General features: G+C 75.2%; 54 protein-coding genes and 1 pseudogene. 29 read left to right on the top strand and 26 right to left on the bottom strand.

The features are described 5' to 3' along the window. Positions 1-189: pseudogene (locus tag QSK52_RS36480) on the top strand (hypothetical protein); the annotation flags it as partial. A gap of 119 nt (positions 190-308) precedes the next feature. On the opposite strand, the gene QSK52_RS36485 reads toward QSK52_RS36480, so the two are convergent. The 5 genes from QSK52_RS36485 to QSK52_RS36505 form a co-directional block, all read right to left on the bottom strand. Beyond that, on the bottom strand, positions 309-545 hold the full coding sequence (locus tag QSK52_RS36485) for a ferredoxin (RefSeq protein WP_285740576.1): 237 nt from the start codon (positions 543-545) through the stop codon (positions 309-311). Further along, positions 542-1,798, bottom strand: a complete 1,257-nt coding sequence (locus tag QSK52_RS36490; RefSeq protein WP_285740577.1) for a cytochrome P450 — start codon at positions 1,796-1,798, stop codon at positions 542-544. Before QSK52_RS36490 ends, QSK52_RS36485 begins: the two co-directional genes overlap by 4 nt. A 132-nt stretch (positions 1,799-1,930) precedes the next feature. After that, a complete protein-coding gene (locus QSK52_RS36495; RefSeq protein ID WP_285740578.1) occupies positions 1,931-2,335 on the bottom strand; it encodes a RidA family protein in 405 nt (134 codons plus the stop codon). A gap of 93 nt (positions 2,336-2,428) precedes the next feature. Continuing rightward, positions 2,429-3,220, bottom strand: a complete 792-nt coding sequence (locus QSK52_RS36500) for an ATP-grasp domain-containing protein (RefSeq protein ID WP_435053461.1) — start codon at positions 3,218-3,220, stop codon at positions 2,429-2,431. Between the two features lie 195 nt (positions 3,221-3,415). Beyond that, complete coding sequence (locus QSK52_RS36505; protein WP_285740580.1) at positions 3,416-4,048, bottom strand: TetR/AcrR family transcriptional regulator; 633 nt, start codon at positions 4,046-4,048, stop codon at positions 3,416-3,418. A 214-nt stretch (positions 4,049-4,262) separates the two neighbouring features. Here QSK52_RS36505 and QSK52_RS36510 point away from each other — a divergent pair, with 214 nt between their 5' ends. Next, the gene (locus QSK52_RS36510) at positions 4,263-5,825 is read left to right on the top strand and encodes an alpha/beta hydrolase (RefSeq protein WP_285740581.1); all 1,563 of its coding nucleotides are present in this window, start codon (positions 4,263-4,265) and stop codon (positions 5,823-5,825) included. On the opposite strand, the gene QSK52_RS36515 is transcribed toward QSK52_RS36510, so the two are convergent. The 3 genes from QSK52_RS36515 to QSK52_RS36525 form a co-directional block, all read right to left on the bottom strand. Then, a complete protein-coding gene (locus tag QSK52_RS36515; protein ID WP_285740582.1) occupies positions 5,779-6,339 on the bottom strand; it encodes a GNAT family N-acetyltransferase in 561 nt (186 codons plus the stop codon). The two genes, QSK52_RS36510 and QSK52_RS36515, sit on opposite strands and share 47 nt — an antisense overlap. Before the next feature lie 54 nt (positions 6,340-6,393). Then, entirely contained in the window at positions 6,394-7,566 is a 1,173-nt protein-coding gene (locus tag QSK52_RS36520; protein ID WP_285740583.1) for a hypothetical protein, read from the bottom strand. 176 nt (positions 7,567-7,742) lie between these two features. Then, a complete protein-coding gene (locus tag QSK52_RS36525) occupies positions 7,743-9,218 on the bottom strand; it encodes a DUF2252 domain-containing protein (RefSeq protein WP_435053463.1) in 1,476 nt (491 codons plus the stop codon). A gap of 371 nt (positions 9,219-9,589) precedes the next feature. Between QSK52_RS36525 and QSK52_RS36530 the strand changes: the two genes are divergently transcribed. The 5 genes from QSK52_RS36530 to QSK52_RS36550 all read left to right on the top strand — a co-directional run bounded on the left by QSK52_RS36530 (position 9,590) and on the right by QSK52_RS36550 (position 14,977). Further along, entirely contained in the window at positions 9,590-10,933 is a 1,344-nt protein-coding gene (locus tag QSK52_RS36530) for a uracil-xanthine permease family protein (protein ID WP_285740584.1), read from the top strand. Continuing rightward, entirely contained in the window at positions 10,930-13,293 is a 2,364-nt protein-coding gene (locus tag QSK52_RS36535) for an amidohydrolase family protein (RefSeq protein ID WP_285740585.1), read from the top strand. Before QSK52_RS36530 ends, QSK52_RS36535 begins: the two co-directional genes overlap by 4 nt. 52 nt (positions 13,294-13,345) lie before the next feature. Continuing rightward, on the top strand, positions 13,346-13,747 hold the full coding sequence (locus QSK52_RS36540) for a pyridoxamine 5'-phosphate oxidase family protein (protein ID WP_285740586.1): 402 nt from the start codon (positions 13,346-13,348) through the stop codon (positions 13,745-13,747). A 124-nt stretch (positions 13,748-13,871) separates the two neighbouring features. Next, positions 13,872-14,612, top strand: a complete 741-nt coding sequence (locus QSK52_RS36545) for a hypothetical protein (protein WP_285740587.1) — start codon at positions 13,872-13,874, stop codon at positions 14,610-14,612. After that, a complete protein-coding gene (locus tag QSK52_RS36550) occupies positions 14,609-14,977 on the top strand; it encodes a winged helix-turn-helix domain-containing protein (protein ID WP_285740588.1) in 369 nt (122 codons plus the stop codon). Before QSK52_RS36545 ends, QSK52_RS36550 begins: the two co-directional genes overlap by 4 nt. A 97-nt stretch (positions 14,978-15,074) precedes the next feature. On the opposite strand, the gene QSK52_RS36555 is transcribed toward QSK52_RS36550, so the two are convergent. After that, positions 15,075-15,800: a MerR family transcriptional regulator gene (locus QSK52_RS36555; protein ID WP_285740589.1), complete on the bottom strand. Its 726-nt coding sequence runs from the start codon at positions 15,798-15,800 to the stop codon at positions 15,075-15,077. A gap of 62 nt (positions 15,801-15,862) precedes the next feature. On the opposite strand from QSK52_RS36555, the gene QSK52_RS36560 reads away from it, so the two are divergent. The 4 genes from QSK52_RS36560 to QSK52_RS36575 all read left to right on the top strand — a co-directional run bounded on the left by QSK52_RS36560 (position 15,863) and on the right by QSK52_RS36575 (position 18,303). After that, positions 15,863-16,315 (top strand): DUF6194 family protein, encoded by a 453-nt coding sequence (locus QSK52_RS36560; RefSeq protein ID WP_285740590.1) that lies wholly within the window; start codon positions 15,863-15,865, stop codon positions 16,313-16,315. Positions 16,316-16,367: 52 nt separating this feature from the next. Further along, positions 16,368-16,604 carry a hypothetical protein gene (locus QSK52_RS36565; protein WP_285740591.1) on the top strand — a complete coding sequence of 79 codons (237 nt, stop codon included), beginning with the start codon at positions 16,368-16,370 and terminating at the stop codon, positions 16,602-16,604. Continuing rightward, a complete protein-coding gene (locus tag QSK52_RS36570) occupies positions 16,601-17,092 on the top strand; it encodes a Clp protease N-terminal domain-containing protein (protein WP_285740592.1) in 492 nt (163 codons plus the stop codon). The genes QSK52_RS36565 and QSK52_RS36570 overlap by 4 nt, the downstream gene beginning before the upstream one ends. 77 nt (positions 17,093-17,169) lie before the next feature. Beyond that, the gene (locus tag QSK52_RS36575) at positions 17,170-18,303 is read left to right on the top strand and encodes a serine hydrolase domain-containing protein (RefSeq protein ID WP_285740593.1); all 1,134 of its coding nucleotides are present in this window, start codon (positions 17,170-17,172) and stop codon (positions 18,301-18,303) included. On the opposite strand, the gene QSK52_RS36580 is transcribed toward QSK52_RS36575, so the two are convergent. Both QSK52_RS36580 and QSK52_RS36585 read right to left on the bottom strand, forming a co-directional pair. Continuing rightward, complete coding sequence (locus QSK52_RS36580; protein ID WP_285740594.1) at positions 18,272-19,048, bottom strand: methyltransferase domain-containing protein; 777 nt, start codon at positions 19,046-19,048, stop codon at positions 18,272-18,274. The two genes, QSK52_RS36575 and QSK52_RS36580, sit on opposite strands and share 32 nt — an antisense overlap. Before the next feature lie 163 nt (positions 19,049-19,211). Beyond that, complete coding sequence (locus QSK52_RS36585; protein ID WP_285740595.1) at positions 19,212-20,825, bottom strand: ADP-ribosyltransferase domain-containing protein; 1,614 nt, start codon at positions 20,823-20,825, stop codon at positions 19,212-19,214. 159 nt (positions 20,826-20,984) lie between these two features. Between QSK52_RS36585 and QSK52_RS36590 the strand changes: the two genes are divergently transcribed. Together QSK52_RS36590 and QSK52_RS36595 are read left to right on the top strand one after the other, a co-directional pair. Then, positions 20,985-21,668 carry a macro domain-containing protein gene (locus QSK52_RS36590; protein ID WP_285740596.1) on the top strand — a complete coding sequence of 228 codons (684 nt, stop codon included), beginning with the start codon at positions 20,985-20,987 and terminating at the stop codon, positions 21,666-21,668. A gap of 252 nt (positions 21,669-21,920) precedes the next feature. Further along, positions 21,921-22,547: a hypothetical protein gene (locus tag QSK52_RS36595; protein ID WP_285740597.1), complete on the top strand. Its 627-nt coding sequence runs from the start codon at positions 21,921-21,923 to the stop codon at positions 22,545-22,547. Between the two features lie 89 nt (positions 22,548-22,636). Here QSK52_RS36595 and QSK52_RS36600 read toward each other — a convergent pair whose 3' ends face one another. Further along, positions 22,637-23,131: a hypothetical protein gene (locus tag QSK52_RS36600; protein WP_285740598.1), complete on the bottom strand. Its 495-nt coding sequence runs from the start codon at positions 23,129-23,131 to the stop codon at positions 22,637-22,639. A 326-nt stretch (positions 23,132-23,457) separates the two neighbouring features. Here QSK52_RS36600 and QSK52_RS36605 point away from each other — a divergent pair, with 326 nt between their 5' ends. Together QSK52_RS36605 and QSK52_RS36610 are read left to right on the top strand one after the other, a co-directional pair. Continuing rightward, a complete protein-coding gene (locus QSK52_RS36605) occupies positions 23,458-24,999 on the top strand; it encodes an alkaline phosphatase D family protein (protein ID WP_285740599.1) in 1,542 nt (513 codons plus the stop codon). After that, complete coding sequence (locus QSK52_RS36610) at positions 24,992-26,254, top strand: hypothetical protein (RefSeq protein ID WP_285740600.1); 1,263 nt, start codon at positions 24,992-24,994, stop codon at positions 26,252-26,254. Before QSK52_RS36605 ends, QSK52_RS36610 begins: the two co-directional genes overlap by 8 nt. A 48-nt stretch (positions 26,255-26,302) precedes the next feature. Here QSK52_RS36610 and QSK52_RS36615 read toward each other — a convergent pair whose 3' ends face one another. Further along, entirely contained in the window at positions 26,303-26,776 is a 474-nt protein-coding gene (locus QSK52_RS36615; protein WP_285740601.1) for a MarR family winged helix-turn-helix transcriptional regulator, read from the bottom strand. Positions 26,777-26,887: 111 nt separating this feature from the next. Between QSK52_RS36615 and QSK52_RS36620 the strand changes: the two genes are divergently transcribed. After that, on the top strand, positions 26,888-27,973 hold the full coding sequence (locus tag QSK52_RS36620; protein WP_285740602.1) for an epoxide hydrolase family protein: 1,086 nt from the start codon (positions 26,888-26,890) through the stop codon (positions 27,971-27,973). Between the two features lie 7 nt (positions 27,974-27,980). Here the strand turns inward: QSK52_RS36620 and QSK52_RS36625 are convergent, their stop codons facing one another. Then, positions 27,981-28,505, bottom strand: a complete 525-nt coding sequence (locus tag QSK52_RS36625) for a 2'-5' RNA ligase family protein (protein ID WP_285740603.1) — start codon at positions 28,503-28,505, stop codon at positions 27,981-27,983. An 84-nt stretch (positions 28,506-28,589) separates the two neighbouring features. Between QSK52_RS36625 and QSK52_RS36630 the strand changes: the two genes are divergently transcribed. Both QSK52_RS36630 and QSK52_RS36635 read left to right on the top strand, forming a co-directional pair. Next, the gene (locus QSK52_RS36630; protein ID WP_285740604.1) at positions 28,590-29,099 is read left to right on the top strand and encodes a DUF2809 domain-containing protein; all 510 of its coding nucleotides are present in this window, start codon (positions 28,590-28,592) and stop codon (positions 29,097-29,099) included. Between the two features lie 83 nt (positions 29,100-29,182). Then, complete coding sequence (locus QSK52_RS36635; protein ID WP_285740605.1) at positions 29,183-30,280, top strand: chemotaxis protein; 1,098 nt, start codon at positions 29,183-29,185, stop codon at positions 30,278-30,280. Between the two features lie 68 nt (positions 30,281-30,348). On the opposite strand, the gene QSK52_RS36640 is transcribed toward QSK52_RS36635, so the two are convergent. Beyond that, positions 30,349-31,095: a VIT1/CCC1 transporter family protein gene (locus QSK52_RS36640; RefSeq protein ID WP_285740606.1), complete on the bottom strand. Its 747-nt coding sequence runs from the start codon at positions 31,093-31,095 to the stop codon at positions 30,349-30,351. Positions 31,096-31,196: 101 nt separating this feature from the next. Between QSK52_RS36640 and QSK52_RS36645 the strand changes: the two genes are divergently transcribed. After that, positions 31,197-31,592 carry a hypothetical protein gene (locus QSK52_RS36645; RefSeq protein WP_352230353.1) on the top strand — a complete coding sequence of 132 codons (396 nt, stop codon included), beginning with the start codon at positions 31,197-31,199 and terminating at the stop codon, positions 31,590-31,592. Here the strand turns inward: QSK52_RS36645 and QSK52_RS36650 are convergent. From QSK52_RS36650 to QSK52_RS36660, 3 genes are all read right to left on the bottom strand, one after another. After that, complete coding sequence (locus QSK52_RS36650; RefSeq protein WP_285740608.1) at positions 31,573-31,998, bottom strand: Clp protease N-terminal domain-containing protein; 426 nt, start codon at positions 31,996-31,998, stop codon at positions 31,573-31,575. The two genes, QSK52_RS36645 and QSK52_RS36650, sit on opposite strands and share 20 nt — an antisense overlap. A 77-nt stretch (positions 31,999-32,075) precedes the next feature. Continuing rightward, entirely contained in the window at positions 32,076-32,654 is a 579-nt protein-coding gene (locus tag QSK52_RS36655; RefSeq protein WP_285740609.1) for an EF-hand domain-containing protein, read from the bottom strand. An 84-nt stretch (positions 32,655-32,738) separates the two neighbouring features. After that, complete coding sequence (locus tag QSK52_RS36660) at positions 32,739-33,407, bottom strand: transglycosylase SLT domain-containing protein (protein WP_285740610.1); 669 nt, start codon at positions 33,405-33,407, stop codon at positions 32,739-32,741. Between the two features lie 270 nt (positions 33,408-33,677). Here QSK52_RS36660 and QSK52_RS36665 point away from each other — a divergent pair, with 270 nt between their 5' ends. Then, entirely contained in the window at positions 33,678-34,322 is a 645-nt protein-coding gene (locus QSK52_RS36665; RefSeq protein WP_285740611.1) for a DUF6542 domain-containing protein, read from the top strand. A gap of 76 nt (positions 34,323-34,398) precedes the next feature. Here QSK52_RS36665 and QSK52_RS36670 read toward each other — a convergent pair whose 3' ends face one another. Further along, the gene (locus QSK52_RS36670; protein WP_285740612.1) at positions 34,399-35,016 is read right to left on the bottom strand and encodes a TetR/AcrR family transcriptional regulator; all 618 of its coding nucleotides are present in this window, start codon (positions 35,014-35,016) and stop codon (positions 34,399-34,401) included. 73 nt (positions 35,017-35,089) lie between these two features. Continuing rightward, a complete protein-coding gene (locus tag QSK52_RS36675) occupies positions 35,090-35,857 on the bottom strand; it encodes an SDR family NAD(P)-dependent oxidoreductase (protein WP_285740613.1) in 768 nt (255 codons plus the stop codon). A gap of 148 nt (positions 35,858-36,005) precedes the next feature. Here QSK52_RS36675 and QSK52_RS36680 point away from each other — a divergent pair, with 148 nt between their 5' ends. The 3 genes from QSK52_RS36680 (at position 36,006) to QSK52_RS36690 (ending at position 38,211) form a co-directional block, all read left to right on the top strand. After that, positions 36,006-36,641 (top strand): NAD(P)-dependent oxidoreductase, encoded by a 636-nt coding sequence (locus QSK52_RS36680; RefSeq protein ID WP_285740614.1) that lies wholly within the window; start codon positions 36,006-36,008, stop codon positions 36,639-36,641. A gap of 125 nt (positions 36,642-36,766) precedes the next feature. After that, positions 36,767-37,366 (top strand): TetR/AcrR family transcriptional regulator, encoded by a 600-nt coding sequence (locus tag QSK52_RS36685; RefSeq protein ID WP_285740615.1) that lies wholly within the window; start codon positions 36,767-36,769, stop codon positions 37,364-37,366. Next, positions 37,363-38,211: an SDR family NAD(P)-dependent oxidoreductase gene (locus QSK52_RS36690; protein ID WP_285740616.1), complete on the top strand. Its 849-nt coding sequence runs from the start codon at positions 37,363-37,365 to the stop codon at positions 38,209-38,211. The genes QSK52_RS36685 and QSK52_RS36690 overlap by 4 nt, the downstream gene beginning before the upstream one ends. A gap of 183 nt (positions 38,212-38,394) precedes the next feature. Here QSK52_RS36690 and QSK52_RS36695 read toward each other — a convergent pair whose 3' ends face one another. Together QSK52_RS36695 and QSK52_RS36700 are read right to left on the bottom strand one after the other, a co-directional pair. Next, a complete protein-coding gene (locus QSK52_RS36695; protein ID WP_285740617.1) occupies positions 38,395-39,342 on the bottom strand; it encodes a M56 family metallopeptidase in 948 nt (315 codons plus the stop codon). A 3-nt stretch (positions 39,343-39,345) separates the two neighbouring features. Next, complete coding sequence (locus QSK52_RS36700; protein ID WP_285740618.1) at positions 39,346-39,780, bottom strand: BlaI/MecI/CopY family transcriptional regulator; 435 nt, start codon at positions 39,778-39,780, stop codon at positions 39,346-39,348. A 149-nt stretch (positions 39,781-39,929) separates the two neighbouring features. Between QSK52_RS36700 and QSK52_RS39595 the strand changes: the two genes are divergently transcribed. The 4 genes from QSK52_RS39595 (at position 39,930) to QSK52_RS36720 (ending at position 43,678) form a co-directional block, all read left to right on the top strand. Next, entirely contained in the window at positions 39,930-41,039 is a 1,110-nt protein-coding gene (locus QSK52_RS39595) for a glycoside hydrolase domain-containing protein (protein ID WP_352230354.1), read from the top strand. A 156-nt stretch (positions 41,040-41,195) separates the two neighbouring features. Continuing rightward, complete coding sequence (locus QSK52_RS36710) at positions 41,196-42,548, top strand: histidine-type phosphatase (RefSeq protein WP_285740619.1); 1,353 nt, start codon at positions 41,196-41,198, stop codon at positions 42,546-42,548. 136 nt (positions 42,549-42,684) lie between these two features. Then, entirely contained in the window at positions 42,685-42,972 is a 288-nt protein-coding gene (locus tag QSK52_RS36715; RefSeq protein WP_285740620.1) for a hypothetical protein, read from the top strand. Between the two features lie 181 nt (positions 42,973-43,153). Beyond that, positions 43,154-43,678 carry an SsgA family sporulation/cell division regulator gene (locus QSK52_RS36720; RefSeq protein WP_285740621.1) on the top strand — a complete coding sequence of 175 codons (525 nt, stop codon included), beginning with the start codon at positions 43,154-43,156 and terminating at the stop codon, positions 43,676-43,678. Between the two features lie 33 nt (positions 43,679-43,711). Here QSK52_RS36720 and QSK52_RS36725 read toward each other — a convergent pair whose 3' ends face one another. The 3 genes from QSK52_RS36725 to QSK52_RS39600 form a co-directional block, all read right to left on the bottom strand. Further along, entirely contained in the window at positions 43,712-44,524 is an 813-nt protein-coding gene (locus QSK52_RS36725) for a hypothetical protein (protein ID WP_285740622.1), read from the bottom strand. A 249-nt stretch (positions 44,525-44,773) separates the two neighbouring features. Next, positions 44,774-46,234, bottom strand: coding sequence for a transposase (locus QSK52_RS36730; protein ID WP_285740623.1), 1,461 nt, complete (start codon positions 46,232-46,234; stop codon positions 44,774-44,776). Further along, entirely contained in the window at positions 46,215-46,634 is a 420-nt protein-coding gene (locus tag QSK52_RS39600) for a transposase (RefSeq protein WP_352230355.1), read from the bottom strand. Before QSK52_RS39600 ends, QSK52_RS36730 begins: the two co-directional genes overlap by 20 nt. A gap of 359 nt (positions 46,635-46,993) precedes the next feature. On the opposite strand from QSK52_RS39600, the gene QSK52_RS36735 reads away from it, so the two are divergent. Continuing rightward, complete coding sequence (locus QSK52_RS36735; RefSeq protein ID WP_285740624.1) at positions 46,994-47,689, top strand: transposase; 696 nt, start codon at positions 46,994-46,996, stop codon at positions 47,687-47,689. A gap of 201 nt (positions 47,690-47,890) precedes the next feature. Next, positions 47,891-48,187 carry a hypothetical protein gene (locus QSK52_RS36740; RefSeq protein ID WP_285740625.1) on the top strand — a complete coding sequence of 99 codons (297 nt, stop codon included), beginning with the start codon at positions 47,891-47,893 and terminating at the stop codon, positions 48,185-48,187. Positions 48,188-48,211: 24 nt separating this feature from the next. Here the strand turns inward: QSK52_RS36740 and QSK52_RS36745 are convergent. Next, on the bottom strand, positions 48,212-48,658 hold a 447-nt coding region (locus tag QSK52_RS36745), incomplete at its 5' end, for a transposase (RefSeq protein ID WP_285740626.1).

Consider the following 48,658-nt stretch of genomic DNA (forward strand, 5'->3'; position numbering starts at 1 on the left):
GCCTGGCTGGGACGGTGCAGACGGTTGGCGAGGGACTACGAGCGCAAGACCGCGCACGCCGAAGCGATGATCAAGGTCGCCATGATCCGCCTCATGGCCGCCCGCCTCGCCGGCGAGGAGATCGAACTACGCGGCCCCATCGAGACCGAAGCAGCCCGCCGCCTCGCCGACGACCTCAACGATCAGTAGCTAGCCAATTACCCCACACTTTCTGAGCGGAGCGCCGTGCGCGGCCGGGGCCCGGCAGCGGGCCCCGACCGTCGGCGGTGGGTGCGGTCGGGCAGCGGGCCCCGGCCGTCGGCGGTGGGTCACCAGACGGGGGCGACCAGTTCGCCGGTGGCGGCGTCGCGGACGGTGATGGCCTCGACGGGGCACATCTCCGCGGCCTCGGTCAGTTCGGCGGAGCCCTCGGTGGTCGGGCGGGCGGGGGTCGCGCGGCCGTCGGGGGCGAGGGAGAGGTCGGCGGGGGCGGTGCGGGCGCACAGGCCGCTGCCGATGCAGCGGGCCCGGTCGACCGTCACGACCAGGGGCGGGGCGTCGCTCACCAGGACACCTCCAGGCGGAGCGGGCTGCGGGTGACCAGGCCGGTGCGCCACTCGATGCGGTCGACGGGGGTGGCCAGGCGCAGGTCGGGCAGGGCGCGGGCGAGGTGGTGCAGGCCGAGTTCGAGCTCCATCCGGGCCAGCCAGGCGCCCAGGCAGTGGTGCGGTCCGGCGCCGAAGGTCAGCGACGGGGTGCCGAGCGGGGCGAACAGGTCGAGCGGGCCGGGCGGGTAGACCTCCGGGTCGGCGTTGGCGGCCACCGCGTCGGCGGCCACGACCGCGCCCGCCGGGATGGTCACGCCGCCGATCTCCACGTCGGCGGTGGCCCGGCGCAGCGAGCCCGGGGCGGTGGTGCGGTCGCCGAGCGGCACGGTGCGCAGGAGCTGCTCGGTCGCCGCGGCGGCCGCAGCCGGGTCCGCGCCGATCCGCCGCCAGGCCACAGCGCGGTCCGGGTGCTCGGCCTGCCCCGGGCGGTCGGTGCGGTCCGGGTCGAGCAGGTAGACCAGGGCGTTGCCGAAACTGGTCATGGTGGTCTCGTGCCCGGCGATCACCAGTCCGATGGTGAGCGAGGTGATCTGGGCCTCCGTCATGCCGCCGGTCTGGTCGGCGGCCTGCACCAGCGAGCTCACCAGGTCCTCGCCCGGGTTCTTCCGCCGCTCCTGCACCAGCTGGTGCCCGAACGCGCCGAACTCCCGGATCGCCGCCCCGATCTCCTCGGCGCTGTACGCCGTGGTCGACAGCGCGTGGTCGCTCCAGCGGCCGAGCCGCTCGGTGTCCAGGCCCTCCAGCTCCATCAGCCGGCTGATCACCCGCACCGGCAGCGGCTTGGTGAGCGCCTCCACCACCTCGACCGGCGACCCCGAGGCGACCAGGTCGCCCACCAGCTCCCGCACCACCCCGTCCACCCAGGGCCGCCAGCGCTCGATCGCCCGTGGCGTGAAAGCGCGTTGGACGGTGCGGCGGATCGCCTGGTGCTCCGGTCCGTCGCTGTTCAGGATCGAGGACGGGTCGTCCAGGATGTTCGGCGTCAGCGTGATCGGCGGGGCGTCCGGCGCGTACAGCGGGGCCCGGCCGAGGTCCGGGTGGGCGAGCGCCTGCCGGACGTCCGCGTGCCGGGTCAGCACCCACACCGGCGTCCCGGTCGGCAGCGCGGCCAGCCGGGGCGGACCGGCCTCGGCCCGCAGCAGGCAGTGCAGCGGCACCAGCGGCTGCGCGCCGGGGGCACCGGGGGCGGGGGTGGTGGCGTCGGTGGTCATCCGTCCTCCTGACAAGGCACCTGCAGGACGGGGCCGCCGCCGGGCAGCCCCCACCACCGACCGTAAGCGGCCGACCCCGCCCGCGAGTAGAACGCAAACCAGCCACCCGCGGGCCGGGCGGGCGGGGCGTCGTCAGTCGGCGACGACGGCCAGCGCCTCGACCTCGATCAGGACCTCCGGCCGGAACAGCGCCGCGACCTGGACGGCCGAGCTCGCGGGCGGCCGCTCGGTGTCCACGTGCTCGTCGCGGGCCTTGCGGACGGCCGGCAGGTACGCGACGTCGGTGACGAAGACGGTGAACTTCACGACGTCCGAGAACCCGGCCCCGGCCGCCGCCAGGCAGCGCCGCAGGTTCTCGAACACCTGCCGGGCCTGGGCCTCCGGATCGCCCGCGCCGACCAGTTCGCCCCGCTCGTCGAACGCGACCTGCCCGGAGACCTGGACCAGCCGCCCCGTCCCGGTGACGACCTGCGTGTAGCCCGTGCCCGGCGCGACGCCCGGCGGCTCGGTGATGTGGGTGAGGTGAGAAGAGCTCATGGCGGCCATCCTCACCCACGCCGGGCGCCGGACGCACGGGACTTTCGGCGGGGGAGCACGCGGAGGCCGCTCGCGGTCGGCGGACGACCTCGGTCAGCGGACGACCTCGGTCAGCGGTCGGAGGAACGGGCGGTCGGCGGACGGGAGTTCGGCGAGCGGACCGGCCGCGCGCAGCACCACGTCCAGCACGGCGTCCGAGTCGCACGCGTAACCGCCGCTGGCCCAGGCCGCGTTGGCCTCGACCACCGCCCAGCCGCGCCCGGTGCGGCCGAGGTCGACCACGGCGGCACTCGGCAGCCGGGCCGGGCCGGACGCCGCGGCCAGCACCTCCGCGGCGAACGCCAGCAACTCCGGTCCGTCCGGCCCCGGTTCGGCGACCGCGAGCTCACCGTCCAGGGCGTAGCGGGACGCGGCGCGCACCGCGCCGTCCAGGACGAACAGGCGGAACTCGGCCTCGAACCGGACCACCTCGCTGACCAGCACCGGCGTGTCACCGTCCAGCAGCTCCGGACCGGGCAGGGCGGCGCCCTCCGGGTACACCCGGGCGGCGAAGTGCTTGTCGGCCGGGGCCTTGACGAAAGCCGGGCCGGACAGCCGACGCGCCGCGGCGAGCGTCGTCAACTCCACCCGGCGGCCGGTCACCTCGCGCGGCAGCGCGGCCAGCCAGCCGTCCGACGGCTCCACCGGCGCCAGCCCCAGCTCCCGCCCCACCGCGTCGGCGAACAGCGGCCCGCCGTACAGGTGGACCGGCGCCCCCGCCAGCTCCCGCGGGGCGCGCCAGGACGCCGCCGTGAACGCCCGCAGCCCGCGCCGCCCGGCGGCGGTGCGCAGTTGCAGGCCGGTCTCGTTGATCCGGGGGGCGAGGAGCAGGGTGGCGGTGGACACGCCCGCGATCATGCCGCGCCGCGCACCGCGCCGGCCAGCGGTTTTCCGTCCCCGACGGCGCCGTGCGCGCTGCCCGCGGCCGGGTCGGCCGGGTGGTAGGGGGTTGGACGGTCCGGGCTGCGGCGGCCTGCTGCTTATCGTCGGCGGGCCGGGGCGGGACCGGGTCGTGTGACGGGGGACGGGGAGGGGGAGGGGTCAGGAGGTGGCGGCCGGGAAGAGGCGCTGGACGGCCCGGACGACGGCGGCCCGGCGGTCGGCCAGGAAGGCGGCGCGCTGCTCCTCGTCGGCGGGCAGGAACTCGGACTGGCCGGCCCAGGCGGTGGCGAGCTGGTTGAGCAGCACCAGGACGTCCAGCGGGTCCCAGGACGGGTCGAGGTGGCCCGCCTGCTGGGCCAGGCGCAGCTGCTCGGTCTTGTGCCGCACGGTGGCCCGCACCGGGTCGTCCGCCGAGTCCGCCGCGTTCGCCGAGCCCGTCGTGCCCGTCGCGTCCGGGGCCGGGTCCGGGGAGAGCTCCAGGCGGCCCCAGGACATCAGGCGCAGCCGGTCCGGGTGCGCGGAGAAGTAGTCGTGGAGGCGGCCCGCGTACGCCGGGAGGTCGGTCGGGTCGAGCCGGGTCGCCTCGGCGACGGCCGTCAACTCCGCGGCGGCGACGGTCGCGTACAGCTCCTCCTTGCCGCGGAAGTACGCGTACAGGCGCTCCTTGCTGGTGCGGGCGGCCTTGGCGATGCGCTCGATCCGGGCCCCGGCGATCCCGTGCCGGGCGAACTCGGCGGTGGCCGCGGCGACGATGCGGTCGCGGGTCGAGTCGGCTCCGGGCGGGGGTGTCATGCCCCCACCGTACCGGACCGAACCGGACGGTTCGGTCCGGCGCCGCCGCGGCGGCGCCCGTCCGCCGCACCGAGGTCCGGGGCGCCGGAGATCAGGTGAGCTGACGTCAGGTCATTTCCACTGGAGGGAAAGGGGGTTGGTCGACATGTCGACCACCTCTCCCACCCCTGCGGGGGTATGGCGCCGAGCGGCCCGGCTCCCTATGGTCTAGTCCATGTGGACGAGATCGCGTGCGGGCGGCCGCCTGGGAGCCGTCGGGTTCGTGCTGGCCCTGGCCCTGGCCGGGACGACGGCAGGAGCGGAGGCGGCCGCGGCCGCGCCCGCCGAGCGGCCCCCGCGACCGGTGTGGACGGACTGCCCGGCCGACCCCTCGGGCGCGCCGGTGGACCCGGCACTGCGGTGCACCACGGTGCGGGTGCCCCTGGACCACCGGGCGCCGCACGGGCGGACGATCGAGATCGCCGTGTCCCGGCTGGCGACGGCGAAGCCGGGCCTGCGGCGCGGCATCCTGGTGCACAACGGCGGCGGCCCCGGCGTCGCCAGCCTGCACCTGCCGAGCGCACTGGCCGCCGGGTACCCGCGCGAGGTGCTGGACCGCTACGACCTGGTCGGCTTCGACCCGCGCGGCGTCGGCCACAGCACCCCCGTGACCTGCGGACGGACCCCCGCCGACGTGCCCTGGCAGCAGGTCTTCCCGTTCCCCGCCCCGGACGGCTCGATCGCCCCGAACGTGCGCTTCGCCCGCGACCTCGCCCGGGACTGCCTCGCCGCGGGCGGCGACCTCGTCCGGCACCTGACCACCGCCGACACCGCGCGCGACCTCGACCGCATCCGGGCCGCCCTCGGCGAACCGCGGATCTCCTACCGGGCCGCCTCCTACGGCACCTACCTGGGCGCGGTGTACGCCCAGCTCTTCCCCGGCCGCACCGACCGCTTCGTCCTCGACGGCAACGTCGACCCCAACGCCACCTGGCAGGAACGGCTCGCCTCCTGGGACGGCGGCGCCGAACTGCGCTTCGCGGACTTCGCCGACTGGGCCGCCGCCCGCGACGCCGACCTGCACTTCGGTGCGACGCCCGCCGCCGTCCGCGCCCACTACCTCGCACTGGCCGCGAAACTCGACCGCACCCCGGTCGACCACCCGGTGGCCGGGCCGGTCGACGGCAACCTGTGGCGCACCCTGTACCGCCTCGACTCGTACCACACCGCGCTGTTCCCGGAGATCGCCGACTGGTGGAGCTTCCTGGCCGCCGACGGCGCGGGCCCCGTCCCCTACTGGTGGCTCGCCAAGGGCGACACCCCCGGCGTCCCCGCCGACAACGACGTGGCGGCCCTCGTCGCCGTCCTGTGCAACGACACCCCCGCCGACCGCGACCCCGCCCGCTACCAGCGGGCCGTCACCGAGAGCCGGGCGCGCAACCCGCTGCTCGCGGGCATGGGCGCCAACATCTGGCCCTGCGCGTTCTGGCCCGCCCCCGCCGAACCCGCCGTCCGGGTCACCGACCGGGGGGCCGGACGGGGCGCCGCCGACATCCTGCTGCTGCAGACCACCCGCGACCCCGCCACCCCCTACCAAGGGGCCCTCGGCATGCGCTCCGCGCTCGGCCGACGGGCCGTGATGGTCACCGTCGAGGGCGGCAACCACGGCGCCTACGACCCGGCCACGCCGTCCTGCGCGGTCACCGCCGCCGACCGCTTCCTCGCCACCGGCGTCCTCCCCGCCCACGACCTCAGCTGCCGTCCCGACCCCGCTCCGGACGCGGCGCCGTCCTCCTGACGGCCGCTCGGAGGGGGCGGCGCATCACCAGGCGCGGCCAGCGGTCCAGGCCGTGCGCCGCCTCCCGGGCCCGGACCGCGCGCAGGCCGGGCCCCAGGGCGTCCTCCGGCACGGGACGGAAACCGCAGCGGGCGTAGTACGGGGCGTTCCACGGGACGTCGGCGAAGGTGGTGAGGGTCAGTGCGGGCACGCCCTCGGCCGCGGCCCGCGCGGCCAGGTGCTCCAGCAGGCCGCGGCCGACGCCCCGGCGGGCGTGCGAGGGGTGCACCGAGACCTGCTCGACGTGCAGCGCGTCGTCGACCCGCTCCGCGACCAGGTAGGCGACCGGGCGGTCGGCGCCGTCCACCGCGACCCAGGCCAGGCCCGCGTCCAGGAACGCCGTCAACTCCGGGACGGAGAACGGCTCGTCGTCCGCGATCGCGTCCATCCCGACCTCGCGGAAGCAGCCTCCGGCCGCCCGCTCGATCTCCTGGAGCAGCGGCAGTTCCTCGACCCGGACCTCACGTGTGCGCATCACCCCATTGTGCGCGACCGCGCTCCGGGCGCGGAGCGGTGCTCCTCCGGGGCGTCAGTGCTCGCTGCCGCGGTGGATGCGCTCCAGGACCTTGGGCGGGAGGTTCTCGTCGACGCCCGTGCCGATGACGACGATCAGGTGGTCGCTGTCGGACCAGACGCAGGTGATCTCCTTGCGGGCCCGGGTCCGCGCGCTGTCGTCCGGGTCGTACGAGTCGCAGTACATCGTGCCGTCCAGGCTCGACTCGACGACGTGCGGGGCGTCGCTCTCGTCGGCGGACGAGGCCATCTGGGCGACCCACTGCTGGAACCCGGGGCCGGGCTTGCCGATCACCACGTTCCAGCGCGCCTCGCGGTCGCTGCCCCCGAACGGGCTGTCGGCCTCGGCCTCCGGCACCTCGCCGTACACCGCCCCCTGGATGTCCTGCACGCCCAGCTTGGTCATGCTCGCATTCATGTCGTTCCAGTCCGGGTAGTCGCCCTTCGCCGAACTGGCCCGCAGCTTCTCGCCCTCCACCGAACCGGGCAGGTGCGGGGCGCCTCCGCCGCCGAACACGGTGCTGCCCAGCAGGATCAGGCCGCCCACCACGACCACCGCGCCGACGCCCAGCGCGATCCGCTTGCGCTTGGCCAGCACCGCCGGGTCGACCGGGGCGCCGGTGGGCAGCGCCGGGTAGACGGGCGCGGCGGGGGCGCCGGGCGGCGCCGCGGGCGGGGCGGGCGGCAGCCCCGGCGCGGCGGGGGCCGCGAACGGGGCGGCGGACGGTGGTGCGGAGGGGGCCGCGGACGGCGGGGCGAACGGGGCCGCGGACGGCGGGGCCGGGGGAGCGGGCGGGGCGGCGGGGGCAGCAGGCACGGCGGGGGTGGCGATCAGGGTCGGCGGGGGAGCCTTCTCGAACGAGGGCGCACCCCCGCCCGGCACGGCGGCAGCGGACGGGGCCGCGGGCGCGGCGGCGGCAGCGGCGTCCGTCAGGCGGAGCGACTGCGCCAGCGCCGAGTTGAAGCCGAGCACCTCGTCGACGGCCCCGGTGAGCGCGGCGCGGGCCGCCGCGTCCCGCGGTGCGGCCGTCGCGGCCGCCAGCGCCTGCTGCCAGCGCGGCAGGCGCTGCAGTTCGTGGCGCACCCGGGCCACCGACTCCGCCTCCAGGGCCGCCGAGGCAGCCCCGTCCGGCTGCAGCAGCGCGTCGACCACGACCTCGGCCGACACGGCCCCGTCCCCCGAAACCATCGTCAATCTCCTGTCCGAGCGGTTGAGTTCAGTCACCAATGTGGCAGCACGCGGTCACGATCCGCACCGGTGCGCGGGAATGGAGACGGAACCGCAACCCGGACGGTTGCACCACAACCCGGACGGTTGCACCGCAACCGGGCCCGGGCGCCCCGGTCGAGGCGCCCGGGCCCGGTTCAGGCGCCCGGCGCGGGCTCCGCGGCGAGACGGCCGGTGCGGATCGCGGCCAGCAGCGCCGCGTGGTCGGCCTCGGACCGGTCGGCGTAGGCGACCGCGAACCGGGCCACCGCGTCGTCCAGGCGGTCGTCCTTGCCGCAGTACCCGGCGATCAGCGCGGCGTCCGCGGTGTGGGCGTGGGCGCGGGCCAGCAGCGCGCCGGTGAGGCGGCCGTAGTCGTCGAGCTGGGAGGCGGTCAGCGCGGCCGGGTCGACGCTGCCCTTGCGGTTGCGGAACTGCCGTACCTGGTAGGGGAGTCCGGCGACGCTGGTCCAGCCCATCAGCGGGTCGGACACCACCTGCATGCGCTTCTGCCCGAGCACCACCCGGCGCCCCTCGTGCCCGCCCCCGTCCGGCACCGGGAACCCGGCCCGCACCAGGTGCGGCAGCAGCACCGAGGCCCGGGCCTCCTTCACCTGCAGCACCAGCGGCCCGCCCCTGCGGTCGGTCAGCAGCACCACGTACGAGCGGGTGCCGACGCTGCCGGTGCCCACCACCCGGAACGCCACGTCCTGCACCCGGAACCGGGCCAGCAGCGGGTGCAGCTCCGCCGGGACGGTGTGCCGGTAGGACGCCAACGAGCCTGCCACCAGCTCGGCCTCACGGTCCGTCACCTCGCTGAGGATCGGCGGCGCCGCGGCGAACCGCCAACCCCCGTCCTCGGTGCGGACGGTGGAGCGCGCCGCGAACTTCGCCCCGGTGTTGCGCAGCGCCTTCGCCGACACCGCCGCCAGCAGTCCGCTCAGCTCGTGCGCGCCCGCGAACTCCACCAACTGGTGCTCCGCGATGGCGTCCCAGGCGTTCCAGGCGTCCAGCGCCGGGAGCTTCGCCAGCTGCCGCACCGTCCGCCGGTACGTCGCCGCCGCGTCGAACGCCGCCCGGCGGCAGGCGACCTCGTCCGCCCCGGCCTGCCGCCCCGCCAGCACCAGGCTGGCCGCCAGCCGCTTCAGGTCCCACTCCCACGGGCCCGAGACCGTCTCGTCGAAGTCGTTCAGGTCCAGCGCCAACCGGCCCCGGGCGTCCCCGTACAGGCCGAAGTTGGCGGCGTGCGCGTCCCCGCACAGCTGCGCCGCGATGCCGCTGACCGGCGTGGTCGCCAGGTCGTGCGCCATCAGCCCCGCCGAACCGCGCAGGAACGCGAACGGCGAGGCCGCCATCCGCCCGACCCGCAGCGGCACCAGGTGCGGCAGCCGGCCCGCGTTCGCCGACTCCACCGCCGCGACCACCTCCGGGCGCGAGGCCGAGAGCACCAGCTGCGCGTGCGACTCCAACGGCACCCGCTCGCGCAGCAGCTTGCCGCGCCGCTTCGGGCCGTCCGCGAGCGCGAAACCCTCCGCCGCCAGCAGCGCCGCCGACGGGCGGGCCGGCACCGCGGAGGCGTCCCCCGCGAACCCCTCGACCGCGAACTCCCTGGACCGGGGCAGCAGTTCCGCCACCCCGGAAGCCTCCGGACCCTCCGCCCGGACCTCCACCGCCGACACCCGCACTCCCCTCCGACCGCGGCGGGGGCCGCCCCCACCAGCGGTGACGCTACCCGGCCGGACGGACGACGACGCGCCCGGGTCCGGCCACCGGACCGCGCCGCCGCCGTCCGGCCACCCGACCGCGCCGCCGCCGTCCGGCCGTCGGGCCGCGCCGCCCCGCGCGGTCGGGTACGCCGCGGTTTCCGGAGCGCAACGCCGCCGAAACACCGCCTGCCTACCGTCACCTCCACACCGGTCATGGCTGCAACGGCCGGTGCGCGTCCGGGCGCTGGGCTCGTCCGGGCGCTAACCAGCCGTCTTCCGCCGAGCTGTGAGGAGGAACGATGGCTGTCGTCGAGCACGCCGTCGCACCCGCACCCCGAGGACCCCACCCCGTCGACGTACGACCGCCGTGGCGGCGGCTGGTACCGCTGAGCCTGCAGCACCTGCTCGTCGCCTACGCGGGCATGGCCACGATGCCGCTGCTCGTGGGAACCGCGCTGCACCTGCCCGAGGACCGGATCCGGCTGCTCATCAGCGCCAACCTGCTGGTCAGCGGGATCGCCACCGTGCTGCAGTCGCTGGGCCTGAAGTGGTTCGGGGCGCGGCTGCCGATCGTGATGGGCTCCACGTTCACCGCGATCACCCCCGCCGTCCTCATCGGGCAGCAGCACGGGCTCGCCGCCGTCTTCGGGGCGACCGTCGTCTCCGGCCTGGTGACACTGGCCGTCGCGCCCTGGTTCGGGCGCTGCCTGCACCTGTTCCCGCCGCTGGTCACCGGGACGGTCATCGCCGTCATCGGGTTCTCGCTGGTGCCCTCGGCGGCCCGTCTCGTCGCCGGGCAGGGGACCGGCGGCAGCGGCGGCCGCGGGCTCGCGCTCGCCGCCGGGACGGTGCTGCTCGCGGTCGTCGTGGAACGCGCCGCACCGCCCGCGCTCGCCCGCTTCTCGGTGCTCCTCGCCATGGCCGCGGGCACCGCGGCCGCGGTGCCGCTGGGACTGTTCGACGGGTCGGGGGTCGCGGACGCGCGCGTCGTCACGGTGCCCGATCCGGCCGCCTTCGGGGTGCCCGCCCTCGTGCTGCCCGCCGTCGCGGCGATGCTCGTCGTGCAGCTCGTGAACATGGTGGAGTCCGTCGGCGACACCCTCGCGGTCGGCCAGATCGTCGGCCGCGGCGACGACGCGCCCACCGTCGTGCGGGCGCTGCGCGCCGACGGGGCCGCCACCGCGCTGTCGGGGGCGCTCGCCTCCTTCCCCGTCGTGACGTTCGGGCAGTCGGTGGGCCTGGTGAGCGTGACCCGCGTCAAGAGCCGCCACGTGGTGGCGCTGTCCGGAGCGCTGATGGTGCTGCTGGCGTTCGTGCCCGTCCTCGGGGCCGCCGTCGCCGCCGTGCCGGGGCCGGTCCTCGGCGGGGTCTCGCTCGTGATGTTCGGGACGGTGGGCGCCGTCGGGCTGCGCATCCTCGCCCGCGCCGACCTGTCCGAGCCGCGGAACCTGCTGACCGTCGCCCTCGCCTTCGCGCTCGGCCTGCTCCCCCTCGGCGCACCGGACTTCTACGCGCCGCTCCCCCCGTCCCTGCGCACCGTCCTGGACAGCGGCATCGCCGTCACCGGGATCGCCGCGTTCCTGCTCAACCTGCTGTTCCACCACACGGGCGCGGCCCGGCGCCGGAAGGAGACCACCCGATGACGCTCGCGACGATCACGGACGTGACCGTACTCAGCGGGGGCCGCTGGCTGCCCGGGACGGACGTGCACCTCGCCGACGGACGGGTCGCGGCGCTCTCGGCGCACGGCGAACTCCCGTGCCGGGGCGAGGTCCTGGACGGGCACGGCGGACACCTGACGCCCGGCCTGGTCAACACCCACACCCACCTCTTCCAGGCCGGGCTGCGCGGCACCGGCGAAGGGCTCGGACTGCTCGCCTGGCTGCGGGCGGTCGGCGAGGAGGCGGCGCAGCTCACGCCCGAACGGGCCTACGCGGCCGCCGCCGCGGCCGCGGCCGAAGCCCTGCGCAGCGGCACCACCACGCTCGTCGAGCACATGTGGCCGCACCCCTCGCCCGAGGTGCACGACGCGGTCCTGCGGGCCCTCCGGGACAGCGGCGTACGGGCCGTGCTGTGCCGGGGCGTCGCCGACCGGGCCGACCCGAGCCGCCGGTGGGGCTTCGACCCGCGGCTGATGCAGCCGTTGCCGGAGGCCCTCGCGCACACCGACGAGCTGATCGCGCAGGCGCGCGGCAGCCGGGTGGACATCGGCCTGGCCGTGCCCAACGTGCGGTGCCTGACCCCGGAGGGCATGGGCGCCGTGCGCGCGTACGCCGAGGAGCGCGGCCTGCCCGTCTCGCTGCACCTGCTGGAGACCACCACGGACGACACGACGTGCCGCGACCACGCCGGGGTCGGCGCCGTCGCCTACCTGGAGCGGGCCGGGTTCCTGTGGGAGCGGCTGCTCGCCGTGCACTGCGTGGAGCTCGACGCCGAGGGGCGGGCCACCCTCGCCCGGCACGGCGTCGGCGTCTCGTACAACCCGCTGAGCAACATGCGGCTCGGCAGCGGGATCGCACCGGTGCCCGAGATGCTGGCGGCCGGACTGAGCGTCGGCCTCGGGGTCGACGGGGCCGCCAGCAACGACACCCAGGACATCCTGGAGGCGCTGCGCATCGGCGCCTACCTGCAGCGGGCCGCGCACCGCCGGGCGGACCTGCTCGGGTTCCCCGAGATGTTCGCGATGGCGGCGGGCGGCGCGAACCGGGTGCTCGGGATCGAGGAGAACCCGGACGGCGGGGTGCGGGCGGGGATGCGGGCGGACCTCGTCCTGCACCGCTTCGACCGCGACTACGCCTGCCTCCCGGTCCGCGACCCGGGGGCGACGCTGCTGACCTGCGCGGGCAGCAGGACGGTGGCGGCCGTGCTGGTCGGGGGCGAGGTGCTGGTGCGCGACGGGGAGCACGTCCGGCTCCCCGCGGACCGGTTGGCGGCCGGCCTGGCCCGCTGGGCCCCCGCGGTCACCGCACCCCGTACCCCACTTCCTGCCGGAGGAGCGACAGCCACGACGACGAGCAGCACCAGCACCGCGTACGCGCTCGACGAGTTGGCCAGGGAGTCCCGGATGGGCGGGGCCGGGACGGAGACGTCCGCCCGGGAGATCCGCCGCATCGACCTCACCGACTTCGAGCACCGCAAGGCCGAGATCACCGAGGAGCTGTGGGCCGCCGCCACCGACATCGGCTTCTTCCAACTGGTCAACCACGGCATCGAACCCGCCACCGTGGACCGCGCGTTCGCCGACGCCGCGGCCTTCTTCGCCCTGCCGGAGGAGACCAAGGCGCGGCACGCCCTGAAGAAGGGGCTCAACTCCGGCTGGGAGTCGATGTCCCAGGTGCGCCCCTCGGTCGGGACGCCCGACCGGAAGGAGTCGTACCAGGTGACCCGCCCGCACATGGCGGGCCTGTGGCCGGACGACGCACTGCCCGGGTTCCGGGAACGCGTGCTGGCGTTCGAGGCGAGCTGCCGGGAGCTGGCGATGCGGGTGCTGTCCTGCTTCGCCGACCGGCTGGGGCTGCCCGAGGGGTTCTTCGCGCACGCCCACGACCCGGCGAGCCCGCAGTACCAGTCGACCCTGCGGATGCTGCACTACTTCGCCGTGCCCGAGGACGCCGTGGTCCCCGCGAACGTGTGGCGGGCCGGGGCGCACACCGACTTCGACTGCCTGACGCTGCTGTTCCAGCGGGACGGGCAGGGCGGCCTGCAGGTGTGCCCGGGCAAGGAGGCCGAGGCGCAGGAGTGGACGCCGGTCGAACCGGCGGACTCCGTGATCACCTGCAACATCGGGGACATGCTGATGCGGTGGAGCGACGACCGGCTCCCGTCGAACTTCCACCGGGTCAGGTCGCCGGGGCCCGACGAGGACCGGTCGGCCCGCCACAGCATCGCGTTCTTCGCGCAGGCCGACCGCGACGTAGTGATCGAGGGCCCGGAGGGCCGCTACCCGCCGATCACCGCGGCCGACTACCTCCAGCAGCGGATCGCCGCGAACTTCGCCCGCTAGCGGCGGTGCCGTGTCGGGCGGAGGCCGCCCGACACGGCACTAGCATGCCGACATGGCACACGACCTCCACGACCTCGACCCGGCCTACCTCGCCTTCTGGCGCGAGTACCAGCTGTGCACCCTCACCACGCTGCGCCCCGACGGCACCCCGCACGTCGTCCCGGTCGGCGCGACCTTCGACCCGGCCACCCGCACCGCCCGGGTGATCAGCAGCCGGGAGAGCCGCAAGGTCCGCAACGTGCTGGCCGCGGGCGAGGCCGGGCTGCGGGTCGCCCTCTGCCAGGTCGACCGGGCCCGCTGGGCCACCCTGGAGGGCCGGGCCGTGGTCCGCCAGGACGCCGCCTCCGTCGCCGACGCCGTGCGCCGCTACGCCGAGCGCTACCGCCAGCCCCGGGAGAACCCCGAGCGGGTGGTGATCGAGATCGCCGTGGACCGGGCCCTCGGCCGGGCCTGAGGAACCGTCGGCACGGTCCGGCACGGCCTCCAGGGGCGGGCACCCACCGGGTGCCCGCCCCTTCCGCGCGCCCGCCCGCGCCAGCTCTCTTGCGGCAACAGGTCTGTGATGCAAAGCTGACTGCATGACAGACGCCTCGGTGCCGCTGCCCGGCACCCCCCGTGAAGTCCTGTCCGGTCTCGGCGAGTTGACCCGACGGGTGCGAGCGGTCCAGCGCGACGCCTGGATCCCGCTGCTGCTGTTCGGCCTGGTCACCCTGGGCGGCGTCCTGGTCGGCCGCCTCACCTTCCAGCAGACGGTCGTCCCCTGCCCCGGCGGCCCGGCCGCCCCCGGTGACACCTGCACCGTGATGCGGCAGGGCTCCTCCGTCTACTGGACGACCGCCACGCTCGCCGCGTACGCCGCCACCGCCTGGTGGTACCTGCACCGCGCCCGCCGCCGCGGCGTCGGCACCCCCGTCCGCCCGTACGTCCTCGCCGGGGCCGCCGCCGTCGCCGCCCTCGCCGTCACCACCTGGTGGGGCGCCTCCCAGCCCGCACCCGGCGCCGACCTCGACCTCTGGGGCCTGCACCTGGCCGCCGACACCCGCGGCACCCGGCTGGTCCAGCAGTTCCTCGGCGGGGCCGCCGCGGTCGGCGTTCCCCTGCTGGTGCTCGCCCGGATCGACCGCAGCCGCGCGCTGGCCCTGTTCGCCCTCGGCTACCTGCTGATCGAACTGACCCCCGTCACCTTCGGCTGGTGGGGCGCGGCCGCGGGCCCCTGGTCCGCCCTGAGCCGCCACGGCGTCCCCGCCCTGTACCTGCTCACCGGAGCCCTCCTCTTCGCCCTCGCCAACCGCCGCGCCCGCCCGCAGGCCGCCGCATGAGCCCGGCCGGAACCGCCGGGAACGCCGGGAACGCCGTGGACGACGCCGCCGGGCAGCACCCGGCCAAGGCCCTCGACGACACCGTCCACCAGCGCATCCGCCTCGGCATCCTCGCCGTCGCCCACCAGGCCCGGCGCGCCGAGTTCGGCTTCCTGCGCACCACCCTCGACCTGACCGCCGGGAACCTCGGCCAGCACCTCACCGTCCTGGAGAAGGCCGCCCTGATCGCCGTCGAGAAGGGCTACGAGGGCCGCCGCCCCCGCACCTGGATCACCCTCACCCCCGCCGGTGAACGCGCCCTGCGCGACGAGGTCGCCCAACTCAAGCGCCTGATCCACCAGATCGAGACCGCCGACGCCACCTGACGCCCGCCCCGCGCTGCCACCGCTGACCGCCCTGCCACCGCTGACCGCCCGGCCCGGCCCCAGCTCGACCCCGGCCCCAGCTCGACCCCGGCCCGGTTCAGCCCTCGGCCCGGGCGCAGGCCAGCAGCGCGCCGAGCGCGGCGGCCCCCTCCAGCAGGGCCAGCGAACGGGCGGTCAGCCCTGCGTCCCGGGCGGCCAGTGCCGCCGTGACCTCCGCCGGGCCGCGGGCGCCGCGCAGTTCGGGCAGCAGGGTGCGCAGCGGCCCGATCCGGTGCCCGGCCAGGCGCAGCTGGTGGACGATCCGGGCGTCGCGGACCTGGGCCGGGGTGTACCGCCGGGTGCCCCGGACCGGATCGCGGTCGGGGACGACCAGCCCCTCCGCGTCCCAGTGCCGCAGCGCGGAGGGGCGCACGCCCAGGGCGGCGGCGAGCTCCGAGACGCCCATCGCGTCCGAGGCGCGCACCTCGCCGATCGGCTCCGCGGCGATCGCCCCGGCCGCCTCCCGGGCCAGCCGCAGCCTGGCCCGCTCCGCGTCCAGCCGGGCGTGCGCCGCGTCGAGCAGCGCCAGCGCCTCCGCCCGGGGCGGCCGGTGGAAGGCCCGGACGATCCGCTTGGCCTCGGCCGGTCCTGCACCCGCCGCCAGCGCCCGGTAGGCCAGCGCGGAGTGCAGGTGCACCTCCGTGTGGACCCGGTACCCGGCCGGGGTGCGGTCGGCGGGCGGCAGCACCCCGTCCCGCTCCAGGTTGCGGACCTGCTGCACCGAGCACCCGGCGCGCCGCGCCACGTCCACCGTCCGCAGCACCCCGGAGTTGAGACTCTGCACCCGGATCCCCGCCTTTCGACCGCCGAAGTCTCCACAAGCACGTGAATGCCACGCTAGAGCACATGACCATGGACGAGACCATCGACTTCATCGCCGCCCTCGACGGCGTCCTGACCCTGCGCCCCGGCCCCGGCGACGGCACCCCGGAGGCCGGCTGGGGCGACGCGTTCTTCTACTACGCGCCCGACGGCACCCTCCCGGCCACGGCCCAGCCGTTCGCGACGGTCGTCACCAAGGACCACCCCGACGACACGGCCTCCCGCCTGGACCGCCCGGGCGCCTTCCGGGTCAACATCGCCGCGGGAAAGGCCGAACTCGCCCGCTGCGCCCCGGACACCGACCCGTCGTCCCCCGCCGACGACACCCTGATCGCGCACCCCGTCTACGGCGCCGCCGGCTGGCTCGCCGTGACCAACCCCGCCGAGCGCACCGCCGCGGCCACCCGCGAACTGCTCAGCACCGCCCACCGGCTGGCCCGCACCCGCCACGAACGGCGGGAAGCCGCCCGGCGGTGAGAGGAAGCAACCAGGGTTGACAGCGGCGAGTTAGTCAACCTAAGTTGCTCGCATGCCGCTGGACGACACCCCCCTCCCCGCCGACCCGGCCGACGCCCTGGCTGCCGTCGCCGCCCTGCGACGGCTCGCCGACCGGCTGGAGGACGCCGCCGTCGAACAGGCCATGCGGGCGGGCTGGAGCTGGCCGCAGGTCTCCGAGGCGCTCGGCGTCACCCGGCAGGCCGTCCACAAGAAGCACGCCAAGCGGCTGATCGCCGGTGGCGTCACGCTGAGGAGGCGCGGCGAATGAGCGCGTTCGACCACTACCTGCACGATGTGCTGCTCCGGGCCGCCGACGAGGCCCGGCGGGACGGGTCGGCCACCACCGACGCGCACCACCTGCTGCTCGCCCTCGCCGCTGACCCCGCCCGGCAGCCCGACGTCGCCGCCCGGCTGCTGGCCGCCGCCGGACTCGACCGGGACGCCGTGCGGGCCGCGCTGGACCGGGAGTTCGAGCACAGCCTGCGGGCGGTCGGCGTCAGTCCGGGCGCCCACGGCCTGTCCGCACCCACCCCGAGCGGCGAGCGGCCCCGGTTGGGCGCCTCCAGCAAGCTCGCCATGGAACGCGGCTTCACGGCCGTCCGCAAGAAGGACCTGACCTCCGCCCACCTGCTGCTCGGCGTCCTGTCCGCCGAGTTGGGCACGGTGCCCAGGGCGCTCGCCCTGGCTGGCGTCGACCGCGCCGGGCTCGCCCACCGGGCCCGGGCGGCGGCCGGGCAGCAGGCCGCCGACGACTGAACCGCCCGACGGCTGAACCGCCCGACGGCTGAACCGCCCGACCGCTGAACCGCCCGGGGCCAGGGGGACCCGCCGCCGTGCAACGACACGACACCGAGAGCGCCACCGCCGACACCGCCGCCGACCAGCCGGAGATCAGGCGGCTGCTCGAACGGGCCGTCACCGAGGGCGCGATCCCCGGCATCCTGGTCGAACTCCACGACGGCCCCCACCGCTGGCGCGCCACCGCGGGCACCGCCGACACCGCGACCGGGCGGGAGCGCACCCCGCAGGACAGGTTCCGGGTCGGCAGCATCACCAAGACCTTCACCGCCACCGTGGTCCTCCAGCTCGCCGCCGAGGGGCGGATCGGACTGGACGACCAGGTGACCGACCAACTGTCCGGCCCCGGAACCGAACTGGCCGCCGGTGCGACCGTACGGATGCTGCTCGACCACACCAGCGGCATCCCCAGCCACACCGACGACCCGGCCGCGCTGAACGCCCACCCCACCCACCCGCCGCAGACGCTGCTGCAGGTGGCCGCGGCCCGTCCGCCCGCGTTCGCCCCGGGCACCGGCTGGGCGTACTCCAACACCAACTACGTCCTGGCCGGGCTGCTGGTCGAACGGGTCACCGGCCGCCCCCTGGCCGCCGAGATCGACCGGCGGATCAGCCGCCCGCTCGGCCTGACCGGCACCCACCTGCCCGCCGCCGACGACCACGGCCTGCCCGTCCCGCACGCCCGCCACTACACCAGGCTCTTCCGCACCGACCCCGGCGCGCCCGTGTTGGACGCCACCGCACTCGATCCCGCCCCGTTCTGGGCCTCGGGCGACCTGGTCTCCACCGTCGCCGACCTGAACCGCTTCCTGGCGGCCCTGCTCTCCGGCCGCCTGCTGCCGCCCGCGTGGCAACGGGAGTTGCTCACCACTGTCCCCACCCGCGACTGGCTCCCCGGCGCCGCCTACGGCCTCGGCATCTGCGCCCTCACGCCGCCCGGTGGCACCGAGACCCTCTGGGGCATGGGCGGCGCGACCTTCGGCTCCTGGACGTACGCCTTCGCCACCGCCGACGGCACCCGTCGGCTCGCCGTCAACACCAACGGCGACTGGACCGATCCCGCGAGCGGCTGGGACGACCCGATCGGCGTGTTCACCGACCTGCTCGCCCTCGCCCTCCTCCCCGGGCGGCCGACCGTCAGGCGCGGGCCGTCACCACGTGGAAGGTGACGGTGGCCAGGAAGGTCCCGGTGGCCAGGTGGGTCAGCCAGCGGTCGGCGTCGGCGGCGGAGAAGTAGCCGGCCGCCACCGCGCGGTGGGTGACCCGCTGCAGGCCCAGCACCCGGTCGGCGGCGGAGACCTCGCGGAAGACCGGGGTCAGCGGCCGCACGTCCAGCACCTCCAGCCCGGCCCCGGCGGCCAGCCGCGGCAGCTGGCTGCCGATCCGGGCGTTGCGCACCGCCTGGTCGGTGACGTACCGGGTGTACGCGGCGGTCAGCGCCGCGTCCGGGTGGTCGACGGTCAGGGTGCCCCAGTCCGGTTCGCCCAGCACCAGCAGCCCGCCCGGCCGCAGCACCCGGCGGGCCTCGCGCAGCGCCAGCGCCGGGTCGGCCACGTGCTGCAGCACCCGGTCGGTGCGGGCCCGGTCACAGCTCCCGTCCGGCAGCGGCAGTTCGTGCAGATCGCCCAGCCGGACGTCGACCTGCAGCAGGTGGGCCGTCCGCTCGGCGGCGGTGTCCACCGCCTCCCGGTCGTGGTCCACCCCCAGCACGGTGCCCTCCGGCCCGGCCGCCTCGGCCAGCGCGGACAGGTCGGTGCCGGGCCCGCAGCCCAGGTCGACCACCGTCTGCCCGCGTTCGACCGCCAGCGCCGCCAGCATCGCCGCCTTGTACTCCCGACCCAGTTCGGAGACGGCCAGCCGGTCCAGGTAGGCGATCGGATCGGGCGGCACGGATTCGAACACACGGGAGGTCATGACGGGCAGTCAATCAAACCAGCCCCCAACAGGGAAGATCCCGGCGCCTGCCGGGGGCCGCGACAAGGGGCGTACGCCGTCCCGGACGGCGCACCCGCCGCCCGGGACGGAGACCCGGGTGCGACGGCGCACCCCGTCCGTCCGCACGAGCACCGTGCGCCGCTCAGGACACCAGCGGCCCGTCCGCCGACTCGGTCAGCGTCACCGTGCACAGGCCGCCGCGCTCGGCGACCACGTCCGTCACCGTCAACTGGGTGCCCGGCAGCAGGATGTACTCCTCCTCCTCGGTGAACGCCGAGAACTCCCGGATCCCCACCGCCCGGGCCGGGCGCACCTCGAACAGCGTCCGCCTGCCCCGGCTGCCGAGGAAGGAGCGGGCCACCGCCGGGCGCGAGGTGCAGGAGGAGACGCCCCACCAGGTCACCGTCCGCCCCAGCGGGTACTGCGCCCGCAGGTCCAGCGCCACGCCCCGCCACAGCGGCTCCGGGCGGACCGGCAGGCGGCCCACCGCGTCGAACAGCAGCCGCAGGTACGGCAGGTACGGGGCCAGCCGGGCCCGGTCCGGGTGGCGCAGGGCCGCGTTCAGCTCGCGGTAGAACGCCGACTCGCAGGTGTACAGGTGCAGCGCCGCGACCGCCTCCGCGTCCAGCGCCCCCGCCGAGGCGTCCGCGTGCCGCTTGCCGAACTCGTGGGCCGAGCCGACGTGCCGCTCCAGCCCGCGCAGCAGCGTCGCGACCGGCTCCACCGCCTCCCGGAAGCCCAGCCGCTCCAGGTCGAACACACCGGTGACGGGCGGCAGTTCGAGGCCCTCGTCCTTCACCGAGGCCAGCCGCTCCAGGTACAGCTGGTGCAGCTCCATGGTGGAGGCGATGAACGCCCCCATCCGGGAGGCCGTCCCCTCGTCGGTGCGACCCTCGGCGGCCGCCGCGGCCTGCCAGCCCGCGCTGGGCAGCCAGTCCACCGGATCCGCGCCCAGGCCCTCCAGCGCCGCGTTGACCTGCGCGAAGTGCTCCCCGTCGCAGAACACGTCGCCCTGCGCCGCCGGATTGGGGTGGTCGATGTGCCGCACCTGCACGTCCGGGTAGCGCCGGGCGATCCGCTCCACCGACTGCTTCAGCGCCCGCGCGTGCGTCCCCCACCAGGCGAACACCACGCCGCGGTCCTCCTCGGGGCCCTCCTGCTTGGCCCGCAGGATCTCCTCCACGATCCTCTCCGCGACCGGCTTCCAGAACTTGGTGTGCACCGCGGGGGAGGTCGACCCGTCACTGCTCGCCGTCAGCGCCGCGTTCAGCAGCAGCACGCCCTGGGTCAGCATCGCCTGGAACCACTCCGGCGGCTGCACGGTGCCGTGCTGCGCCAGCAGCGCCCGCAGGTCGGCGATCGGCGTCTTCTTCGGGATGCCGTACTTCCACATCGCCGCCGCCTTGACGATGCAGCGGATGCTCACCACCCGGCCGAACTGGCTGTCCTTCCAGTCCTGGAAGGTGTTGTCGAACATCGCGATGCCGGTCGCGCTCTCCGGCCGCGGGTACGGGTTCTGCCCGAACACCACGACCTTCCACTTGCCCGGCGGATTCGGCTTCAACGCCTGGAACGTCAACTCCCGCACCGGCACCACGTCCTGAGGACGGTCCGGCCCGACGAACGCCGCCGCGTCCGGGTGCAGCTCGATCGTGCGCCTGAGCACCGGGAGCCAGTCCTCGCCGCCGCCCTTGAACAGCTCGGCGAGCGCCAGCGGGTCGTTCGGCTCGGCGGCGGACGGGGTGGGTTCGGTCATGGCGGACTCCAACCGGGAAGGGGTGCGAGGGGTACGAGGGGTGCGATCCGAAGATCACGCTAGGCCACGCCGCCGACAGGCCGCCGACCCGGCGCTGTCGGTGCGCACCGATAGCGTCGGAACCGACAACGAGCCCCCGGCCGAACGGAGTTCGCCCGCATGACCGTCAAGCACGCCCCCCAGCCGCTGCGCGTGGTCCTGACCGACCTCAACACCGAGGTGGTCGCCGCCTGGCGCGCCGCGTTCGCCGGCACCCCGGGCGTGGAGATCCGCACCGGCTCGATCCTGGACGTCGACGCCGACGCCTGGGTCACGCCCACCAACTCCCGCGGACGGATGGACGGCGGCCTCGACGCCGTGATCAAGCGGCACCTCGGCGCGGGCATCCAACTGCGCGTCCAGCGCGCCATCCGCGACGGCCACGGCGGCGACCTCAAGGTCGGCAGCGCCGTGTGCGTGCCCTCCGGCGCGGCCGTGCCCCGCTTCCTGATCTCCACCCCCACCATGCGCACCTCCACCCAGGACGTCAGCCAGACGCTGAACGTCGCCCTCGCCTGCGCCGCCGCCTTCCAGGCCGTCCACCGGCAGAACGCCGCCACCCCCGGCAGCATCGCCTCCGTCGCCCTGGTCGGCCTCGGCGCCCGGACCGGCCAGGTCCCGCCCCGGGTCTGCGCCAACCTGATGTGGACCGGCCACTCCCTCTTCGAGGACCACGAGTTCACCGACGCGGACGACCTGCGCGCCACCGTCACCAGCCAGCTCGACGACCTCCTCGCCGCCCCCGTCGACCGCCCCCACCGCCTCACCGTCCCCACCACCGCCCGAGGCACCCGCCGCCGCTGACCCCTCCCGGGGGGCACCCCTGCCCCCCACGAGCAGGCCGGAGGGCCCGCTGCGCGGACATCCCCGCTCCTCCGGCACCCCGCCCGGCTGCGCGCAGCGCCCGCTCCGCGGGGAGGCCGGTGGCCCGCGCCGGGCGGACGTCCCCGGTCCTTCCGTTCCGCCCCGTCCCGCGCCCCCGTCCGCCCCGCGGCGCGGAGGTTGGCGGCCCCGCCGGGCGGACATCCTCAGCTGTGGGGGAGTCAGGGGGCAGGCATGAGCGTGTGGCAGACCGCCGGGCTGGTGGTCATCCCGGTGCTGGCCGGCTGGTCCGCGCTGCGGATCTTCGCGTGGCAGGGCGCCCGTGCGCGGGACTACCTCTCCGCGCTGTTCTGGTCGGGCGTCGCCGTCGGCCTGGGTCTCGGCGACGGCCCAGGCTGGCTGCTGGCCGCGGGCTGCGTGACCGCCGTCGCCACGGTGCTTGCGCACCTGCTGGTGGTGGCCGCCCGCCGGATGACCCAGCCGCTGGTCACCGTCGACCCGGAGGCGTTCCGGGCCCGCCTGCTGGCGGTCTGCACCGCGGACGGCTCCCCGGAGGCCCTGCTGACCGGTGTCGGCCCCGACGGCACCGTCACCGTCTGGGGCCTGGAGGCGGCCGGGATCGCCCGCGACCGCCACCACCTCGGCGGGGCGTGCGGCAGCTGCCTGCTGGAGGAGTTCGTCACCGAGCTCGCCGTCAACGGCGAGGAGACCGTCGAGCGCTACCGCGCCCAGCTGCGCCGCCGCGCCAACCAGCTCTTCCTGCTGCGCCGCGGCGTCATCTCCGGCGAGTGGACGGCCGAACTGCGCCCCGTCCAGGGCTTCAGGGCCCCGTACGAGTACGCCCCCTGCCGGGTGCACTGAGAAGGCGCCCCGCGGGGCTCGCAGGCTGTTCGCGCGGTGGCGCCGGCGGTGACGAGGACGACCCGTCTCGCTGCCGACCGCCCGAGGGCTCACCCGGCGCGTGTCGGCAGGCCTCCTCGGGCTCGCCAGTGGTCCGCGTCGCGCGGATCGGCCAGCCACCTCCCTGTGCGCTCGGCACACGCTTCGAAGGCACGCGGCAAGGAGACCTCGTCACCGACGACGAACCTGAGGACGTCGACATCGTGGGTGCCGTGGTCGGTTTCGCAGCAGCAGCCCACGTTGACCGATGCGCTCACCTCGTGCCGACCCTGCTCGGCCCAGCCCACCTGCAGTTGGAACTCCCACCAGTCGCCCACCCCGGACGGCTGAACGACGCACAGGAGGAGGATCACCGACGTCCGGGACCGCGGACCCGTGACGACCGCGTGCTCCGGGAACCAGTCCCACCCCCCGGCGACCAGCACGGGCTGAGCCGCGCCGACACGCTGGACCGCCCGCCGGAGCGATCCGACGTCAGCGGCCGACAGCTGCGGGAACAGCGCGCTCAGGGGGACGTCGTCGAAGGAGCCTCGTCCTGTGTGCACGAGCTGATCATCCGCTCTCTCCGGCGCGGACGACAAGGGCTCCCCATCCCGCCGTCCGGCAGAGGCGTGCCTCCGGACGCCCGTGGCCCGACTGCCGCCCTGCTCCGGGCCGTCCGGGCCGTCCGGGCAGCGCGGTTCCGCGGAGCGGACCGCGGACCGCGGCCCGGGGCCGGGCGAGGACCGGTGAACGCCCCCACCGATGACGACGAGGTGTCCTCCCGCCCCGGAGCACCGCCCGTGCATGTCAACTCGCGCCGCCACCACGTCACTCGGCGGCCTCCGCGGAAGGGCCGGGAGTTCACCCGGGACCGCCAGCATGGGCGGCCATGAGCAACCTCAGTCGCCGCATCTTCCTGCTCGGCGGGCTCACCACCGCGGGCGCCGCCGCGCTCCAACTCGGGGCGTCGGCCCAGCCGTCGGCCGCCGCCACCACCCCCTACCCCTTCACGCTCGGCGTCGCCTCCGGTGAGCCGGACGACACCAGCGTGGTGCTCTGGACGCGCCTGGCCCCGGCCCCGACCAACGCGGACGGCCAGGGCGGCATGCCCGACGCCGACGTCGCGGTCGACTGGCAGGTGTCGGCCGACGAGAGCTTCGCGGCCCCGGTCGCCTCCGGCACGTTCACCGCCCGCTACGCCCAGGCCCACGCGGTGCACGTGCTGGCGGGCGGTCTCGCCCCGGACGCGGAGTACTACTACCGGTTCCGGGCCCAGGGGTTCGTCTCCCCGGTGGGCCGCACCCGCACCGCACCGTCGCCGACCACCGTCGGGCGCGACTTCACGATGGCCTTCGCCTCGTGCGCCCACTACGAGAGCGGCTACTACACCGCCTACCGCCGGATGGCCGACGACCGCCCCGACCTGATCCTGCACCTGGGCGACTACATCTACGAGGGCGGCGCCACCACCAACGGCGTGCGCCAGCACCTGGGCGGCGAGATCGTCTCGCTGGCCGACTACCGCCGCCGCTACGCGCTCTACCGCACCGACCCGGACCTGCAGGCCGCGCACGCGATCGCGCCGTGGCTGGTCGTCCCGGACGACCACGAGGTGGAGAACAACTACGCGAACATGGTCCGCGCCGACAGCAGCCCCGTGCTGACGGCCGCCCAGTGGACGGCCCGCCGCACCGCCGCGTACCAGGCGTACTTCGAGAACATGCCGCTGCGCGCCGCCGCCACCCCCATCGGCAACAGCATCCCGCTCTACCGCCGGGTCCGCTGGGGCACCCTGGCCACCTTCCACATGCTCGACACCCGCCAGTTCCGCGACGACCAGGCGTGCGGCGACGGGACGAAGGTCTGCGCCGACGCCGACCTGGCGTCCCGCTCGATCACCGGCGCGGCCCAGGAGGCCTGGCTGCTCGACGGGCTCGGCCGGCGCCTGGGCACCTGGGACCTGATCGGCCAGCAGGTCTTCTTCGCCCGCAACGTGAACTCGGCGGGCGCGATGAACATGGACGCCTGGGACGGCTACCGGGCCAGCCGGGCGCGGATCCAGCAGGGCATCGTCGACCGGGCGGTGCGCAACCCGGTCGTCCTCACCGGCGACGTGCACGCCTCCTGGGGCAACGACCTCAAGGCCGACTACGCGGACCCCGCCTCGGCGACGATCGGCACCGAGCTGGTCTGCACCTCGATCACCAGCGGCGGCAACGGCAGCGCCACCACGGCGGTGCCCAACGGGTCGCTCAACCCGCACCTGCGCTTCTACTCCGACCGGCGCGGCTACGTCCGCACCCGGATCACGCCCGCGCAGATCACCGCCGACTTCCGGTCGGTGGCCACGGTGACCGAGCACGGGGCCGCGGCGACCACCGCCCGGACCTTCGTCATCCACGACGGGAAGCCGGGGTTGGCCGATGCGTAGGCTCCCGCTGCTCGGCGCGCTCGCCGCCGCCCTCGCCGCGCTCCTCGCCCTGACCGGCCCGGCCGCCGCGGCGGGCCCCACCAGCTGGACGGCCGCGAACAGCGACGCCACCGGCGACCAGGACACCTCCGCGGTCGCGGCCAACCGCCGCGGCGACACCGCGGTGGTCTGGGAGGACGACCGCGACACCACCGACCCGGCCGACGACGCGCACAGCGACGTGTGGGTGCGGGTGTTCCACGACGGCACGCCGGTCTACGAGCAGAAGCTCTCGGCGGGCGGCACGGCGGGCACCGCCTGGCGCCACCTGCAGCCCGACGTCGGGCTGGACGACCGGGGCAACGCCGTCGTGGTCTGGGCCGAGGACCCGGACGGCAACGGCTACTACAACGTGGTCTACCGGGTGCTCTCCCCGACCGGCGCGCTCCTCGGCTCCGGCCGGGCCAACGCGAACGCCGACGGCCAGCAGGTCCACCCGCACGTCGCGGTCGACCCGGACGGCGCCCCGGGCAGCGCCACCGGGGTCGCGTTCACGGTGGTCTGGGAGGACGTCCAGGGCACCGCGGCGGCCACCGTGAAGGCGGCCGGGTTCACCGGGACGACCACCAAGGCGTACGAGGTGACGGTCAACGCGACCGGCGGCGCCCACCACGACCCGGACGTGGCGACCTCCGCCTCCGGCGACGCGGTGGTGGTCTGGGCCGAGGACACCGACGGCAACGGCTACTACCAGATCGGCCTGGTGAAGCTGGCCAAGGCGAACGGGGCGGTCACGCTCACCCGTCGCAGCGCCAACGGAATCAGCGCCGGACAGCAGCAGCACCCGGCGGTGGCCGCCGACTTCAACGGTGACTTCGCGGTGGCCTGGGAGTCCGACCACACCGGCACCCGGGGCGTGTGGGCCCGGTCCTTCACCGCGGCCGGAACCCCGGCGGCGGCCGAGGTCGAGGTCTCCACCGGCACCGGGGCGGGCGGCCCGAGCATCGGCATCGACGACCAGCGCGCGGTGGTGGTCGGCTGGAGCGTCGCCGGGGCCGACCCGGCCGTGTGGGCCCGGGGCCTCAACCCGGACGGCAGCTCCACCGGCCGCCTGCCCGCCCGGTCTGTCAGCCGGGACACCGCCGGCCGCCAGGAGCAGCTCGCGGTGGCCTCCTCCCCGTTCGGCACCCTCGCGCTGTCGTACACCGACGACAGCGACGGCAACGGCTTCGACCAGGTGCTGCTGGGCCTGGGCGCGAGCAACTCGGACTGGTGACGGCGTTCTGAGAGCCGTCCGACGGCCCGCCGGGAACCCGGCGGGCCGTCAGGCGTGCCCGCCCTCGTGCGGGGGGCGGTGGCGGGTGTCCAGCAGGGTGAGCAGGCGGGTGAGTTCGGCCCGTTCGGCGGGGGAGAGGGGGGCGAGCAGGTCCTGCTGGGCGGTGGTGACCAGGGCGTCCAGTTGGCGCAGCCGGTCGCGGCCGGCGGGGGTGAGGGTGATGACGTTGCGGCGCCGGTCGACCGGGTCGGGGTCGCGGACCAGGTAGCCGCCCTCGGCGAGCTCGTTCAGGACGGCGACCATGTCGCTGCGGTAGACGCCGGTGCGGCGGCTGAGCTCGGACTGGCTGGCGGGGCCGGTCTCGGCGAGCGCGACCAGTACCGCGAAGTGCCACTTGCGGGCCCCCTCGGCGGCCAGCCGTTCGTTCACCAGCCGGTCGCCGGCCGCGGCGGCCCCGGCCAGCAGGCGGCTGGGGATGGTGCGCAGCCGTTCGGGCGTGACGTCCTCGGGTGCGGGGCTCATGCTCGGTCCTCCCACTGTTGCGTTAGTGTCACTAACAGTCTACCTTCATTAGTGCGACGAACGTTTGTGGCGCTAACGATTGCGCCGCCGGCCATCCAGAGGTGACACCCCATGATCGAGCCCTTCCACATCCACGTCCCGCAGGCCGACCTCGACGACCTCGCCGACCGCCTCGCCCGCACCCGCTGGCCCAACGAGGTCGACGGCGCCGGCTGGGACTACGGCTTCCCGCTGGCCCGCCTCCAGCAGCTCGCCGAGCACTGGCGCACCCGCCACGACTGGCGCGCCCACGAGGCCCGGCTCAACGAACTCCCGCACTTCACCACCGAGATCGACGGCCAGCGGATCCACTTCCTGCACCTGCGCGCCGAGGACCCCGACGCCCTCCCGCTGGTCCTCACCCACGGCTGGCCCGGCTCCTTCCTGGAGTTCCTGGACGTCCTCGAACCGCTGCGCCGCGACTTCCACCTGGTCGTCCCGTCCATCCCCGGCTTCGGCTTCTCCGGCCCCACCCGCGAACGCGGCTGGGACGTGGCCCGGGTCGCCCGCGCCTGGGCCGAACTGATGCACCGCCTCGGCTACGAGCGCTACGGCGCCCACGGCGGCGACTTCGGCGCGGGCATCTCCACCGCCCTCGCCGCGCACGTCCCCGACCGGGTCGTCGGCGTGCACGTCACCTACCTGCCGCTGCCGCCCGACCCGGACGCCGGACCGCTCTCCGCCGCCGACGAGGCCCGGCTCGACACGGTCCGCGCGCTCCAGGCCAACCGGCCGCCCTACCAGTCCCTGCAGGCCACCACCCCGCAGACGCTCGGCTACGCCCTCACCGACTCCCCGGTCGGCCAACTCGCCTGGATCGCCGAACGCTTCGCGCACTGGACCGACCCGGCCACCCCCGTCGACGACGAACGCCTGCTCACCGACGTCAGCCTGTACTGGCTGACCGCCACCGCCGCCTCCTCCGCCCGCCTCGCCCGCGAGACCCCGCGCGGCGCCACCCCCTGCCCCGTCCCGCTCGGCGTCGCGGTCTTCGCGCACGACATCACCCTGGCCGTCCGCCCGCTGGTCGAGCGCCGCTACCGCGTCCGGCACTGGTCGGAGTTCGACCGCGGCGGCCACTTCGCCGCGATGGAGGTGCCCGACCTGCTCGCCGGGGACGTCCGGACGTTCTTCACCGCACTCACCACCGCCGCCTGACGGCGCATCACGTGCCGAGCGGGACGGTCGACCGGCTGTCCGCGTCGAAGGAGCGGGCCGCGTCGAACACCCCCACCAGGTCCGGGTGGCGGCCCAGCAGCCGGTGCGCCAGGGCCAGGGCGTCCGGCTCCACCCGGCGGGTCAGGCCCAGGTGCGGCATCCAACGGCCCGGCCGGTAGTGCGGATCGGGCTCCGGCGCGTCCGCCAGCAGCCGCCACACCTCGCGGTGCAGGTCGACCAGCTCCGGGCCCGGCACCACGCCCCAGGTCAGCACCCGGCGGCGGCTGCGCGCGGAGAAGGACAGCAGGCCCGACAGCCGCACCGGCAACGGCAGTGCGCCGGAGAGGAGTTCGCTCACGGCGGCCAGCCGGTCCGGTGCGATCTCCCCGCACGCCGCCAGGGTCAGGTGCGGGCGGTGCCCCGGGTGCGGGTTGTCCGCGAGCGAGTCCACCCCGCCGTCGGCCAGCAGCCGCCACACCGTCCGCACCGCCCGGTCGAAGGCCGGGTCGCAGGTCAACTCGATGGTCCGCATGCCCTCACCGTAGGGCCCGCCCCCGCGCCGACCGGAGCCCGCCCCGGCGCCCGCGCCGCCCGCCCCGTGTGATGGGCTGGGCGGATGCGCACCACCGACCGGCGCCCGCCGCCCCGCCCGCACCCCCGCCCCGGAGACGGCGCCCGGCCGGGGCGCCGGGCCGCCGGAGGAGCGGCGGGCCCGGGCAGGGCGTCCTGGCTGGCGGGCGCGGCGGTCGTGCTGCTGCTCGGGCTGGTGCTGCCCGCGCTGGTGCCGGGGCGGGCGGGCGCGCTGCTCGGCGGGGCGCTGTACACCGCGCTGCTGCACACCGTGCTGATGGCCGCCGCGCCCCGCCTCGGCCCGTGGACCGCGGGCGGCGCCGCGCTCGCCGCCAGTTGGGCGGTGGAGCTGTTCCAGGCGAGCGGGCTGCCCGCCGAGCTCGGGCGGCACAGCCTGCTCGCCCGCCTCGTCCTGGGCACCACCTTCGACCCGTCCGACCTGCCCGGCTACGCCCTCGGCGCGGCCGCCCTGGTCGCCGTCCACCGGCTGGCCCGCCGCCGCGCCCGGCGCGCCCGGCGGTTCGACGCGCCGAAGGGCAAGCCGGGGGGCAGATAGGTACATTTGGGACATTCGGGAGCAGAACACAGGCTTCGCGCGTCCACGCACAGAAGGCCGAACCGCCTTCGGAAAGGGTCTCCATGCACCCCGCCCTCAGCCCCGCCGTCCTCGCCGAGCTGCGTCGGCCCCGCCCCTACCCGGCGGTGTCGATCCTGATGCCCACGCACCGCCGCGAGCCGGACAACGCGCAGGACCCGGTGCGCCTGCGCAACCTGGTGGCGGAGGCGAAGGAGAAGGTCCAGGCCGACCCCGAGGTCTCCCGCGCCACCCGGATCGACGTCCTGGAGCAGCTCGACAGGGCGGTCGCCGAGGTCGACCTGGTGCACGCCGAGGACGGCCTGGCGATCCTGGTCGCCCCCGGGGAGCACCAGGTCTGGTCACTCGGCCGCACCGCCCCCGCCCGGGTGGTCCTGTCCGACACCTTCCTGACCCGCAACCTGGTCTCCGCGCAGATCGCCGAACGCCCGTACTGGGTGCTCGCGGTCGCCGCCGACCGGGTGGTCCTGTGGGGCGGCACCCAGGAGCGCGTCACCGAGGAGCAGGCCCACGGCTTCCCGCTGGTGCGGGTCTACGACAACCCCGACCCCGAGCGCCAGGAGCGGATCGGCGACACCCCCAGCACCTTCCGCGACGAGGAGACCAAGACCTTCCTGCGGCAGGCCGACACCGCGATCGGCAAGGTCCTCGCCGCCGACCCCCGCCCGCTGTACGTGGTCGGCGACGCCCCCGCCCTCGCCCTGCTGGACGCCGTCGGCCCGATCACCAAGGCCACCACCTCGCAGATCCCGCACGGCGGCCTCGCCCAGGCCACCGCCGAGACCGTTCGCCAGACGGTCGAGCCCGCCGTCCGCGCGCACGCCGACCAGGAGATCACCGAGGCCCTCGCCCGCCTCGACAAGGCCCGCGGCCGCCAGGCCTTCGCCGCCGGGATCGACGAGGTCTGGCAGACCGCCGCCGAGGGCCGGATCGCCCTGCTGGTGGTCGAGGAGAACTTCCGCACCACCGCCCGCGACGACGGCGACCACCTCGTCCCCGCCGAGGAGGGCGAGGCCGGCGCCCGCGAGGACGTCGTCGACGAGGTCATCGAACGCGCCCTCGACACCGGCGCCACCGTCAGCTTCGTCCCCGACGGCACCCTCTCCGACGCCGGGCGGATCGCCGCCGACCTGCGCTACTGACCTCCGCGCGCACCAGGGGCCCGCCACCGGGACGGACCGGCGGCGGGCCCCTCGCCGCGCCCACGACCTCAAGCGGTGGACGCCCCCAGCAGCACCCCCACCGCGTACGTCACGCCCATCGCCACCCCGCCGCCCAGCACGTTGCGCAGCACCGCCCGCCGCGGCTCCGCCCCGCCCAACCGGGCGCTCGCCCACCCCGTCACCACCAGCGCCGCCAGCACCGCCAGCACCGTCACCCACACCCGCACCGACTGCGGCGGCAGCACGATCGCCAGCAGCGGCAGCAGCGCACCCACCGTGAACGCCGCGAAGGACGCCCACGCCGCGTGCCACGGATTGGTCAACTCGTCCGGATCGATGCCCAGTTCGGTCTCCGCGTGGGCCGCCAGCGCATCGTGCGCGGTCAACTGCACGGCCACCTGGTGGGCCAGCTCCGGATCCAGCCCCTTCGCCTCGTACAGGCCCGCCAGCTCGGCCAGCTCCGCCTCCGGCGTCAGCCGCAGCTCCCGCCGCTCCAGCGCCAGCGCCGCCTGCTCCGCGTCCCGCTGGGTGCTCACCGACACGTACTCGCCCGCCGCCATCGACAGCGAACCCGCCAGCAGGCCCGCCAGACCCGCCGTCAACAGCTCGGTGGACGAGGCGTTCGCGCCCGCCACGCCCACCACCAGGCCCGCCGTCGACACCACGCCGTCGTTCGCCCCCAGCACCGCGGCCCGCAGCCAGTTCAACCGCCCGCCCAACCCCCCGCCGTGCGCCTCGTCGTGGTCCGGCGGCGGCGGTACGGGGCCCATGCCCCGGGTGCGGGAATCGGTCATGCCGCCAGTGTGCCCGCCGGGCGCCGTTCCACCCCGCAGCCCGGGCGGGACACCGGAAAACGCGTTGCCGCAGCTGGTGACGGGGCGTCAGGATGGCGGGCATGTGCTACCGAGGAGGGACGGGCAGTCGGCACCACGTGTGCCTGCCCTGCCGCGCGTCCTACAAGCGGCGGACGGGCGGCACCACGGCGTGTCCGCGCTGCCGCGGCCCGCTGATCGACGCCGGGCAGGACCTGCACGTCCCGCGCCGTGCCGACACCGCCGCCTGGCGGGCGCTCACCGCACTGCTGCAGGCCGGGGTCCGGTTCGAGTCCGGCTGCTGCCACGGCCCGGGCTGGCGGCCGCGCACCCCGCGCGAGGTCCGCGAGCGCCTCGCCGCCGCGGCGGGCACCGGCCTGCCGGTCGCCCGCGCCCTGCTCACCCGGGACGTGGCGGACCTCGCCGCGCACCGGCACGCCGCCCGGCGGGTGTCGAAGCTCAGCCGGCCGCAGCGCTGACCAGCTCGCGTTGGGCCTGCCGGGTCGTCAGGCCCAGCGCGTGCAGCGCCAGACGGCCCGGCCCGGACGGCTCGCACTCCAGGACGGCCAGCGGCACCCGCGCCGCCAGCGGGCCGGAACCGCCCTCGCCCAGCCGCTCGTGGACCTCGCCCGCGTACCGGGACAGCGGGGGGAACTCGCCGGCCGGCACCGGGAATGGCCGCCAGGCGTACGCCGCCAGGGCCCGGTCGACCGCCTCCGCCAGCGCACCGGGCGCGACGCCGGGCACCTGCCCGCGCAGCGCCAACAGCAGGTGCCCGGTGGTGACTTCGTTGTGCCCCCGTTCGACCGCCACGGCGCGGGCCGCGTCCAGCAGGTCGTCCGGTGCGTGGGGGCCGTCGGCCGGGTCGAGGGCGTGCTCCGTCATGCCGGTCAGGCTCTCCCGGGCGCGGCCGCCCGGTCAAACCGGAACCGGCGGTTCACCGGCCGGGCGTTGAGCGGCCGTCAGGGCGCGGTCCGGTCCGGGGTGCCCTGCGGGCCGCCCGCCCACCAGTTGCCCGGGGCGTCCGGGTCGCGGCTGGTCCAGTACTCGACGATCGCGCGCACGAACTCCTCCGGGGACAGCGCCCCGTCGCCGTCCCGGTCCAGGTGCGCGAAGGCGGTGTCGGCGTCGCTGCGCCGCAACTGCGGGAAGTGGCCGCGCTGGAAGGCGAAGAACTCGTCCGCGTCGACCCGTCCGTTGCCGTCCGCGTCCGCCACCGCCAGGAACGCCCGGGCCAGCGCACCGAGCGTCGCCTCCGCGGCCTCCGGGTCGTCGGCCAGCGAGGCGGTGGACGCCAGGAACTCCGCCCGGCCCATCTCCTGCGCCCCCGCGGGCAGGTGCGGCAGGTGCAGCTCCCGCCAGATCGCCACGTACGCCCCGACGATCCGCTGCTCCTCCGCGGACCCGGCCGGGTGGCCCAGTGCACGCGCCACCGACTGTCCCATCAGGACGTGGTCGTGCTCGGTCAGCCGCCCGTCCCCGTCGGCGTCGAGGTGGTCGAAGCCGTGGCTGATCTTCGCGATGAGCAGGTCGTCGGACACGGTGACCCTCCGTTGGGCGGTAGTTGACGGAGCGTCATCCTATCCGTCCGTCCCGCCGCACCGCCGGTGCGCCACCGGCGGGCGTCAGTGCGCGGCGAGGGCGTCCGCGGACTTGGACCAGTTGTCGTGCAGTTTGTCGAGGTAGGCGCGGGCCTCGGGGCCGGGCCTGGTGCCGCGGGCGAAGAGCAGCATGTTGCCCGCGCCGGTGTTGTAGCCCAGGGCCATCAGCTCGTCGCGGCTCAGCGCGGCCGCCGGGTGCGCGGGCAGTTGGGCGCCCAGGTCGTGCAGGTACCAGGCGGCGGCGCGGACGGCCAGCGCCGGGTCGTCCGGGAGGTCCTCCCAGGGGCGGTCGGCGAAGGGGCGGCCCTGCCGGGTCTCCTCGTAGGCGGCGCGGTGCATGTTGGCGATGCCGAACGAGGCGTCGGGCTTCATCTTCTGCCAGGCGCGCTCGACGTCCGGACCGTGCGGCTTGTACGCCTCGTTGAACAGGACGGCCATCACCAGCTGCGGGTTGACCCCCGCCTCGGCCGCGTACTGCTTCACCTCGGCCGCGAAGTACTTCGGCGCGTAGTCGCCCGGGGGCCGCGAGGCGGTGGGGGAGGGGGAGGCGGAGGCAGCGGGGGAGGAGGAGGCGGTGGCGGCCGGGGCGGCGTCGGGCGGTGCGGGGTGGTCGCCGCCGCGCTCGTACAGCCAGATCCCCAGGACGGCCAGCGCCAGTACCGCCCACGGCCACTTCGCGCCGCGTTCCGCCACCGCTGACTCCTTCTCCCGCACGTGCCGCCGGGGTGCTCCGGACCCGAGGACGCCCGGTGGCCGTGTCCTGCCGCCGGGCTGTCGTGTTCTGCCGGGTGCCGCCCGGGACCGGGCGGCGACCTGTGGCGAGCTTACGTACCCGGAGCGGATTTGTGTGCTTCGCTCGAACCTCTACAGCTACGTAGAGGAACCGGGGGTGCCCGCCACGCGTCTGTAGGCCGGAACGGTCGGACGCCGCAGGAGCGGCGCGGCAGTGGACGAGAGGTGGCGATGACGGGGCGAAGGCCGGTCGGCACGCACGGCGGCGCACCGCTGCCGCGGGGCGGGCGGGACGAGCAGGACGAGCAGGACGAGCCGGGCGGAACGGTCGCCCCGGGCCGCCCCGTGCCCGCGCAGCGCGGCCCCCACCGGGACGAGCAGCCCGCCCCCGACGGCGGCAGCGGGCCCCGCCCGGCCCGGACCGCCCGCCGCGCGGACGGCGACGGTGACGGCGGCGGGAACGGGCGGCGGGGCGGGAGGGCGGCCGCGCGCGGCGCCACGGCGTGGAACCGGATGCCCGCCGTCCTGCCCGCGCTCGGCCTCCCGGTGCTCGGCGCGCTCGCCGACGAACTGGCCGGCCCCGGCCTGGGCGCCGGCTACGCGGCCTGCGCCGTGCTCGGGCCGGTCCTGGCCGCCCTGGTCAGCAGCCGGGCGGGCTGGTGGTGGGTGGTCAGCGGCGCCCCGGTGGTCACCCTGGCCGTGGCCGGGGGCGTCGACTGCCTGGCGCGCGGCGACAAGTACCGCGGCGCCGGGCTGGGCACCGAGGGCCTGAAACTGGTCAGCGCCCAGTTCCCGTGGATGCTCGCCGCCCTCGCCGCCGCCCTGCTGGCCGTCGGCCTGCGCACATTCCGCGCCCGCCGGGCCCGCCGGGCCTGAACGCCGAGAGGCCACCGTCGGGTACGGCACCGGCGTCCCCTGCGTCGACTGGGACCGGCGACGCACCCCGCGGGCCCTAGGCCGAGGGCGCGCCGAGGGCGGCGCGGGCGAGCCTGACGACGGACGGGGCGGCGGCTTCGAGGAATCCGGGAGAGGGGCCCCCGGGAGCCGTCGAGGGAGTTTCGGACGCGAGCGCGTCGAAGGTCTCGAAGGAGGTCAGGACGTACAGCAGTGAAGCGGCACCGGGCGGGGCGTCGGGCAGTCGGCCGACGAGGACGGAGGCGCCCTGGCGCCGGCGGGCGTCACGCTCGGCGATGATCCGTCCCACCTCCTCGTCGAGGGCCCCGAGGGCGCGCAGCCGTCGCGTGCAGGCTGGGTCCACCGACCAGAAGCCCGCCATCACCTCGACGAAGCGGTCCACCGCCGCCCAGGGGTCGGGGTGCCCGAACGCCTCGGCGAGGCGGGCCAGGCCGCCCTCGGCCGCGAGGGCGTCGCACAGGGCCTCCAACAGCCCCGTCCTGGACTTGTACTGGTAGTAGACGGTCGCGCGGGCGACGTCGGCCCGGCGGGCGACGGCGTCGAGGGAGAGGGCCCCGCTCTCGGTGAGCTGGGCCCTCGCGGCCGCGACGATCCGGGCCCTGGTCTCGTCGACCTCGGCCTGCCGCTGTCCCATCCGGTACGACCGGGGGCTCATCCCGTCCTCCTCCGCCCTGCCAGCACGTGCGCGCTCCGCGTCGGCAGTATCCCCGATCCCGGCGGCGGGCCGCTCAGAGGATGACCCGGCCGCCGCTGACGTCCAGGGTCTGGCCGGTGATCCAGGAGGACGCCTCGGAGGCCAGGAAGAGCGTGGCCGAGGCGACGTCCTCGGGCTCGCCCAGGCGCCCGAGCGGGTGGGCGGCGGCGACGGCCGCCCGGACCTCGGGCGGCATCCGCTCGGCGGTGGTCTCCGTGCGGACGGCGCCGGGTGCGATCGCGTTGACCCGCACGCCCCGACCGGCGACCTCCAGGGCCAGGTGGCGGGTGAACATCAGCACCCCCGCCTTGGCGGCCGCGTAGGCGGCGGAGGAGCCGCCGGGGAGCCGGCCGGCCGTGGAGGCCATGGTGACGATCGAGCCGGTGCCGCGCTCCAGCAGGCCAGGCAGGAAGGCGCGGACGGTGAGGAAGGTGGCGTGGAGGTTGCCGTCCACCACCGAGCGCCAGTGCTCCTCGGTCTCCCGGACGGTGGGCACCGGGTAGCCGTCGCCCCCGGCGAAGGCGGCCAGGACGTCGACCGGGCCGAGCTCGCTCCCGATCCGTTCGACGGCGCCGGCGAGCGCAGCCGCGTCGGTGCAGTCGGCGACCAGGCCGAGGGCACCCGCGTCCCCGATCCCGTGCAGTTCGGCGGTGACGGCGGCGAGGGCCGCCCCGTCGCGGCCGAGGACGGCGACGGCGGCTCCCTGGCGGGCGAAGGCGCGGGCGGTCTCCGCGCCGATGCCCCGGCTCCCCCCGGTGACGACGACGACCTTGCCGTCCAGGTCGGTGTGTTGAACTCCCATGTCCGCTCGCTCCTTCGGGCTTGCGCCGGCTGTCCGCTGCTGGTTCCCTGGGGTGTAACTAATTCATTCATACAGCGTGTATGAATGAATCACAAGAACGGGGCGCGGGATCACCAGGACCGCCCTCGCCGCCACGCAGGAGGAATCCGTGAAGATCGCCGTCGTCGGTGCCAGCGGCCGCACCGGCCGCCTGGTCGTCGACCTCGCCCTCGCCGCCGGACACACCGTCACGGCCGTCGCCCGTGACCCCGCCAGGATCCCGGCCTTCCCCCACGGCACCCCGCTCACCGCCCGTGCCGACGTCGGCCGTCCCGGCTCCCTGCGCGGGGTGCTGGCCGGACAGGACGCCGTCGTCGCCGCGCTCGGTACGGCCGGGCGCGGAGCGACCACCGTCTTCTCCGACGGTGCACGGGAGTTGACCGCCGCCTGCGCCTCGGGTGACGTCGGGCACCTGGTCGCGATGAGCTCGGCCGGGCTGGACACCTCCCGGCTGCCCCTCGTCCAGCGGCTGGTGACCACCCTCGTCGTCGACCGGCTGTACCGGGAGATCCACCAGGACCTCGCCCGGATGGAGGCCCGGCTCGCGCAGTCCGACACCCCGTGGACGGTCGTGCGCGTCCCCGTGCTCAAGGACGGGCCGGCCTCCGCGCACCCGCGGACCTCGTACGACCACCCGCTTCCCCGTGCGGGCGCCGCCGCCCGGGCCACCGTGGCCACGTGGATCGTCGCCCACCTGGGGGACGCGGAGACGTTCGGGAGGATCGTGCACGTCGCCGACGCGTGACCGGACGCCGCCCTGCCGGGACGAGGGCCCGACCTCCTTGCGCGGCCCGCGCCCCGCGGCCGGCCCGTCGGCCCGCGGCCCGGGCCGCTTGACATCCGCCCCCGGGCGGAATGAACATTCATTCCGTGACGCCGAAACGAACGGACCTGGACCGGCTGCTGATCGACTCCGCCCTCGCGCTGTTCGCCGAGCGCACCTACGAGGGCACCCAGATGCCCGCCGTCGCCCAGCGCGCGGGCGTCGGCGTGGGCAGCATCTACCGGTACTTCCCGAGCAAGGAGGCGCTGGGCAACGCCGCGTTCCGGCACGCCAAGCGCACCCTGCTCGACACCCTCGCCGGAGCGCTCGCCGACGGCGGCCCGACCGGCACCGCCCGGGAGGAGTTCGCCCGCTTCTGGCGCGGCTTCACCCGCTACGCGAGCGCCCATCCGGACGCCTTCGTGTTCCTGGAGCACCAGCAGCACGACACCTTCCTCGACCCCGAGAGCCGCGCCCTGGCCGACGAACTGCACCGGCTGGCCGCCGACTTCATCGAGCGCGGCCAGCAGGCCGGCGCGATCCGCGACGGCGACGCCGAGCAGCTGGTCGGCCTCGCCCTCGGCGCCTTCGCCGGCCTGGTGAAGCTCGTCCGCCCGTCGGGCGGCCTCGACACCCTCCCCGCCGAAGACCTGGACCGCGCCGAAGCCGCCGTCTGGGACCTCCTCCACCGAAAGGCCGACCGATGACCCCGCCCCGGACCGTCCTGATCACCGGCTGCTCCTCCGGCATGGGACGCCGGACCGCCCTAGCCCTGCACGGCCTCGGCCACCGGGTGTACGCCACCGCCCGCCGCCCCGAGACCCTCGCCGACCTGGCCGCGCTCGGCATCGCGACCCTGCCGCTCGACGTCACCGACGAGCGGTCGATGACCGCCGCGGTCGCCGCGGTCGAGGCCGCGCACGGCAGCGTCGACGTCCTGATCAACAACGCCGCGTACGGGCTGCACCTGCCGGTGGAGTCCGCCACCCCGGACGAGGTCCGCGCCCAGTTCGACACCAACGTCTTCGGCCTGGTCCGGATGGCCCAGCTGGTGCTGCCCGGGATGCGCCGCGCCGGGCGGGGCCGGATCGTCAACATCTCCTCGATGGCGGGCCGCTTCTCCCCGCCCGGCGGCGCCTTCTACCACGCCAGCAAGCACGCGGTGGAGGCGATCAGCGACTCGCTGCGGCTGGAGGTCGCACCGTTCGGCATCGAGGTCGTCGTGGTCCAGCCCGGGCCCACCATCACCGAGTTCGGCGCCACCGCGGTCGGCACCATGCACCCCGCCGCCGACCCCGCCGACCCGTACGGCTCTTTCCGCACCCGGCTCGCCGACATGTACGCCCGGCGGACGTTCACCCGTCGCAACGGCGCCGTTCCCGCGGAGGCCGCGACCAAGGTGATCGTCCGCGCCGCGACCGCTGCCCGGCCGCGCGCCCGGTACGCGATCGGCGCGCTGGCCCGCTCCACCATGCTGGCCAAGCGCCTGCTGCCGGACGCGGCCTTCGACGCCCTGATGCGCCGCAGCTTCCCGCTGCCCGAGCCGGCCTGACCGCGCCCGGCGCCGGCAGAGGATCACCGTGCTGATCCGGTCCCGGTCTCGGTTCCGGTCCCGGTCTCGGTTCCGGTCCCGGTCCCGGTTCCGGTTCCGGTTCCGGTTCCGGTCCCGGCTCCCGGCGCGAGGAAGGCCGTCAGGTCGGCCCGGGGGCGCGGAGGCCGACGGGACAGCCCGCCCTCACCAGGGCGTCGCCGCCTTGACCAGCAGCAGCAGCGCCACCGCCGCGTTCAGGGCCGAGACCGCCGAGACCGCGGTGCCCGCGGCGGCGACCATCGCGGCAAGGCCCGCGGGCGAGGCGGGCGGGGGCCAGGCCTCGCCCAGGGCGGGGCTGAGCAGGGCGGTGACCCGGCGGGGCACCGGGCCGGGGGCGGCGAAGGCGGCGAAGGACGGAGCCGGGCCGCCGCCGCGGGTGACCAGGGCGGCCCGGGCCACCGCGCGGGCGGTCAGGCGGCGGTCACCGACCGAACCGGCGGCCTCCTCGTCCGCCCAGCGCTCCGTCGCGTACCCGACGGCCTTCTGCAGCGGACGCAGGAACGGGTTCACGCAGCTCGCCAGTTGGGCCGCCAGCAGGTAGCGGTGGTGGCGGTTGGCCAGGTGCGAGCGCTCGTGCGCCAGCAGCGCCCGCTGCTCGTCCGCGTCCAGGCTGTCCATCATCGCGGTCGAGACCACCACCCGGCCCGGCCCGCCCGGCACCGCGTACGCGTACGGTTCGGGGTCGGGCAGCACCACCAGGTCCGGGCCCTGCGGCGCCGGGGACGGCGACATCGGGGCCAGCGCCCGCTGCGCCCGGGCCCGGATGCGCAGGTGGCGGCGGAGCGAGCGCGAACAGGCGGTCAGCACCGTCACCAGGCCCACCACCGCCGTGGTGCCCACCGCCTCGTGGAAGGGCACCGCCGTCCGGATCTCCGGGTCCGACCAGCTGTCCGGCAGCGGGTTCCCCGGGATCTGCGCGGTGCCCACCACGAACAGCAGGCCCAGCGCCAGCGTGCTGCACACCGCCATCGTCACGCCGATCCAGGACAGCAGCCGCACCGCGTTGCGCGGGTGCAGGTGGTGCTCGGCCAGCCGCGCGATCGGCAGCGAGGTCAACGGCAGCACCAGCGGGAGGAAGACGAAGAAGCCCATCGCTCAGCGCCCGTCGCCCCGGCTCCCGCCCCCCGGGGAGGGCTCCGCCGCGTTCAGCAGCGAGCGCAGCAGTTGCTCGTCCTCGGGCGTCAGCGCCGTCACGAAGGAGGCCAGCACCGCGTCCCGGTCCGGTTCGGTGTCCAGCAGCCGGCGCATCCGACGGGCCGTCAGCCCCGCCGCGTCCGCCGCCGCCGACCAGACGTACGCCCGGCCCGCCCGGCTGCGCACCACCGCCTGCTTCGCCAGCAGCCGCGACAGGATGGTCATCACCGTGGTGTACGCCAGGTCGCCGCCCACCTGCTCCTGCACCCAGGACGCCGTGACCGGCCCCGGCGCCCGGTGCAGCACCGACAGCACCTCGGTGGCCAGCTCGCCCTGCCCGCGGCGCCGCGGCCGTCCGCCCTCGTCGCGCCCCGGGTCGACGCCCGCCAACTCCATGGGAGACTCCCTCCGGCACGGCCGCCCCGCGCCCGACTCGGACAGTTCGCCCTCCATCCTAGGGGGCCGACCCCGCCGCCCGGGCAGCGGGTAAAGACTTCGCCAAGTACCCGTTATGGTGTGCGGAACCACCGCATGATCACCCCCCCGTGGAGAGTCACGTGTCGCACCACCGCGCCCGCGAGTCGTCCGGACGCCGCCGCCCCCGCAACCGCCGCGCCGTCCTGCTCTCCGCCGCCGCCGTCCTGGTGATCGGATCCGGCGCCGCCGCGCTCGCCGCCGCCGGGAGCGGCGACGAGCACCCCGCGGCCGCCCCCGCCGCCACCGCCGAGGGCGCCGCCGGCACGCCGGTGCCCGACGGGAGCGCCGCGTCCTCCGCCGTGCCGTCGACCTCCGCGTCCGCGTCCGCCTCCCCCTCGGCGTCCGCCTCCGCCTCCGCGTCGGCCTCGACCTCCCCCTCGGCGTCCGCCGCCGGGTCGAGCCCGGCGGCCAGGGGCACCGCGGCCGCCCCGCCCGCCGCGCCGGTCGCCAAGCCCGGCACCGCCCCCGTGACCTTCACCGGCCTGGCCTTCGACACCTGCACCGCTCCCGGCCTCGCCACCATGAACGCCTGGCAGGGCACCAGCCCCTACGGCGCCGCCGCCGTCTACATCGGCGGCAAGAACCGCGGCTGCGCCCAGCCCCAGCTCACCGCCAACTGGGTCAAGTCCGTGAGCAGCAGCGGCTGGAAGCTCGTCCCGCTGTACGTGGGCGCCCAGCCGCCCTGCCAGACCGGCAGCAGCCCCGAGAAGCTCACCGCCGACACCGCCGTCCCGCTCGGCACCACCGACGGCAACGACGCCGTCGCCAAGGCCGCCGCCCTCGGCATGCGCCCCGGCAGCACCCTCTACCTCGACGTCGAGGCCTACAACACCGCCGACACCTCCTGCGCCGACGCCGTCCTCGCCTACGTCCAGTCCTGGAACCGCGCCGTGCACGGCTCCGGCTACTGGGCCGGGTTCTACGGCTTCGCCTCCTCCAGCGCCGCGGGCATCGCCAAGGCCGCCGGGGAGAACGCCCCCGACCTGCCCGACGCGATGTGGTACGCCCGCTACGACGGCGCCGCCGACACCACCGGCAGCTTCCCGTTCGCCGCCGGCCTGTGGAGCGGGCACCGCCGCGCGCACCAGTACCAGATCAACCAGAAGGAGAGCTACGGCGGCGCCACCGTCACCGTCGACCGCAACGCCTGGGACGCCCCGGTCGCGGTCGTCGGCTGACGGGGCCCCAGGTCCCCGCCCCCGCCGGGCCCCGGCGTTCACCCCGGGGACACCGGATGATCGCCCGCGGGTGGACGACCGTTCGAACGGGGCTGGCAGGGTGCGGCGGTCGACCGGGACGGACCGGTCGACCTCCCCTCCGAGAGGCTCCCCACCGTGAACCGCACCGCCGCGCTCGCCGCCGCCCTGACCACCGCCCTGGTCGCCACCCTCGCGACCGCGGGCACCGCCGACGCCCAGGGCCGGGCCCGCAGCGACAGCTACGGCACCAAGACCCCCTACGCCCCGCAGCAGGACCCCGGGCGCTACCAGCCGGTCCCCGCGGGCTACACGCCGGTCTTCACCGAGAACGTCGCCCGGCACGGCTCCCGCGCGATGAGCGACAGCGAGGACGGCGACGCCGTGCTGGCCCTGCTCGCCCGGGCCGAGCAGGCCGACGGCCTCACCGGCCTCGGCGCCCAACTCGCCCCGCAGGTGCGGACGCTGCTCGCCGCGGCCGCCTCGATCGGCTACGGCAACCTCTCCGCCCGCGGAGCCGACGAGCAGCGGCGGACCGCGCTGCGGACGGAGCAGCGGCTGCCCGCGCTGTTCGACTCGATCGCCGCCCGGCACGAGCCGATCGTGGTCGAGACCTCCGGCGTCACCCGCGCGACCGCCAGTGCCAACGCCTTCACCGCCGGGCTGGTCGAGGGCGAGCCCGCCCTCGCGGGCGTGATCGCCGCCCCGGTCACCGACAAGAACCTGCTGTACTTCCACAAGCAGCCGCAGAACGCCGACTACCAGGCGTACGTCGCCCACGACCCGCAGCTCGCCGCCGCCCTGGCCGCCGTCGACGCCGACCCGCGCACCGCCGAGGCCGCCCGGCACACCGTCCGCCGCCTGTTCACCGCCGCCTTCGCCGACACCCTCACCACCGAGCAGCAGACCGCCTTCGCCCGCGCGCTGTACGCGCTCTACAGCGCCGCCCCCGACCTGGCCGTCGAAGCCCACGGCACCGACCTGGACCGCTTCCTGACGCCCACGGACGCCCAGTGGCTCGGCTACCTCGACGACGCCGAGGAGTTCTACCAGAAGGGCCCCGGCTTCACCGGACGCACCATCACCTACAAGATGGCGGGCGTCCTGCTCGACGACCTGTTCGTCCAGGCCGAGCACCGGGCCGACGGCACCGGCACCGCGGGCGCCGTGCTGCGCTTCACCCACGCCGAGGAGATCATGCCGCTGGCCGCCCTGCTCGGCCTGCCCGGCAGCACCGAGCAGGCCGACCCGGCCGAGCCCTACGACTACGCGAACAACCCGTGGCGCGGCGCGCAGGTCTCCCCGATGGCCGCCAACGTCCAGTGGGACGTGTACCGGGCCGCCACCGACGGCGGGGGCCGGCCGAGCCACCTGGTGCGGATGCTCTACAACGAGCGGGAGACCGCGTTCAAGGCCGACTGCCACCCGATCGCCAAGGGCTCCTACTTCTACGACCTGGACGAGCTGGAGCGCTGCTTCGGTCGGCGCTGACACCCCGTGGGCGGCGGGCGGCGGTGCGCGCAGGTCGTATGGTGGAGGCGGCCGCCGCCCGTCGGCAGAACCGGCAGGTGACGCGGCATCGGGACCGCCGCACGGCCGAGCACCGACGGGAAGGACGACCTGCGCCATGGCAGTTGACATCCGGGTGGAGCCCCTGGGCGACCGCGAGTACCTGGTCCGGGTCGCGGACGGGACGGTCGAGGCGGCCACGCAGGTGCGGGTCACCGACGGCGTGCTGGAGCGGCCCGGACTGGCCGGGGGCGACGAGGGGCGGATCGTCCGCGAGACGGTGGCGTTCCTGGTCGAGCGCCAGCCCGTCGTCGACATCCCGCCGATGATCGACCTGGACGACCTGGCCGACGCGTACGGGGACGCCTACCTGGAGGACCTGACCCGCCGGCTCGCCCGGGCGTAGCGCCCCCTCCCGTCCGCGCAGGGCCCGTTCGGGGATGGACCGAACGGGGTGTCACCGATCGGGTCCGGCGTCGTTGTCCTGGCGTGCACGTTCGAGAGGCGCTGCGGCGCGCAGCGGGTGACCGCGGAACAAGTGAAGAATCGTTTCTCCCGCGCGCGGGGCGGGCAAGGGGTGGGGCCCGGTGAACCACTTCGACGACGCCGAACCCGACTTCGAGGACCCCGACCCCGAGGACCCCGGCCCACCCCTGGTCCCGCCGCAGCGCTGCAGCACCACCCGGCCCACGGTGCACCTGGTGGTGGAGGTCGTCCTCGCCCCCGGACTGCACGTCCCCGTCGTCGCCCGTCTCCGCTACCGCGCCGACGAGCCCTACACCGTGTACCTCGACAACCACGCCGACCTGCCCGAACCCGTGACCTGGGCGCTCTCCCGCGAGGTCCTGCTCGCCGGACTGACCCGCCCCGCGGGCCTCGGCGACATGTCCGTCACCCCCGGGCACGGCCCCGACCGCGGCCACGTCCTGCTCTCGCTGCACGGCGAGGAGGCCAGCGCCCTGCTGCGCGTCCCCGCCGCCGCCCTCCGCGCCTTCCTGCAGCGCACCGAGTGCGTGGTCCCGCTCGGCTGCGAACGGGACCACGTCGACCTCGACGCGCTGCTCCGCCGCCTCCTCGACGAAGACGGGGGCAGGGACGAGGGCGGGGGATGAGGGGCGGGGGACGAGGGCGGGGAGGAGGCGCCGTCAGGCGCCCGTACGGCGGGCCAGGGCCGCGTCGACCTCGGCGAACAACTCGACCGGGGCGGTGCGCCCGTACCGGGCCGCGACCACCGGCCACAGGCGGCGGCCCAGCTCCAGCGCGGCACGCAGCGCCCCCGTCAGCTCCTGCGGCGCGGCGGCGCAGGTGGCCGCCCGCAGCCCGGCCACCGTCGCGGCCGAGAGCTCGCGCTCGGCACCGCGCGACGGGGTCAGCCAGTGCGCCGTCGACCCCTCGGCCAGCCGCGCCATCCACAGCAGGTGCCGCTGGGCGTGCCCCAGCGCGTCCCACGCGCGCAGGTCCTCGCCCCGGGCTGCCAGGTGCAGGGCCAGCACCAGCCAGTTGGCGAACGGGTCGCAGTACTGCGCGAGTACGTCCGGGTCGTCGACCGGCGGGACGTACCGCTCCGGCAGACCCTCCAGCACCGGCGCCAGCGCCCCGCGCCGGTCCACCACCAGCATCCGCTCCACCGCGGCGCCGCGGGCCGGCCAGTCCGCCACCCCTGCGATCTCGTCCACCGTCGCGAAGTGGAACTCGCCGCGCACCAGGCCGGGGAAGAACGCCACGTACGAACCGAACTCGTTGAGCAGGCCGTGACTGAGCGGCGCGATCGCCTCGCACCAGGCGCGCGGATCGACCTCGGCGCGCCTGCGCGCGGTGAAGAACAGCCAGAACTCGACGTCGCTGTGCTCGTCCGCCTCCCCGGCGGCGAAGGAGCCGTACATCAGCGCGGCGTCCAGCCCCCCGTCCGCCTCGCACGCCCGCCGGACCCTCGCGATCAACTCCTCCTGGAACAGCACCCGTCCACCCAACACCCGCCCGCCGCACCGGGCAAGGCGATTTCCCCGCCGCCGCCGCGGCCCGGCCGGCCGCTCGGATGCCACCACGACGGACCCACCGGACTGGCGGGCACTCGAGGACGCCCGCGGCTCCGCCGGGCCCGTCCCCGCCCTGCTCGACTCGACCGCTTCGCGGCCGACCCGGAGGACGGGTCGGCTTTGTACGTGAGCGGTGGTTCTGGCTCAACTTCCGGATGCTGTTGGTGATCTTCACGAGTGACGAGTTCGAGTCCCGTCGCTCAGTTGTTGGCACAGGTGCTGGAAGCGGGTGGCCTGGCCTCGTTGAGGATCGGTTGATCTGGCGTCGTCGTGGTACTGACTGAGGCGGATGATGTTGGTTCCGGCTGCGGTGAGGACGTGCTGGGCGTGGGTCTTCGCGGTGCCGCGGTAGCGGCAGTTGCGCAGGCCGTGGGTGTGGACGGTCTCGGAGACGGTGGCCTCGCAGCCGGCCCTCATGGCGTATCGGTTCTGCCAGGGTTTGGTCTTCTGCTCTTTCCTGACGCGGTTTTGGATCTCCTGCAGGGGCTGTGGCAGGAGCAGGACGTGGCGGCCTTTGCCGTCGACGTTTCCCGTGCACTGCGGGCGGTCGTCGCAGGCCCTGCAGACGGCACGGGGAAACAGCACTGACAGGCGCGGCTGTCCGTCGGCGAGGGTGGGTTTCCAGGGCGGGCTGGTGGCCCCGTTGGGGCAAGTAAGCGTTCTTTCATTCCAGTTGGGGTGGAAGTCCTCCTTGTTGAAGCCCGGGAGCGCCCGCGATCGAGGGGGGAGCCGGACAGGGCCGAGCAGGTCGATTCCGTACTCGGTCCTGGCCCGGTGGATGGCGGCGGGGCTGGTGTATCCGCCGTCGACGAGGTGCTCGGCCGGAGCCAGGTTGTGTGCGGCAAGGTCGGAATGGATCCGTTCCAGGGCGTCGATGTCCTGCTCGGGCGCCGGCGTGGTGGCCACGTGCACGATCACGTTCGGCAAGCCGCTGTCGCAGGTCTCGGTCTGGTGGTCCTTGTAGCCGACCCACTCGGCCTTGCCGGGCTTGTGACTGAAGCGGGCCTGCGGATCGTGGGGAGAGACGATCTCCACCGACGACCACGGAACCCGGGCGGAGGCGGGATCGGGCCGCCCGTCGGAGGCGTCCGCGGTCGTCGAGCGCAGAGGGCTGTGGCGTCGGCTCAGCCGGTCGCGAGTCTGCTTGGGACCGCGCCAGCACAGATCACCGTGTTCGTCGTACCAGTACTGCTGGACCCAGACCTGGCGCATCACCTCGACCTTGGGCAGCCGCCGCAGCCGGGCCGGTGCGTCCGGAGCAAGGAGGGCCTGGAACAGGCGCATTCCGTCCTCACCGACCGTGAGCGCGTACTGCTTGCGCTCGCTCGTCTCCTTGGGCAGCCGCTCGTAGCGCACCGGTCGACCGTAACGGCGTGCCCACTCGTCCGTGACCAGGGCGGATATCCAGTCCTCATCTGCTGCGGCCACCTCCTCCAGGGCCGCGCGCAAGGTCTCGCCGACCAGCTCGATCCGGTCCAGACGCCGCACCGCGGCCAGGACATGGGTGGAGTCGGTCCGCTGTCTCCCGCGCCGCTTCACCAGCCCCGTCTGCGCCAGCCGTTCCACCATTGACGTCAGCAGCCGGTCCGCCCGGTCGCCCTCGGCCATCCGGTCACGGAACTCGCTGAGCACCGAGAAGTCGAAGCCCGGATCGTCCCGCTCCAGCCCCAGGCAGTAATTTCCAGTCCAGACGACACCTCACGGCCTCGGCGGCCTGACGGTCGGTGAGGTTCTGTGCGTACTGCAGCACCGACACCAGCGCCAATCGCGCCGGTGACAGGCCGCGACGTCCGTCGGTGGGATACCAATCGGCGAAATCCTCGTCCGTGAACAGCCCCTCCAAGTGATCCCGCACCCACATCGCAGCAGTACCCCGAGGGTTGCTCGCCTGTGCCATCCGCGCAGTCAGCGGCGGGATCTCCCGCCCAGACCATGAACCCATCGCCACCGCAGTCCACCCCTCTGAACAGGCCCGACCTCCAGGCCAGGACAGCAGACGAGCACGGGCGCATTCAGCCGATGGCGGCAACATCACTCTCGCCAGTAAAGATCACCAACAGCATCACTTCCGTGGTCTGTGTACGGTGAGTGACGACGCGCTGGTGCGGTAGGCATCGGGAAGTTGCCCGAATTTCGCCAGCGGGCGGGTCGTGGTGGCTGACAGTGCGGGACCGTGGATGATCTGGTGCCCCGGCTGGAGAGGCTGTTGTTTCCGTCGGTCGCGGGTGTCGTGGTGCTGTCGGTCGACGTGGACGTCGAGTCGGTGAACGTGCGGATCAAGTCCTAGGCGGCGGGGCACAGCTGCCCGGGGTGTGGGGGCTGGTCCACCCGGGTGCACAGCTCATACCTGCGGTTCCCCGTCGACGGTCCGATCGGGGCAGAGGGGTCCGGTTGTGCCTGGAGGTGCGGCGCTTCGTGTGCGTGAACTCGTCGTGCGGGCGGCGCACATTCGTTGAACAGATCGTCGGGCTAACCCGGCGCCACGGCCGTTGGACGGAGCAGTTGCGGTCGACGCCCGCCTCGGTCGGTTTGGCTCTGGCCGGGCGGGCTGGCGCCCGGCTGGCCTCGGTGTTCGGGACCTACGGAACGGTACTGGTCGACGCCGAGACCCGTCGGCCGGTAGACCTGCTGCCCGACCGGGCGGCATCCAGTCTGGCGGCCTGGCTGGCCAAGCGACCGAGGGTTGAAGTCGTTTGCCGCGACCGCGCTCCGTTCTTCGCCGAGGATGCCACCGTCGGAGCGCCCCAGGCCGTGCAGGTCGCGGACCGATGGCACTTGTGGCACAACCTCAGCGAGGCCGCTGAGCGAAGCGCCGCCCAACACCGCCGCTGCCTTCAGGCCCTGACCCCTGAGACACCCATCGAGCCCGAGGCGGTCACCATCTTGGTCGAGGAGACAGCCAGCTCGCCATGGCCGACCGGCCACCGCTTCGCCGACCGCGTCAGGAATCGGCACGCTACCGTCCACGCGCTCCTGGAGGCCGGCCACAGCAGGCGCTCGATCCCACGCCAGCTGGGCATGACCTACGGAACGGTCAAGCGTCTCGCCGACGCCACGCACCCAGAAGAGCTCTTCACCGGCCAATGACAGAACCGACCTTCCAAGCTCGACGATTACAAGCCGCATCTGGACAATCGCTGGCACGAGGGCTGCACCAACGCCTGGAAGCTGTGGAAGGAGATCGTGTCGCTCGGCTACCTGGGTAGCTACCAGACGGTCCGCGCCTCCATCCACCAGAAGCGCACGTCACCACGACCTGTCACTGCGAGACCGCCCACGCCCCGGACGGTGGCCGGATGGATCCTCCGCCGACCCGAATCCCCGCCCGAGCACGACCGCCTCCACCTCAAGACCGTCCTGGCCAACTGCCCCGAACTGGAGGCCCTGACCCGGCACGTCCGCTCCTTCGCCACCATGCTCACCGAGCGCCACGGCGAGCGCCTGCCGGAGTGGCTTGCCGCCGTTCGCCAGGATGACCTGCCCAGCCTCCACACTCTCGCCGCCGGGATCGACCGCTACCGCGACGCCGTCATCGCCGGCCTCACCCCCTGGAACTCCGGCGTCGTCGAAGGGTCTGTCCAGTGAACGGTGTAACTCGGTTGGGTTGGGTTAGCGGCGGCCGGCGGAGAGTCGGCCGTCGAAGGCGATCTCGAAGGCGTTGAGTGCGGCCTTCCAACGGGTCATCCAGCGTTTGCGCCCGGCCCCGGTCGGGTCGAGGGACATGATCGCCATGTAGACGCACTTCAGTGCCGCCTGCTCGTTCGGGAAGTGCCCGCGCGAGCGGACGGCCTTGCGGATCCGGGCGTTCACGGACTCGATCGCGTTCGTGGTGCAGATGACCCGCCGGACCTCGACGTCGAAGCTCAGGAACGGCACGAACTCGGCCCAGGCGTTCTCCCAGAGCCGCACGATCGCCGGATACTTCCTGCCCCAGGCCTCGGAGAACTCCACGAACCGCTCGAGCGCGGCGTCCTCGGTCGGAGCGGTGTAGACGGGTTTGAGGGCCTTGGAGATCTTGTCCCAGTCCTGCCGGGCCGCGTAGCGGAACGAGGCCCG

Origin of the sequence: Kitasatospora phosalacinea, assembly GCF_030268885.1 — a bacterium.
Taxonomy (GTDB): Bacteria; Actinomycetota; Actinomycetes; order Streptomycetales; family Streptomycetaceae; genus Kitasatospora; species Kitasatospora phosalacinea_C.

What these genes read in the sequence shown, in the direction of transcription:
- QSK52_RS36490 (WP_285740577.1), bottom strand. Translation starts at nt 1,798, where the DNA reads ATGACCACCGACGCCACCACCCCCGCCCCCGGTGCCCCCGGCGCGCAG.
- QSK52_RS36495 (WP_285740578.1), bottom strand. Translation starts at nt 2,335, where the DNA reads ATGAGCTCTTCTCACCTCACCCACATCACCGAGCCGCCGGGCGTCGCG.
- QSK52_RS36505 (WP_285740580.1), bottom strand. Translation starts at nt 4,048, where the DNA reads ATGACACCCCCGCCCGGAGCCGACTCGACCCGCGACCGCATCGTCGCC.
- QSK52_RS36510 (WP_285740581.1), top strand. Translation starts at nt 4,263, where the DNA reads ATGTGGACGAGATCGCGTGCGGGCGGCCGCCTGGGAGCCGTCGGGTTC.
- QSK52_RS36515 (WP_285740582.1), bottom strand. Translation starts at nt 6,339, where the DNA reads ATGCGCACACGTGAGGTCCGGGTCGAGGAACTGCCGCTGCTCCAGGAG.
- QSK52_RS36520 (WP_285740583.1), bottom strand. Translation starts at nt 7,566, where the DNA reads ATGGTTTCGGGGGACGGGGCCGTGTCGGCCGAGGTCGTGGTCGACGCG.
- QSK52_RS36530 (WP_285740584.1), top strand. Translation starts at nt 9,590, where the DNA reads ATGGCTGTCGTCGAGCACGCCGTCGCACCCGCACCCCGAGGACCCCAC.
- QSK52_RS36535 (WP_285740585.1), top strand. Translation starts at nt 10,930, where the DNA reads ATGACGCTCGCGACGATCACGGACGTGACCGTACTCAGCGGGGGCCGC.
- QSK52_RS36540 (WP_285740586.1), top strand. Translation starts at nt 13,346, where the DNA reads ATGGCACACGACCTCCACGACCTCGACCCGGCCTACCTCGCCTTCTGG.
- QSK52_RS36545 (WP_285740587.1), top strand. Translation starts at nt 13,872, where the DNA reads ATGACAGACGCCTCGGTGCCGCTGCCCGGCACCCCCCGTGAAGTCCTG.
- QSK52_RS36550 (WP_285740588.1), top strand. Translation starts at nt 14,609, where the DNA reads ATGAGCCCGGCCGGAACCGCCGGGAACGCCGGGAACGCCGTGGACGAC.
- QSK52_RS36560 (WP_285740590.1), top strand. Translation starts at nt 15,863, where the DNA reads ATGACCATGGACGAGACCATCGACTTCATCGCCGCCCTCGACGGCGTC.
- QSK52_RS36565 (WP_285740591.1), top strand. Translation starts at nt 16,368, where the DNA reads ATGCCGCTGGACGACACCCCCCTCCCCGCCGACCCGGCCGACGCCCTG.
- QSK52_RS36570 (WP_285740592.1), top strand. Translation starts at nt 16,601, where the DNA reads ATGAGCGCGTTCGACCACTACCTGCACGATGTGCTGCTCCGGGCCGCC.
- QSK52_RS36580 (WP_285740594.1), bottom strand. Translation starts at nt 19,048, where the DNA reads ATGACCTCCCGTGTGTTCGAATCCGTGCCGCCCGATCCGATCGCCTAC.
- QSK52_RS36585 (WP_285740595.1), bottom strand. Translation starts at nt 20,825, where the DNA reads ATGACCGAACCCACCCCGTCCGCCGCCGAGCCGAACGACCCGCTGGCG.
- QSK52_RS36590 (WP_285740596.1), top strand. Translation starts at nt 20,985, where the DNA reads ATGACCGTCAAGCACGCCCCCCAGCCGCTGCGCGTGGTCCTGACCGAC.
- QSK52_RS36595 (WP_285740597.1), top strand. Translation starts at nt 21,921, where the DNA reads ATGAGCGTGTGGCAGACCGCCGGGCTGGTGGTCATCCCGGTGCTGGCC.
- QSK52_RS36605 (WP_285740599.1), top strand. Translation starts at nt 23,458, where the DNA reads ATGAGCAACCTCAGTCGCCGCATCTTCCTGCTCGGCGGGCTCACCACC.
- QSK52_RS36610 (WP_285740600.1), top strand. Translation starts at nt 24,992, where the DNA reads ATGCGTAGGCTCCCGCTGCTCGGCGCGCTCGCCGCCGCCCTCGCCGCG.
- QSK52_RS36615 (WP_285740601.1), bottom strand. Translation starts at nt 26,776, where the DNA reads ATGAGCCCCGCACCCGAGGACGTCACGCCCGAACGGCTGCGCACCATC.
- QSK52_RS36620 (WP_285740602.1), top strand. Translation starts at nt 26,888, where the DNA reads ATGATCGAGCCCTTCCACATCCACGTCCCGCAGGCCGACCTCGACGAC.
- QSK52_RS36625 (WP_285740603.1), bottom strand. Translation starts at nt 28,505, where the DNA reads ATGCGGACCATCGAGTTGACCTGCGACCCGGCCTTCGACCGGGCGGTG.
- QSK52_RS36630 (WP_285740604.1), top strand. Translation starts at nt 28,590, where the DNA reads ATGCGCACCACCGACCGGCGCCCGCCGCCCCGCCCGCACCCCCGCCCC.
- QSK52_RS36635 (WP_285740605.1), top strand. Translation starts at nt 29,183, where the DNA reads ATGCACCCCGCCCTCAGCCCCGCCGTCCTCGCCGAGCTGCGTCGGCCC.
- QSK52_RS36640 (WP_285740606.1), bottom strand. Translation starts at nt 31,095, where the DNA reads ATGACCGATTCCCGCACCCGGGGCATGGGCCCCGTACCGCCGCCGCCG.
- QSK52_RS36645 (WP_352230353.1), top strand. Translation starts at nt 31,197, where the DNA reads ATGTGCTACCGAGGAGGGACGGGCAGTCGGCACCACGTGTGCCTGCCC.
- QSK52_RS36650 (WP_285740608.1), bottom strand. Translation starts at nt 31,998, where the DNA reads ATGACGGAGCACGCCCTCGACCCGGCCGACGGCCCCCACGCACCGGAC.
- QSK52_RS36665 (WP_285740611.1), top strand. Translation starts at nt 33,678, where the DNA reads ATGACGGGGCGAAGGCCGGTCGGCACGCACGGCGGCGCACCGCTGCCG.
- QSK52_RS36670 (WP_285740612.1), bottom strand. Translation starts at nt 35,016, where the DNA reads ATGAGCCCCCGGTCGTACCGGATGGGACAGCGGCAGGCCGAGGTCGAC.
- QSK52_RS36675 (WP_285740613.1), bottom strand. Translation starts at nt 35,857, where the DNA reads ATGGGAGTTCAACACACCGACCTGGACGGCAAGGTCGTCGTCGTCACC.
- QSK52_RS36690 (WP_285740616.1), top strand. Translation starts at nt 37,363, where the DNA reads ATGACCCCGCCCCGGACCGTCCTGATCACCGGCTGCTCCTCCGGCATG.
- QSK52_RS36695 (WP_285740617.1), bottom strand. Translation starts at nt 39,342, where the DNA reads ATGGGCTTCTTCGTCTTCCTCCCGCTGGTGCTGCCGTTGACCTCGCTG.
- QSK52_RS36700 (WP_285740618.1), bottom strand. Translation starts at nt 39,780, where the DNA reads ATGGAGTTGGCGGGCGTCGACCCGGGGCGCGACGAGGGCGGACGGCCG.
- QSK52_RS36715 (WP_285740620.1), top strand. Translation starts at nt 42,685, where the DNA reads ATGGCAGTTGACATCCGGGTGGAGCCCCTGGGCGACCGCGAGTACCTG.
- QSK52_RS39600 (WP_352230355.1), bottom strand. Translation starts at nt 46,634, where the DNA reads ATGTTGCCGCCATCGGCTGAATGCGCCCGTGCTCGTCTGCTGTCCTGG.